A 55,426-nucleotide genomic window follows, 5' to 3' on the forward strand; every position below is an offset into this window, starting at 1 on the left:
GACTAGCGGTGTCCAACGAAGCGTCAAAAAAGAAAAGTTAGCGGCTTAGGCCGTTATCTTGGAAGCTCGCTGCTTTAGCTGCGAGTAGTTCACATGGTTATCAAAAGATATGAACGAACACGATCAATACATGGCCGACTTTATGACGGTATTCCAAGGCTTAGAACGCTGGGGGCCAGGCTGTGATACTGACACGTTAAAAGCCTTGTCAATGCTGCCAACAATACCCACCAAGATTCTTGATGTTGGCTGCAGCAAAGGCTTTTCAACCCGTTTATTGGCACAACACACCCAAGCACAAATCGTGGCATTAGATAACGAGCAAAGTGCGCTGGATGAACTCGGTGCATGCCTCACTGAGCTGGGGTTAGATGCCCACGTAACCTTAAGCTGCGCCAGCATGACGGACCTGCCCTTTGCACCTGAACGCTTTGATTGCATCTGGTCAGAAGCGGCAGTTTACATCATGGGTGTTGAGCAAGCATTAACCCAGTGGCGTAAATTGCTGACTGATAGCGGCTTCATGGTCATCAGTGACCTAATATGGTTAACCGATAACCTAAGCCAAGAGGCAGTCGCATTCTGGGAAGGTGAATACCCAGATATGCAAACCATCGAAAAGCGCTTAGGCCAAATGCGCCAAGCAGACTTTGATGTGATTGATCATTTCACCTTAAGTGAACAAGCATGGCACTATTACTATCAACCACTCAAAGCGCGAGTGGCAGAAGTAAAAGCAAGCATGCCAAATTCAAACGCCATTGCAGATATTGAGCGAGAAATTGCGATTTATGAAGGCTACCTAGGCGAGTTTGGATACCACATGTTTGTGCTGCGCAAAGGAGCTTAAAACAAGGGCTTAAAATCGCCCTGCCTCCACACCGTTTAACTGAGCTTTAGGATGAGTCTTAGCGATAATAAAGCGCTGCATTTTCCTGTTTGCGCTGATCCAATGTCTTAGCAATCGCAGACACTGTTGTTTTACTGATCCCTTGTTGCTTGGCAAGATAAGTAAATTGGCTGATGGCTTCTGCGACTTCTTCAATGACTTGCCTTGCCTCATGCCAACTCCCATAGCCAGCACTGGTCGCGAGTTTTTGCATCACCTTAGTCGGAGGCGCTTTGCCATAACCTCCGAACGCAGTGGCGTGTTCGTTGAATGGATGTGGGCTGTAGGTAACATCGTAAAAAGGTGCAGGGTTCCATTGACCGTCATCCGCTTGCAAAAACGCCCAGTTTTTACTGTGATCGTCTTGGTTAGACGACAACAGGTTAAAAATGGCGCGACGAAATTGCAGCTGCCCGGCGGCTGGTGATTTACACAACTGACGACTGGCTTTGATCAAGTCAATATAATCTAAACTTGGCGTTCGAAAGTCTGCATCCAGAAGCCCGCAAGCGCTGTGCATATGCAATCGGCCTGAACTCAGTTGATTGCCTGAGTCGGCCTGTTCAGTGACATAATCAAAACGCTTAAGCGCTAACCAGGCAGATGCACCGCTTAAAGATGGTGCTTCAATGAGTTGCCAGACTGGTGGTTGGCACTTGGCAAGCTCGGCCATTTGCAAATAAACCGCCTCACACAAACCTTCTTCATGGCCGAGCGCGAGATTTTTAGAAGTAAATTTAATCAGCCACGCTTCATCGCCAGGCTTTGCAAAGGTTCGGCATTGCTTAGTTTCTCCAGCAGGCATATAAATCTGCGCTTTTGGCCTTGCCCCGCCCGAACTACCACCCGCGACCAATGCAGCCAACACCTGTTGCGTATGACCATCTAACTCATCGTGGTTGTCGTCCATATAATCTGACATTGAAGCATCAAACAGCGTTTGCGCTTCTAAGCCTAACGTCGCTAAATCAATATCCGCATGCGTGGTGCCTGAAAACTCAGACACCGGAGAAAAAGACAATGCTCCCATGCCTTTATCACCGACAAAGGCCAACCGGTCCATCGCCGTTAATTGATTAGGCAAAATGCCCTGTTGCCGGAAAATACGATCTTGTAACAACATGCCCCAGCCGTCGGGCAAACAATCGCCAAATACGCCATGTACACCTTGGTGAGGCGCTTTAGGTGCGGCTTGAACTTGCGCATTCGCTTGCAAGGTAAACGGTGATAAATTGCCAAACTGCTGCAAATAGCTGTCTGCATACTGGAAAAAAACGCCTTGCCGATTCTGCGCCAAGACTCCAACAGAGATCTGTTCACCTGAGCTCAACGTGCGAGTTACAGCGAGTTTTTGAATGGGTTTAAAACTCATCTTTTAGCACCTCATCAATACTCGTGGGTATAGCAGCGCGTTCTTTGCTAGGTTGCGTGAGCTGATAAAGCCTATCTAGCGAATCAAGGGTCTGCCATAGCAACAGCAATTGGCGAAATGAAATTTGCCCAGTCAGCTCAAATTTCTTAATGGTGGCCGCAGGTACGCAGCTTCGCTCAGCAAGCGCCGCTCGTGACAGCTTTGCCTGCTTGCGTAACTCACGTAAATAAGCCGCATAAGCTTGGCTTACATCGGTATCATCAAGTAAGGTAAAATTCATCTGTAAAGACCAAATGGATACAGTGATATCCATTATAGACAAATAAAACAAAAAATGGATATTATGGTATCCATTACTAGGTGGGGTGCTGGAAAAATTACTCGATAGAGCCTTTCTAAACTGCTATTTTTTAAGTACCAACAGCAGCATAAAAACGGCACTGTTTTTCCGTAGTCATAGCTAAGAAGCACCACTAAGATTTTAGTAAAAGCCAGAGGCAAGTGGTGGGCAGTTTGGTGGGCAAACAGGCATTTTTGAGTGGTTTCTTTTCGATAAGTTGTTGAGTTTGTTAGGGGCTAGGCCGCTACTCAATGAGCAAGTGCAGAATATTGAATAGATTTTTATCTGTTCAAGTGTGTGAATCCATGTGGCGTGAAATGGATTTAACCACAGGAGTATGGGACCTGCCCAAAGAGCACAGCAAAACTGGCGTGCCAATTAGCATTCCCTTACCGCGCCAAGCTATTACCTGGTTTAACGAGCTGCAAATCCGTGCTTGTGGCTCGCCTTATGTTTTCCCAGCTAGACAAGCAAGCCATCGCCCGCATATGGGGCCAAATACGCTGAACCGTGCCATTTCTAAACTCTTTGGTCGCGAGCCTGGACGCAAAAAGTAGCCTCCCAATAAAATGGGCAAACTTGAACACTTCACCGTACACGATTTACACCGCACCTTTCGCAGCCTTGCACCCTCTTTAGGCATTGCCGGCAACGTGGCCGAACGCTGTATTAACCACAAAATCGTAGGGAAGGATTTTGGACGTCCGCGGGACGGGCTGAAAGCCAAGTCTTACTCGAACAACCATATGGCATAGGCTACGCACTTACTCGGTATTGCCTGATGGGACTCGTGGTACTCGCTCCTTGGCTGACGTTAAAACTCACGTTCTACGTGATTGTCGGCCTAGGACGCAAACTGGGGCTCATCCCGCCTGCACACCCAACGCACAGCCTAGGTTATGAAGAATCGCTCTATTGGTTCAGAGTATTGGCGTTCTTCGATGGCAAGCGCAGCCGCATGCCGAAAAAGCCAATCAGGAGAAATTAGCGAGCCCCCATTTGCTCACTTACTGTGGGCAGTTGGGGCTATGCAAAGTTTATAATTGGGTTAAACGCTGTTTTGCAAGCGCCCAAGGTAAGCGACGACCAGCTTTTGCCATTTTATCGTAGGCAGCTAGGGCTTCTTCAACTGACAATACACCATGGGTGACGAGCTGCTCGACAACCCATAGCGTACCTTGAACCAATATCGCTTCTTTTTCAGCGGCCTTTCTAAGCGCCATATCCCCAGTTAGCAATGGACACTGTTCTTGTTTCGCCAGCGCAAGCGCAAAGCAATCGTTCATGCTAGGGCCACTATACTTTTGCCTCAGTTCAAATGAGTACATCATAGACTCAGAACTTAGCTCACCCAACAACAAGCCTAACTCGATTAAATAGCCATGTTGATCACTTAGCTCCTCGTGGAATAACACATCTGGCACTTTGAACTGGTAAGGCAAATTGAAAAAGACTTCTAATAATTGGCCTTCTTTGAGATCAATGAGAATATTGGCATCACTGATCAACAAATACATTTAAACAGCCTCAGCCAACATTTGACGCTGCTTATGCAATGCCATTACTGATATCTGTAACAGCTCTGCGGCTTTCGATTCACTAACAATTCCCTCAGCCAATGCACGATAAACCAACTGCTCAAACAATAATGTCTGTTCTTGTGGATAAGGATTCCCTGGCTCTTGCTTGCGCCAACCGTTTTTTGAGAACTGTATAAATATTTGGCGTTTTTTCTCTTCGGTGATTACACCAAGGTCGGCACTGCGATACAAACAAGCCGCCATGCTTAGGCCATATTCGTGTTTCAGGAAAAACAGCTCTTTGGGATCTATGTTTGAACGTCGCTCTCCTAGATGCTGAAAAAGGCCTACTTCAGGCAGTAAAAACGCAGAAGCAAAGCGGTTGCAGGCCATCTCTTCGTCAATGGATTCATCTAGTAAGCCATGTAAAACAAGGTGGCCAAGTTCATGCGCCAATGTAAACCGCTGACGGCAACCAGGCCAATGAGAAGACACTACAACAATTGGCTGTCCTGATATTTTGGCTTGTAACCCATCAAATTTATCGGCTTGGGGTACGTTACTGACAATCACCAGAATACCTTTAGACTCGAGCAAGTCGATTAAGTCTGGCAATGGATTCATACCCAACTGCCAATCAGTACGGACTTTAGCGGCAACCTGTTCTACTGCGTCTAAAGTGCTTACAACAGGAACGTCAGGGTGGTAGTTAAAACTCGCTATCGGGAAGTTTGGCCATACATTTTTAAGTGCTAACCAGCGCTCAGCTTGGTCAACCACATCAGACTCAATCTTCTTTAGCAACTTAGCTGAAGCTGAGGCTTTTTTACGATACTCCACCTCCCCCAAAGTCACCTGCGCTGGGCGAAAGAAGTATTCAGTACGAACCGACAAAGCCTTCGCCAATTTAAGTAAAACCCCCGACGAAGGCATACTCTGGTCGTGCTCGTATTTTTTAACCATGTTGGCACTAATACCAACTTGCTCACCCAAGGCCTGCATCGACAGGCCAGCGGCTGCACGGGCTCGTTTTATGCGCTCTCCAATCATACAGACCTCTGGTTTATAAAAACTAAAATAATTTTAAAAATATAAACCAAGTTGGCGTTTTTGTCGATTGGTTTTGCAGGGCAATCATTCGCGTGTCCGCAAACACACTTCCCCATACTTTTATACCCATACGCCAAAAGTACAAACCATTTGTTTTTTCCAGCCTAGAATGCAAACTATCGTTTGGCGTCTCGATTTTTTGCACTTGGCTAACACAGCCAAGCAGAGCTGTATTGGACGATATATTTCAAACAGTTAGCTGCACACAGACCATAATAAAAAAACCGATTTGACTGGTTAGTTTGATGGCCATTTCTTTCATCTAAAACATGAAAACGCACTACCTTGCACCCCACACAGCAAAACCGCGCCTTTTGCCTGCCCAGTTCGCCGGAACAAATAGGCAAATCATGTACGGGGTTATTACTGAGAGGTTTGAGAAAAGAAAGCAAAAAACGAAACGGCAAGGTGATCAGCCACCAGATCAACCTAGCGCTGCTGCACCACCTTTGTAAGCCGGAGAATGATGTGTGGATTACTCAAGTGCTTATGGCTTAACATTGAAAATAATCGTTAATCTTGTCACGGAATAAAGAACCAAACTTTTTATGGTCACCACTCTCAAAACGAACTCGTCCAGCCACGATACAAGGTGATATTTGAAGCTCTTTTGCTAGCTCCCTTACTTCTACAGCGCTCGATAAACTACTTCTGCACCAAATACTCTGTGGTATCAACGCCTCTCTAGCCATATCATCGGCTTGTTTCTCAATCTTATCAACGCCCTAAGCATCTAAATCATCTAAGTACCAGCTTTCAGCTTGGTATTTGAACGCTCAGATAGGCGCTCAAAAAAGGCTTTGCCTAAGTCTTCGTTATCAAGCAGTAGTTTGACATCTTCCAGCACACGACCGGCTTCGGCCTCTTCAATACCCGGGTTAATTTTGCCAATAGCGGTTTTAAATAGCTCAGGAAAGATATTGGTATCGAGATCCCAACTTTGCCCTTTAAGTGATAGGTACTGATAACCTAAACGCATTAGATGCAGTATGGCAGGGATTTTTACACGAGAATCTTCATTGAATTTATGGGTATTGGGAGCCATAACCTTCCTTGTAGTCGTTTTAATTCGAAACCTGCTCAAGCAAAGTGCTAACAGGACGGTGAAATAATTTGCATAGTTTGTCAGAGGGATGCAAGGCTTTAACGCAAGGTGCCCACAATAGCGGATACCTACTGAAAACAAGGTGAATCAATCAGCTAGCGTCAAGCAAACGCGGACTTCACCGAATTAAACAAATCCACAAATACCCTTAAATAAAAATAACCCTGCATTGTGTCCCGTTGTTTGTAAGCCGCCGCACTCCCTATAATGTTTGATCAAACACACCAAACCACACGGGCGGGCGTTATCGTGCAGACCACTACTACAACCACCTTGATCAAGACGCTGGATGAACTGGCACCTTCCCTCGATTATTCCTTGATGGATACCCTCACGCCTGATCCGGATGCTACCGCCGATGGGGTGGATCATCACCCACGTCAGGTATTTAGCGGGCATTATGTGCCGGTTGTGCCAACGCCGATCGGGCAACCTGAATATATCGCCCATAGCCAGACTTTATTCCGTGAGCTGGGCTTAAGCGACCAGCTTGCCCAAGATGCTGATTTTATCCGTTTATTTAGTGGTGATCTTTCGAACCAGCCACAGGGTTTCCGTACAACTGGTTGGGCGACCGGCTATGCGCTGTCTATTTATGGCACGCAATATACCCAGCAGTGCCCGTTTAGAACCGGTAATGCTTACGGCGATGGTCGTGCTGTGTCTGTGTTGGAAGCTGTGCTGGGCAATCAGCGTTGGGAGATGCAGCTAAAAGGCGGTGGCCGTACACCTTATTGTCGTGGTGGTGATGGTCGTGCTGTGTTGCGTTCCAGTGTGCGCGAGTTTTTAGCACAGGAGCATATGCATGCGCTTGGTGTACCCACAACACGTTCCTTAACCCTGTATGTTTCCAAAACCGATCGTGTTAGACGTCCTTGGTATGCCGAAGGTTCTCGTGCGCTGGACCCAGACCGTATGGTGACCGAACCTGTGGCTATAACGACCCGTGTAGCTTCTTCGTTTATCCGTGTTGGTCAGCTAGAGCTGTTTGCCCGCCGCGCCCGCAAGCAACAAGCCAATGCTCTCATCGAGCTGGAACAGCTGGTGCACCATCTGATAGAACGCGAATATGCGGATGAGATCCCGAGCTCTTGTGGTTTGAGTGAGCGCCTGCTTATGCTTGCCAAAGCCTTCCGTGGGCGACTGACTAAGCTAGTCGCCAACTGGATCAGAGTGGGTTACTGCCAAGGTAACTTTAATAGTGATAACTGCGCCGCTGGTGGCTTTACGCTGGATTACGGGCCTTTTGGTTTTATTGATGTCTTCCATCCTGATTACCAACCCTGGACCGGTGGTGGTCAGCATTTCGCCTTGATGAATCAGCCGATGGCGGCAGGTAAAAACTTTGGTAGTTTCTGTCAAGCTTTACAGCCTTTATTAGCGGATAATTCACAAGCATTACGGGCATTGCATGAAATTGAACGGGATTTTAGTCAAGTCATGCAGGCAGAAATGGAAGCCATGTGGGCAGCTAAGCTCGGCCTAACTGAGTTTGATGCTGACCTCTTCCAGCAACTGGAAAGGCTCATGATGCGCACGCCGGTAGATTACACCCGTTTTTTCCGTGAGCTATCCAAGGTACCTCCAAGTATCCAGGCGTTAAAAACAAGCTTTTATCAGAATACAGGTAACCAGCGCTTTGCTCCGCATTCTCAACAAGATGATCTTGAGACTCAACCGCTTGATGCCTCTTGGTCGCTTTGGCTCAGTCAGTGGCGACAGGCATTAGGTACAGAGGGCGAGACAGGGCGTTCAGAAGCACAAATACGTGCTCAAATGAAGGCGGTGAACCCCAAATACACTTTACGGGAATGGCTGCTAGCTCCGGCTTATCAAGCAGCGATGGCGGGGAATTATCACCTCATCCATGAACTGCAAACCCTGATGACACAGCCTTATACCGAGCAGTCACAAGCGATTGCTGAGCGTTTCTACCGCCAGAAACCGATAGAGGCCTTTGGTGCTGGGGGGATTTCCCATCTGAGTTGTTCTTCTTGAAAGCGCACAATCTGCGCAACGAGCGCATAAGGATTGGTTGAATACCGGTTGACTTGTCTACAACTTGATCCTTTACCTTCACCAAGGATGGGTATTCGCCTTGGAGCTTGATGCTATGTATTCCATTTCTGCATTTGCCAAAAAAGTTGGTCTATCGCGCTCTACTTTGCTGTATTACGAGCAGCAGGGCTTATTGGATAGCAAACGCCAAGCAAATGGTTACCGCTTGTATTCCGACCAAGATGCGCAACGTTTGTATTTGCTGCAACAACTGCAAGCGGGCGGTTTAACACTTAAGGAATGTAAATCCTTTTTGGACAGCAAGGTGCAGCGCACTGTACTTGAAAAGCGCTTGCAGCAGTTGGACGAAGACATCGCTAAAAAGCAACAAGCTCGCGCGTTACTTGCTGCTTTGCTATGACGGTATTCCAAGGCTTAGAACGCTGGGGGCCAGGCTGTGATACTGACACGTTAAAAGCCTTGTCAATGCTGCCAACAATACCCACCAAGATCATTGATATTGGCTGCGGCAAAGGCTTTTCAACCCGTTTATTGGCACAACACACCCAAGCCGAGATTGTGGCGGTGGATAACGAGCAAAGTGCGCTGGATGAACTCGGTGAACGCCTCACTGAGCAGGGGTTAGATGCCCGCGTAGTCCTAAGCTGTGCCAGCATGACGGATCTGCCTTTTTCACCTGAACGCTTTGATTGCATCTGGTCAGAAGCGGCAGCTTACATCATGGGTGTTGAGCAAGCATTAACCCAGTGGCGTAAATTGCTGACTGATAGCGGCTTCATGGTCATCAGTGACCTAGTATGGTTAACCGATAACCCAAGCCAAGAGGCAGTCGCATTCTGGGAAGGTGAATACCCAGATATGCAAACCATCGAAAAACGTTTAAGCCAAATGCACCAAGCGGGCTTTGATGTGATTGATCATTTCACCTTAAGTGAACACGCATGGCACGATTATTATCAACCGCTTAAAGCACGAGTTGCAGAAGTTAAAGCAAGCCTGCCAAATTCAACCGCCATTGCAGATATCGAGCAAGAAATTACGATGTATGAAGGCTATCTAGGCGAGTTTGGCTATCAGATGTTTGTACTGCAGAAAAATAACTAAAATGCGCGACAAACCCCGTACTTTTAGTGCGGGGAGGATGTCGATGACTTAATTCAAGAGGCTGTCGCTTCCAGCGGCCAATGATCCACATCGATTTGGCTCGGATGTAAATGCCGCTTGGCATAGGCTAAATACACCTTGTCCTTAACAAAAACCTCAAATAAATCAGGGTCTAGATGCTGATCTTCTACCATACGCTGCATAATGCTTAAGGCTTGCGATAAAGGCATAGGTTGTTTGTAAGGGCGTTCAGGTGCGGTTAAAGCTTCAAACACATCTGCAATCCCCATAATGCGTGCAGGAACAGACATTTGCTCGCGCGTGAGCCCTTTCGGATAGCCGCGTCCATCCATACGCTCGTGGTGGCCACCTGCATATTCAGGCACATTTTTAAGGTATTTAGGAAAGGGAAGTTGATCTAGCATATCTAAAGTGACCACCATGTGATCTTCCATAATCTTGCGTTCGCGTGCGTTTAAGGTGCCACGACGCACAGAGAGGTTTTCTACTTCGTCCGCTTCTAATAAAGGCCGTGTGTGTCCAAGAAGGTTACGCCACTTTTGTTGTGCCAAGGCTTGGATACGTTCAATCACTGCATCTGGGGTAAATTCTTGTCCCGTATTACAGTGACGAATCAAAGCTAAATCTTGTTCAAGTTGCGCACAGGCCGTTTGATAATGCTGTTCTAATGCTTGCAAATAACTGGGATCTGCGACCCCTTTGCGTTCAGCATCTAAACAAGCTTGTAGATATTGGATTTTTAAATCACGTTGTAAAATTTCAAAGCGTGCGCTAATCAATTCAATACGATCAAACAACCCCTGTAACTTGGTTGATTTTTCCATAATGTGATGTGGGGTGATAATTTTGCCACAATCGTGTAACCACGCAGAGATACGGATCTCGTAATAATCTTCATCCGTCGGGTTAAAGTTGGCCAGTGTGGCTAGCTGAGAACGGCTTGCCGCTTCTGCAAGTAATAAGGTTGCATCCGGCACGCGCCGACAATGGGTACCTGTATGCGGAGACTTGGCATCAATACCACGCGCAATCACTTGTACAAAGCTATCAAAAAGATGGCGTAATTCTTCAATTAATCTTTGATTGGTCAGTGCAATGGCAGCTTGGGAAGCCAGTGAACCAGCAATGGCTTCGTCAACCGTGTCAAAAGCTACCACTTGCCCTTGCGATTTTTTATTGAGCAGTTGCAAAACCGCAATAATTTCGCCTTCGTGGTTTTTCATCGGAATGGTGAGAAAAGAGCGCGAGCGATAGCCGGTACTGGCATCAAAACGGCGAGTGCCAGAAAAATCAAAGCCTTGAGCATCGTAAGCATCAGGGATATTGACAATCTGATCATGCAACACAGCCCAAGCGACTACCATGTGCTCATTGGGTTCGCCATTATCTCTATATAAGCGAATCAAGGGGAAACGTTCGCCGACCGGTTCGCTCGTGCCTCCAAGGGAAATACGTAGAGAATCATTTTGCACAATCGCAAAACGCAATACATGATCCGGCTCTAGGATATATAAAGTTCCTGCATCGGCTGAAGTCAACTCGCGCGCACTAAGCAAAATGCGTTCTAATAAACGGGCACGGTTTTTTTCTGAGGATAAAGCACAACCGACCTCGTTGAGTTTTTGAATCCATTTCCAAAGCTGGGTGTTCGCATCTGCATGTTGATCCATAAAACAAGCCTCTCAAAGGACGCAAGGACAAAGGTCTATTCTGGCATAAAAAGGATAAAACGTGGGGGCTGGATCAACCCACAAAAGCTGACCGGCTTTAATGGTGTATTTTTTTGCCAAGGATGAAGCCCTTGCGCCGATACCTTATACTTAAGACCATTCCCTAAAAACTAAAAAGCGAACATTTGCCTATGGATACCAAGTCTCTGCTTGATGAACAGGATCCAGAAAAGTATCTCGTAACCCGACGGGCAGAGATGGCTTACATCCTGCGCACCTTAAAACGTACTCATGCACAACTGAACGTGAGTTTTGCCAGCACTCAACACATATTTGCCAGTATTGTGTTAGATGTGAATAGTGCTGAAGGGTATTTTCTGCTTGACGAGCTCAACCCCATCCATGGACATGAACGCTTGCTGGCGGGGCAACGTTTTAGTGTGCGTGCTTCGGATCAAGGGGTACAGATTTTCTTCTCTGGCTGCAAAGTCACCGAAGTGATACCTGCACATGATGGTGCCATGTATAAGGTAGCTTTCCCCACGTCTATGATCCACCATCAGCGTCGAGAAGCCTTTCGCGCGCATGTAGGCCGAACCTACCATATTCCGGTACGCCTGAATGCAGCGCATCGTGAAATCATTTTAGAAGGGGAATTATTGGATATTTCCTCGACAGGCTGCAAAGTGGAATTTCCCTTTTTGGTCACGCCCCCTTTTGATGAGCTGGAAGAATTTGATGAAGTAGAAATCGAGGTCGAATCACAAAATATTTTGATCCGTTGTAGCGCAGAAGCGCGTTATGCCAGCTATTTGGAAGAATTAGAAACGACCCATTGTGGTTTTCGCTTTATCCAAATTGATGGACGTAATCAACGAGAAGTGGACCGTTTTGTGGTTTATTTACAGCGTGAGGCACGACGCTTAGGCCTGAGATAACAGGCGAAAAAAAGCTCGAAGGGAATCGAGCATTGCAAGCTTGCATGACCTTTGTATAATAGGCGCCCGTGTCCCCGTAGCTCAATTGGATAGAGCAATCCCCTCCTAAGGGATAGGTTGGAGGTTCGATCCCTCTCGGGGACGCCAAACTAGCTAGTTTTTCTTTGCTAACCCTTGTTTGACATCCCCTCAAGACATCTGGAAATCCCAAAAAGCCCTAAGCTAACAAAGCAGGAGGCGCTTGTTCCATGAGCTTGCGTAATTTTTGCATGGCGTTTTTTTCTAACTGACGGATGCGCTCAGCTGAGACTTGGTACACAGCGGCTAAATCATGCAAAGTTGCTTTATTTTCTTCTTGCAACCATCGTTGTTGCAAAATATCTCGGCTACGCTCATCTAATTGCTGCATCGCATATTGCAAACGATAGCTCGCATCCGCTTCCCAGTTGGCCTGTTCCATTTGATAGGCAGGGTCTGCATTGGCATCTTCCAAATAATGCATAGGGGCTAAACTGGTGTGTGTGTCTTCGTCTTCATCTTGATAGCCATCAAAAGCGGCATCTGAAGCTGTCATACGCCCTTCCATTTCGCGCACGACTTCAGGGCGGACATCTAAATCTTGTGCAATCGCATGGACTTCATCGCCGGATAACCAAGAGAGACTTTTTTTAGCACTGCGCAGATTAAAAAAGAGTTTTCGCTGGGCTTTGGTCGTTGCAACCTTAACGATACGCCAATTTTTAAGCACAAACTCATGAATCTCTGCTTTAATCCAATGGACAGCGAAAGAAACGAGGCGCACGCCAACACTGGGATCAAAGCGTTTCACGGCTTTCATTAAGCCGACATTCCCTTCTTGGATCAGATCCGCTTGTGCCAAACCATACCCAGAATAACTTCTGGCAATATGTACCACGAAGCGTAAATGTGCCATAACCAAGCGCCGAGCAGCTTCAAGGTCGCCAAGGTCGTGCAAACGTTGCGCAAGTTCGCGCTCTTCGTCTGCGCTTAACACCGGAATGCTGTTGACAGTTTGGATATAGCCATTTAAATCACGTCCTGGCGATAAGTGATCCACAACTTGCAAACGGGTGCTCATGCAGGAATTTCCTCACTGGTGAATAGCAAAATAACCGACTTCAAAGATAAAGCTGAATAGATAATCACTGACTTCATTTAAGCTTAAGCTTCGACTTTCGTCGAGACCAAAAGTTTAACCATTTAACGTGGCTCTATTGCACTAATGTGCCGAGTGACGGCAAGCCAAGCACCTAACCACCCAAGCACAGCACCTAACAGGAGCAGGCTTAAAGTGTCTTCTTGGTTTAACCCCATGAGGTTGAAATCACTCGCATAGGCATTGGCTAGCGATTGTACAGGTTGTTCTAGCCAGAGCAAGCTTAGTGTCAGTAAGCACCAAGAAAGTAAGCTACCGCCCAAGCCATACCAAACGCCTGTGTACAAGAAGGGACGACGTACAAAGGCATTGGTCCCTCCAACCAGCTTGACTACGACAATTTCTTGCCGGCGGCTTTCAATGGCTAAGCGTATGGTATTGCCTATGACTAAAAGCACGGCAATGCCTAACACAGCGGCTAATCCAGAAACTGCTTTTTGTCCAAGCTGCATAATATAATACAAGCGTTTGACCCAAGCTAAATCTAATTGGGCTTCATCGACACCAGTAAAGCCTTGTAAATCACGCAAGAGCTCTTCTTGTTGTTCCAAAAGTAATCCAGATGCTGGGCGCACCACGATCACCGCTGGTAAAGGATTATCTTCGAGGTAATCCAATGCTTCGCCAAAGCCAGAAAGGGCTTTAAATTCTAATAAGGCCTGTTCCTTTGAAATAAACTGTACTTCACCGACATCCCCACGTTTTTCTATTTGCTGCGCTAACAGCTCTCCTTGTTCGCTTGTCAAAGATTGTTGCAAATATAAAGAAATTTGTGCGCTACCATCCCAGTTCGAAGTCACTAGCTGCGCATTAGTTAAAAAGAGGTATAAGCCGGTGGGTAACGATAAGGCAATGGCAATCACACCCAAGGTCATCAAGGTGGCAAAAGGTGCGCGTATTAAACGCAACATGCTATCAAGGGCAACTTGTCGGTGGTGACGCGCCCAACTACGGATTTGGCTACTTCTTTTAATTTGACTAATCTGCGCACCTGTTTCGCGTTTGGGCACGACTTTTTCAGGACGTGGTGTATCAGGTGTACGGGTTGCCCCAATGGGGCGTGGATTTTCGCGACGACTCATACACCGACCTCCCCAACAAAACCATCTTGCAATAAACGCCCTTGACCTAGCGTAAGCATTCGGTGGCGCAAGCGACTAATCAAGGCTAAGTCGTGTGTTGCGATTAAGACACTCACGCCGACCTGATTAAATTGCTCAAATAAATGCATAATGTCTCGGGATAGCATAGGGTCTAGATTACCTGTTGGTTCATCGGCCAACAGCAAGGGGGGTTTATTGACGACAGCGCGTGCAATACCCACCCTTTGTTGTTCCCCACCTGATAGGCTAATCGGATTTAAACGTTCCTTAGAAAGCAAACCGACCTTGTCCAAAGCGGCCTGCACACGGCGCTTGATTTCCTTAGGTTCCATACCTTCGATGACTAAAGGTAAAGCCACGTTATCAAAGACGCTGCGATCAAAAAGGAGTTGGTGATCTTGGAAAACCACACCAATTTTGCGTCTAAGATAAGGGATTTGCCCGATACGCATCCGGCTGAGGTTTTGCCCATCGACAAAAACTTGCCCACGTGAAGGGTGTTCAATTTGCATCACGAGTTTAAGCAGTGTGCTTTTACCTGCGCCTGAATGCCCAGTTAAAAAAGCCATCTCCCCGCGTGCTAGTTGAAAACTGAGATTCACTAGGGCTTCGTGTCCGTTAGGATACCTTTTGCTGACACTATCGAAGGTAATCATGGGGTTTCCTTTAAGCTTGCGGTGGTTGAGCGTTTTCTTCAGTCACATCAAATAAAGCGCGCACGAAATCTTGCGCAACAAAAGGACGCAAATCTTCCGCTTGCTCGCCAACCCCAATAAAACGTACAGGAATACCAATTTCTTTAGCCAGTGCGAAAATCACGCCCCCTTTTGCTGTGCCATCGAGCTTGGTGACTGCTAGCCCAGTTAAGGGAACCGAAGCGTGGAACTCACGAGCTTGATTAAGTGCATTTTGGCCTGTACCCCCGTCGATCACTAACAAGACTTCATGTGGGGCTTGTGGATCTAGCTTCTGCAATACTCTGTGTACTTTGCGTAACTCTTCCATCAGGTTGCTTTTGTTGTGTAAGCGTCCAGCAGTATCAGCAATTAATACATCCATTTGACGCGCTTTGGCAGCTTGCAAAGCATCAAAGATCACAGAGGCACTGTCTGCGCCTGTATGTTGGGCAATCACAGGGACTTGATGGCGCTCGCCCCAAGTTTGTAATTGCTCAACCGCTGCCGCCCGAAAGGTATCACCTGCCGCCAGCATCACTTGCTTGCCTTCCTGCTGGAAGCGTCGTGTTAACTTACCTATGGTGGTGGTTTTACCAACACCGTTCACACCAACAACGAGCACGACAAAAGGGGTTTTGTCTTCTGGTAACACTAAAGGTTGGCTGACAGGAGTAAGTATGTGTTCGAGTAATTCTTGCAGCTTGGTATAGAGCGCCTGCGAATCTTGTAATTCTTTGCGTTCGACAGCTTCCGTTAAAGTCTCAATAATGTCTGTTGTAGCTTGGATGCCCACATCAGCCATCAGTAACTGGGTTTCTAACTCTTCTAGTAACGCCTCATCAATATGCTTTTTACCTTGTAGCAGTTGGCTAATACCTGCGCCTAAGGAAGCACGCGTACGCGCTAGCCCTTGTTTGATGCGGGAAAAAAGACCTTGCTTTTTAGGTTCGGCTACAGACTCTGAGGTAGTAGATTCTGGCGTTTCTGGTGAGGTTTTATCTTTAGATTTTAAAAAGCCAAACATAAAAACTAGCTCCCTAAGCTAGGAGGTGAGGAAAAAAGCGGACACTGGGGTTAATCCTACCATTGCTGCGGGATTTGCGTTAACGTTCGCCAACAAAAAAGGCCTTTAGTCATCTCTAAAGGCCTATCTGGGGCAAGGATTACAAAAACAAGGTATTGTCATTCCTTTTAGCAAAAACGCTAGCGATTATTTCTGTTGCTGGTCGTTTTGTGCTTGTGTTTTTTGCTGCTCATCGCTCTTTTTAAGTTCTGCTTTAAAAAACTTATAAGCATACACTGACATTGCCAAAATCGCGGCAATGACTAACAAGCTCATAAATAAAGGGCCAATTTCATTATGCATTGTCTGCACTCCTTCTCTGATCAGATAGGCTAAACGACTTATTTTAAGCCAGCGGCTTTGCGCATCATACCCCAAGCTCTCTTTATTAGACACTGACAATTATCATGGAAGTGTTGCCTTTCACTAGGTGAGATAGGCGGGCATTTGCGGTGCTCTTTGCAAGATCTTCCTAGGGTATTAGCAAACCCTCGCCCCATGCGAGCAGCGGATGACGGCGAAGCTGTCATACCCTGTTGTCACCTATCCCACGTTGGTGTATTTATCACTGGTGTTTGGGGTAAGGAGCAAGGCAGGTGCGCAAGGCATAATCCCTAGTGTATACCCGCATCCTATGGTGTAAACTCAAGGTTAATTTTACCCCTCTGTTTTGTGGACACTAAGGAGTCAAATATTTATGAGTATCGAACTACTCACAGAACTAGAACAACGCATTCAAAATGCTGTTGAAACCATTGATTTACTCAAGATGGAAATTGATGATTTACGCCAAGAAAATGCGGATTTGCGTCAAGATCGCCAAGCTTGGGAAGAGCAACTGACACGTTTATTAGGCAAATTTTCTGCTTTAGATGATGCTGTCAATCCAGAAACTGATACGCAAGAAGAAGCCCCGTTGGAACTGGATGAAACTCCTGAAAACACAACGCATTTCCCTTCTTAATCTACGCGGTTTCTGCATCATCCTGCCCTTAAGGGGCAGGTATTTCTGGCACCAGAGCTAACGCTGTTTCCAGCACTTCTACCCCAGCATTAGGCAAGTGAGCCTGCTCACTAAGATAACGCCGAAAACGCTTGCCACCATAACACCCTTGAAAAATATTGAGTAAATGCCGCGTGATATGGTTTAAACGGCTACCTTGGCTTAACGCCGTTTCTATATAGGGATACAAGCGACGAATTGCTTGATGGCGGGTTAAAGGGTTCGGTTCGTCGTGAAATAAAACCTGATCCACTTGTGCTAAGAGCCAAGGGTTTTGGTAAGCCGCCCGCCCAAGCATCACACCATCTACATAGGCTAGATGCGCTTTAGCCTCCGCCAACGTTTGGATGCCGCCATTGAGGCTAATACAAAGCTCGGGGAAATCTGCCTTTAAACGATAAACGCGCGCATAGTTGAGTGGGGGAATTTCGCGATTTTCCTTCGGTGATAATCCTTGCAACCAAGCTTTACGCGCATGCACGATAAAATGTTGGCAACCCGCTTGTGCGCATACCTCGATAAAGCGCTGCAAATCCTGGTCTTCATCTTGATCATCAATACCTAAACGACACTTGATCGTTACTGGACGATCGGTTTGCGCTTGCATGGCTTGGAAACAAAGCGCAACCCGTGCAGGGTCCGCCATTAAACAAGCACCTATCGCATTATTTTGTACCCGATCACTTGGGCAACCCACATTTAAATTGATTTCATCATAATGCCAAACTTGGGTCGCTAATTGGGTTGCTTGTGCCAGTGCCTGCGGATCACCACCACCTAATTGTAATACCAGAGGATGTTCTTGCGGTGAGTAATCCAAAAAACGCCCCGCATCGCCACTGTGTAAAATTGCGCCTGTGGTGACCATTTCTGTATACAAAAGTGCACGTCGGCTTAAGATACGTGCAAAATAGCGATAATGGCGATCAGTCCAATCCAACATGGGGGCGACGGAAAAAGTCGCTGCTGTATTTACTTTCAAGTTTTTTCTACCTGTACGGGCCAAGCTGGCGGGTGCTGCATATGCTGTACAAATGCGGCAGCGGGTAAAGGACGCGACAATAAATATCCTTGTACATCCTCGCACCCTGCTTGGGTTAAAAAGTCTAAATGGGCTTGTGTTTCTATGCCTTCTGCCACCGTATGCAGCCTAAGATTTTTGGCAATATCAATCACAGAAGAGGTAATGGCGGCATCGTCTTTATCTTCTGGCAAGCCGGCGACAAAAGTTTTATCAATTTTGAGTTTATCCAGCGGGAAACGCTTTAAATAAGCCAGGCTGGAATATCCAGTACCAAAATCATCTAAGGCGACTTGGACCCCTAAACGCTTTAAATATCCTAAAGTTTGTGCGGCATGTTCCGCGTGTTCCATTAAGACACTTTCTGTCACTTCTAACACCAAATTCCCCGCAGGGAAGCCAGTTTCCTGTAAGACACGCTCCACACAACCGATCAAATCATGCCGGAACTGCAACGCAGATAAATTGACCGCCATACTAAAATCGTGCGCACCTGCTTGCCGCCATTGCTCCCCTTGACGACACGCTTGCGCTAACACCCATTCACCAATGGGTAAAATTAATCCGGTTTCTTCTGCTAAAGGAATAAAACGCAGTGGCGAAACCAGGCCATGTTCTGGACTATTCCAACGAATTAAAGCCTCGCATCCGACTAATTTTTGGGTTGCTAACCGGTATTGCGGTTGGTAATAGAGCTCAAATTCGCCCTGATTCAAAGCAATACGCAACGCATTTTCCAAACTTAAACGCTCAGAAACACGCTGGTTTAATTCAGCAGTAAAAAACTGGAAGGTATTTTTTCCCGATTCTTTTGCATGATATAAAGCCGCATCCGCATTGCGTGATAAGGTATCAAAATCTTCCCCATCCTCTGGATATAAAGCAATTCCAATGCTGGGAGTAATAACTAATTCATGTTCACCACAATGAATTGGCCGTGCCACCGCCTTAATTAACATCTCAGCTAATAAAGCAATATCATTCGTATTGCTAATCCCTGTGGTTAAAATCACAAACTCATCGCCCCCAATACGGCTTACCGTATCCCCTACAGGTACATGTGCTACTAAACGTTTTGCAACTTTCTTTAAAACCTCATCACCAATCGCATGTCCTAAAGAATCATTAATATTCTTAAAACGGTCTAAATCAATAAAGAGTAACGCAATTAAAGTGTCTGGAGTATGTTCACGCTGCATCGCTTGAGTGGCGCGTGCATGTAATAAACGCCGATTAGGTAAATCGGTTAAACTGTCATATTCAGCCATATAGCGTAAGCGTTCTTCAACATCTTTGCGCTCACTAATATCATTAAAAGTCGCGACATAATGCGCAATTTTGCCCTCTTTATCCCGAGAAATCACAATGGAAAGCCACTCAGGATACAAGCTACCATCTTTACGCCGATTCCATAACTCACCTTGCCATTGGCCTTTACGTTGCAGGGTACGCCACAGGTGCGTATAAAATTCAATGGGATGACGCCCAGACGATAGCATGGAAGGATTACGCCCTTTGACATCTTGCAAGCTATAGCCAGTAATATAGGTAAAGGCTTGATTTACGGTGACAATACGGTTTTGCTCATCGGTGACCATAATGCCTTCGCTGGCATTAGCAAACACCTGAGCGGCCAGCTCTAACTCGCGCGCATTGGCAATCAAAGTTTTATTTTGTTGATCTAAATCGGCCTGATAGCGTGCAAATAGCTGGCGTAACCAAGAAGCAAACCACAAAGCCGCCAGTAAGGAAATAATCGTAGCCACACCCAGTGCAATGAGTAACGTAATGAAGTCTTTTTGTTGTGCTTGATTAATTTCCGCTTCTTGTAATTCAACCAGTTGATTTAATTCACTTAAATAAATACCTGCGACTAAAATCCAGTCCCACTCTTGGACATAAGCAACTAAAGATAATTTAGGATAAGGTCCAGAACCATCTGGCAAATACCAATCATATTCAAGAAAACCACCGCCATTTTTTCCTAAATTCATTAATTGTTGGAATAATTGCGCATGTGCATAACTTTCAAAGGTAGAATAATGCTTACCTACCTGGGCTGTACGTGTTGGGTTTGAGATAAGATAACCATCGCCACTTAATACAGAAATATACCCAAAGTTACCAAAACGAATGCTATTTAAACGCTCAATCGCAGATTTTTTTAAATCATCTTCTACACGATATAAATAATCTCCTGCACCTATAATCCAATCAAAAGGGGCAAAATATTGCACATAAGAAATTTTATCTGCCATATTTTCTGGATCACGCGGTGCATACCAACGATAACGAGAGAAACCTGCACCTTGCGGATTTTTCACCGCATCAATTAAACCACGCATAATATAGTGGCCGGTATCATCTTGGTTCTCAATAAAAGAGGTGCCTTCCAAATGCGGAGCAGTTGGTAAAAGTATGCACTGGCCTTGCATATCATCAATAAAAATATAACCTCGGCCTTCGAAAAAGCGGATATCTCTTAAGGTGTTGATAATTAACTCAGCCAGCTGAGGATCTGGCATTTGGCCCTTTTGCTTTTGATATAAAGCGCGTGCAATAGCAATGGCTTGCTCGACTTCTGCTTTAGCGGCATTTTTTAATACCTGTTCCGCTTGCAAGCGGATAAATTTTAAATATCCTTGAATTGAGCTCATTTCATCGGTGAGCATTTTCTTTTGCTGGTCGATGATTTCATCACGCAGATGACTTAAACGCTCTTGTATTTGGGCGCGCATTTCAAAACTAAAATACAAGCCCATCGATAAGGTTAATAAGAGAACTACCCCTGTCATACCTAAAGTTTGGATCCGTGGTAGCGTTTTTGCGTTAATTTGCCAGCGCCGAATAAACATAAAACGTTTTGGCCTTCCATCAGGGTTTGGTTCAGAAATCGTCTCAGATAAATAAACATCTTATAAACGAAGCTTATGTATCATACTAGATACAGCTTAGCCAAAATTTGACGAATCCCAAAGATGGCGCACTAAGAGTCGCAGAGAAATATGTTTAACCGAGCAATTAACCAAAAATACGCCTCCTAATAAGACAAGAGGAGGCGTAAAAACTCAGATTAAGCCAAGGTAGGTAAGACGGCTATATCTGCAACTTCAAGGAACAAGGCTTGTAGAGCTGCAAGTAAAGCTAAGCGATTGGCACGTACTTGCGTGTCCTCTGCCATCACCATCACTTGCTCAAAGAAGGCATCGACAGGCGCCCCTAGCTCCGCCAAGCTGGCTAGTATCCCTTGATAATCAGCCTGAGCAGCTAAAGGCGCAATCTCAGTACGTTTTGCAGCAATGGCTTGTGCTAAGGCAATTTCTGCTGCTTCTGTTAATAACTCAGTTTGTACTTGTGCGTCTGCAGCTGGAGTTTCTTTCGTAAGAAGATTCGCCACTCGTTTATTTGCAGCGGCTAAAGCTGGTGCAGCAGGATGCTGCATAAAGCTGGCCACGGCTTGGACACGACGATCAAAATCTAAAGGATGAGTGACGCCACGCGCACGTACGGACGTGACGACTTCTACCCCTATCGATTGTGCCTGATACCAAGCACGGAAACGCTCTAGCATATACTCAAGCACGGCCTCGACCGCATCTTGTGCTTGTGGGAGTTGTGTATGCGCTGCAGCTGCGCGTGTGAGTAAGTCCTTAAGATCCAAATCCAGTTGACGATGCACCAAAATATTCAAAACCCCCAAACTGGCACGGCGTAAACCAAAGGGATCTTTATCACCTGTTGGACGCTGACCTAAAGCAAAAATCCCCACCAAGGTATCAAGGCGATCTGCCAAAGCAAGTGCCATCCCCGTCATAGTTTCTGGCAAAGCATCACCGGCATGGCGTGGCATGTATTGCTCATTTAAAGCTTGTGCAACTTCAGGCGCTTCTTGGGCATCTAGCGCATAGTGATAGCCCATAATCCCTTGTAATTCGGGGAATTCTAGTACCATCTCAGTGACTAAATCGCACTTGCTTAAATCTGCTGCACGCTCAATCGCGGCCACATCTGCTTGTAACTGCTCACCAATATAAGCTGCTAACTGCTTGATACGTTGGGTCTTTGCATACAAACTGCCTAGCTGTTGCTGGAAGACCACGTTTTTCAACGCGGGAATGCGCGCATCTAAAGGCTGTTTTTTATCGGTGGCAAAAAAGAAGGCAGCATCAGCAAGTCGTGGCCGAATGACTTTCTCATTTCCATGAATGACTTGCTGCGGATCTTGGCTTTCTAAGTTGGCAATCGTGATAAAGTGCGCCAGCAAGTTGCCTTGTGCATCCAGCATATGGAAGTATTTTTGATTGGCCTTCATTGAAGAAATCAAACACTCTGCTGGCACTTGCAAAAAGGCTTGTTCAAAACTACCAGTTAACGCGACTGGCCATTCAACTAAGCCATTGACTTCATCTAGCAAGTCTTCATCAATGACTGCAGTGCCTTGGTATTGTGCTGCTTGTTCCAACACCTGTGCACGAATGCGCTCGCTGCGTGCTTTTGGATCTACCATGACTTTGGCTTGATACAAGGTTTCTAGGTAGCCGCTGGCTTGGGTTAGCTCAATGTTTGTATTTGAATGCACACGATGGCCACGTGTATGGCGTCCGGCTTGCAAACCCAACACTTGCGCGGGGACAATGTCCTCACCTAGCAACATCACTAACCAATGGACTGGACGAGAGAACTCGACCCGAGAGGCGCCCCAACGCATGCGCTTAGGTACTGGCAGCTGATCCACTGCTTTAGCGACCATTTCAGGCAAGAGGTTTTTCGTGGCTTCACCGGTTTGGGTGTAGCGATAGCCCATCCAAGTGCCTTTATCGGTCTGCAATTCAATAAGATCACTGACATCTACCTGACAAGAGCGTGCAAAGCCTTGTAAGGCCTTAGTTGGTGCGCCTTGTGCATCAAAAGCGGCTTGTAAAGCAGGGCCACGGCGTTCAATTTCACGATCCGCTTGCGCTAACGCCAAATCTTGTACATAGACTGCCAAACGGCGCGGCGTATTATAGGCGGTTACTGAGGTGTAACTTAGGCCCGCTTTATCCAGTGCACTTTGTAACCCTTGGGCAAAGGCCTCAGATAAGGCTTGCAAGGCTTTTGGCGGTAATTCTTCGCCACCGAGTTCAACAAGAAAATCGCGCGCATCTGCCATTAGTGAGTCTCCTGTTCGCTGGCAAGTTGGGCTAAGACTTCGTCACGCAAGGCAGGGCTCGCTAGTGGGAAGCCGAGTGCATGGCGTGCATTAAAATAGGCTTGTGCCACATCACGCGCTAAAGTACGTACACGTAAAATATAGCGTTGGCGTTCGGTCACGGAAATCGCATGGCGCGCATCCAATAGGTTAAAAGTATGCGAAGCCTTGAGCACCATTTCATAGGCAGGTAGGGGCAAACCTTGCGCGAGCAGGGATTGGCATTGCGTTTCATAATGATCAAAATTAGTGAACAGCATGGGCACATCGGCATGTTCAAAATTGTAGGCACTCATTTCCACCTCGTTTTGGTGGAACACATCACCATAGGTAACTTGAGTGCCATCCGGTGCTTGCGTCCACACCAGATCATAAACACTATCAACCCCTTGCAAATACATGGCAATCCGTTCTAAGCCATAGGTGATTTCCCCAGTGACAGGATAGCATTCAATACCACCGGCTTGCTGGAAGTAAGTAAACTGGGTCACTTCCATGCCATTTAACCAAACTTCCCAACCTAAACCCCAAGCCCCTAGGGTGGGGGATTCCCAGTTATCTTCCACAAAGCGAATATCATGCACTTGAGGATCAATCCCCAGCATACGCAGAGAATCAAGATATAATTCTTGAATATTGGCAGGCGAAGGCTTCATCACCACTTGGAACTGATAGTAATGCTGTAGACGATTGGGGTTCTCGCCATAGCGGCCATCGGTCGGGCGGCGCGAAGGTTGCACATAGGCACTGTTCCAGTTTTCTGGGCCAATCGCGCGTAAAAAAGTGGCTGGGTGAAAGGTACCTGCACCCACTTCCATATCTAAAGGCTGTAAAATGACACAACCTTGTTTCGCCCAAAACGCTTGTAGAGCCAAAATAAGCCCTTGAAAACTGCTGACATCTGGGGTTGCTTGAGCACTCACAGGGTTACCCTCGGAAAAAAATCAATTGAGCAAGGCGCCGCTTATCATGGCAAACGACGATGAGGTGCGCGCAAGTTTAACGAAAATACGCGACGCAACAAGCCCTAGCACAGAATCCGAGCAAGATCACCTAGGAAATTAGCATGCTTTGTATTCACTTTGCTGGGTGTTTAAGGAGGTGTTTCTAGGGTCTTGTTGCCAGCTGGATATGGTAAGTTTGATCGCTATCTTTGGGATTTAATCCTCAGCATAGATCATCTTGCGGGTCATACCGCCATCCACTACGAAATTCTGCCCTGTGATAAACCCTGCAGCATCTGAAGCTAAATAGGCGACTAAAGATGCCACATCATCAGGACGGCCAATACGTCCAACCGGATGTTGTTGTAAATCGCGTTCAGAGTGTACCGGTTCGGTGCGGACACTTTTTTTCTGCCAATCGCCGACTTCAATCCAGCCGGGGCTAATACTGTTGACGCGAACTTCAGGTGCAAGGCTCATCGCCAAAGCATGGGTTAAAGCGAGAACGCCCCCTTTAGCCGCGGCATAGGCTTCTGTGTCTGGTTCAGATTGCAGGGCACGAGTCGACGCAATATTAATGATACTGCCGCGACTTTCCCTTAAAGCTGAAATGGCATATTTAGCGCATAAAAAACTACCGCTTAGATGCACGCTTAAATATTGGTTCCAAGTAGCTAAGCTCAAATCTTCAATGGGACCGGTAAAAGGCACTGCGAGGCCAGCATTGTTGACCAATAAATCCAAGCGTCCGAAACGCTCCAAGGTCATATCGACCATAAAGGCGATCGAGTCTTCATGGCTAATATCTGTATGGTGAAATAAGATAGGACCTAAATCCATCAGCAGATTTTTGCACTCTTGCCCAGCTTCTACATCAATATCAGCAATCATCACCTGATACCCTAGGGTTAACAAGGTGCCGCAAATCGCACGCCCGATACCTTGTGCCCCTCCGGTTACAATGGCAACAGGGGTATGAGCTGACGCTGTAGACGTTGTGTGCATAAAATCCACCGACCTATTAAAAAGCTACAAAAAAACCGACGTGGATAACGTCGGTTTCTGGCACGCAAAAGTCAAGCGTGAGATGCAAATATCTACTTTAAGCAGCAGCCAAAGCTTTGATACGTGCATTCAGGCGGCTTTTAGTACGCGCTGCTTTGTTCTTAGAAAGAATGCCCTTGTCTGCGATACGGTCAATCACAGGCTGAGCGACACGGAATTCCGCCATAGCCGTTGCATGATCACCTGCACGTACTGCTGCAATAACGCGCTTGATGTAAGTACGGACCATAGAACGCTGTCCCGCATTGTGTTGACGACGTTTTTCCGCTTGATGCGCACGCTTTTTGGCAGATTTGATGTTTGCCACTGTCTAGCTCCTTGGAGTTAGCTAAAAGTAAGAATTCGAAACCCCGCCTTTAGCAAGACGGAGCTTGCCACGCAGGCTTAATCAAGTGCGGCGCTAGTGAGTGAACAGGCCCAACTAGCCACCATACACCAAATAGCAGGGGGCGAAAATGATGCGCCTTTGCTACTTAGCTGTCAATCCTAGGGTTGTCATCTGAGAGGAAGCCGGATTCTAGCATAAGCCTGCGCGCAAAAGCCACTGTAATTCTGCGGCTGCCTTGATGCAATTTCGCCTGTTAATAGGGATTACTCTGCTCCTAAATGGCCGCGAATCCCTTCTTTTTCATGACGATCAAGGTTAGAAATAGGAATTGTGATAAAAGGTAGACCCAAGGCATCAGTACGCACCACCGCCTGTAAAGTTGGCCCCCGCTGCGGTTTACTCAGATCTTTGATCGCTTGTGCTTTGGCAGATAAAGGACTGAGGTAATAATACATTTCTGCAATCCCGTGGAATTTCTCCAAGGTGATTACATTTAAGGAAGCCGTCTCATTCACCCCAGGAATAAAACCTAAGGGAATACTGATCCCGAAGTTATCTCGGTTAGTGGCCAAAGACGTATAAAAGACCGTCAGCGCAATATCGGCGTGCTCGGCTTGATCGGCGCGTACCAGTCCATAAGTTTGTTCTAATTCGGTTAATAAGCGCTGATCTGCATAGCCTTTCAATGCGTTATCGTGCAAAAAATACGAATTTAGCCAAACCTTATAGCCGGCCAATTCACCGAAACTTTCTGGCAGTTCGCGGACCATATCATCAATACTATGGGTCACTAAACGCTGCGAGGTGGAGCCACTAAAAGAGCCATCCATCTCACGCGAGGCACAAGCACTTAAGACCAGCCCAAGTCCTAATGCGGCAAGTACTCGGCTTGCCTTGCTGATTTTTGTTGCTGAAAACATAGATAAATCCTGTTGAGTTTACGCTTGATCTTGTTGATCCCTTGCTTGTATATGCCAGCCAGCCGCCGCCAGCTTGGGCAGTACAGCAATCAAGCGTCCTTGATGGTAGACATAAGGCAAATAAGGGCGCTCCCAAGGGGGAATGCCTAGCGACTGTAACAAGTTTTTCAAGCTTTGCGTACCACGGCGCGCCATGGCTAACTTTTCCCCACCTTGGCGTAAGCGGATATGGAAAGCTTCCTGTTGTGGTCCTTGTATTTGATAATGCCAAGTACCCCAAGGGGTCACTAAAGGTGCTTGTCCTGACCAAGTGGTATGCCAATCTGGGTTAATCTTGTCAGCGAGCGCAGGCACCAAATAGAGATGCTGGCGATACTTGTAAATGTGATGCCCTTGCCAACTTAAGCAGGCTTGCGTATCTTGCGCCGCTGCTAACACACTTGTGTGTAACTCTGCCCACAGATGCCCTGCTAAATCGATACCATAGCTTTCTAACCAAGCCGCTAGCACAGCGCGTTGACGTATCCAAGGCCAAGTATCAAAAGGGGCTTGCAAGGTGAGCCGACTCAAAGCCCGTGTATACGCTGGTCTGGGTTCTAATACTTGCTGTAAATCTGCCTGTAGATAGGTATCCAGTAAGTTGTGTGCTTGTTGACAATAGTGGGCACTTAAAGCCATTTGCTGTTGTGCTTGTGGCCAACGTGCCTGTAAAACCGGCAAGACTTGGTGACGTAAATAATTCCGATCAAAGCGCATGGTTTGATTAGATTCATCTTCCACCCAAGTCAGGCCGATTTGTTCAGCAAAAGCGTGCAGCTTCAGCCGATTGATCTCAAGTAAAGGCCGTACTAAATAAGCTTGACCCTGTGGCAAAGTCAGCGCACGTTGTGAAGGAATTGCCCCCAAACCACGTACCCCAGCACCGCGCAAGGCGCGATATAAAAAGGTTTCTGCTTGATCTTGCTGGTGATGACCTTGCAAAAGTACCTCATCAGGGCGCAACACTTGGGCAAACACCTGATAACGGGCGCGTCTTGCTTGTGCTTCCAGATTGGTTTTGGTGTCCAAATGGATTTTGCGGGTTTGCAAGGGAATTGCAAAATAGCCACAAAGCTGCTGACAATGTCTTAACCAAGCATCTGCATGTGGTGATAAACCGTGGTGCACATGAATCGCTTGTAAGGGGTACTGGTATTTTTGACTATAAAGGTGTGCCAACACGAGTAACACACTAGAATCCATCCCCCCGCTTAAGGCAACTTGTAGCCCAACAGGAGGTTGTACGAAAGCTTGATGAAGTGTTGTTTGAAAGGCTTGATATAAAGGAGCCTGTTCTGCGGCCACGACAGCCGCAGAGAGTGCGCAATTCAACACTGGATTAGGCCGCTTCAGGTGCACCGAAACGCATAAGACGCTGATAACGTTGTTCTAAGAGCACCTCAGTATCCAAAGCTTGTAAACGCGCTAAGCTTTGTCCCAGTGCTTGACGAATATTATCAGCCATACGCTCAGGGCTGCGGTGTGCACCGCCTAAAGGTTCATCAATTAAGGCATCGACAAAGCCTAACTCTTGTAGACGCTCTGCTGTGATACCCATAGCGGCAGCGGCATCGGCGGCGCGCTCGGCACTTTTCCACAAGATAGATGCACAGCCTTCAGGAGAAATCACCGAATAGGTGGAGTATTGCAACATCATCAGCTCATCACATACGCCGATTGCCAAAGCACCTCCTGAGCCACCTTCACCGATGACGGTGGAAATAATCGGGGTTTGCAGACGTGACATCACTGCAAGGTTAAAGGCAATGGCTTCGGATTGGCCTCGTTCTTCCGCATCAACGCCGGGGTAAGCGCCTGGCGTATCAATAAAGGTGAGAATCGGCAATTTAAAACGCTCTGCCATTTGCATTAAACGCAGCGCTTTACGATAGCCTTCTGGACGTGGCATACCAAAGTTGCGGCGGACTTTTTCTTTGACATCACGCCCTTTTTGATGACCAATAATCATCACTGGCTGGCCTTCTAAACGGGCAATACCGCCAACAATCGCGGCATCATCGGCAAAGTGTCTATCACCGTGAATCTCATCAAAATCACTAAAAATCAGACGGATATAATCCAAAGTATAGGGACGTTGTGGATGACGTGATAATTGAGAAACCTGCCAAGCTGTCAGATTACTAAAAATTTGCTCCGTTAATTTGGTGCTTTTTTCTTGTAGGCGCTCAATTTCTTCACTGATATTAAGTTGGTTATCATCGCCGACCAAGCGTAATTCTTCGATTTTAGCTTCAAGTTCAGCGATAGGCTGTTCAAATTCAAGAAAATTGGGATTCATTGCGAGGGTCCGTATTCAATCAGGAGCGAGTCTCGCCTGCAGCCTCCTTCATCTGGAGGGCTAAGAGTGAATACAGAGCTTAGCCAAAGCAGGCACATGGGGCCAGATTATAGAATTGATGCGCCAAAAGGCGCAACTTTCCGCCTTTTGGGTTTGCAGGTCAAGAGGCGGCAAGCCTTGATCGCTTAAGAACGCCGAATACCCCGCCCTAAATACACATTAAATTGTGCATTATGTGCCAAGGTTGTTACCTGAGCGCATACTTGATTTAGTGCTGTTTCCCAAGGTAAAAACCGATTGGCGACCAGTAAAATCTGTCCTTCAGCATCCAACCAAGCTGGCGCTTGCTCAATTAAAGTCAATGCTGGTTGATAATCTGTACTGCGTCCAGTATGAAAAGGTGGGTTACTTACAATCAAATCGAAGCGCTGTTTGGGTAAGCCTTGATACATATCGGCAGGGTATAACTGAATGTCTAACTGGTTTGCAGCAAAGGTACGTTCACTGGCGGCCAAGGCCAAAGCACTCACATCCGTGGCACTGACTTCTAATAAGGGTTGGTGCTGTTTGAGCGCTGCACTGATAATCCCTGTGCCACATCCCACATCAAGAACTTTCAAGGGACCTAAATCAACTTCTTTCCCTTTAAACGTACGATATTTGCGCCCGCGTCTTAAAGCTTCTAGTTTTGGGTGTTCGGCTAGCGTCGTTAATAAAAGCTCTGTCCCTGCATCTAAATGTCCATGTGCAAAAACCCCAGCCAGCGAGTGGATGTGTAAATTTTGATACAGCCAACTAGACCAAGTCTCTTGCGGTGCTTGTGTGGCTAATTGGGCAAGTCCTTGGGTAATTTGGTACAGGCTACAACGGCGTGCACTGGCTACTTTATGTAAATTGATCCCCTCAGCAGTTAAACGTTTCATTGCGGGATTGATGCCGCCTTTATTATCACCAACAATAAATAGGGGGGCATCTTTGGGTAAATAGCGTGCCATTAGGCTTAAATAGTATTCGCCTTCCTCACGTGCCTTTGGCCAATATAATACCCCCGCATTAGCGGTGAGTGCTGGCGGCGGCGTTGCTGCAAAATGGACATTATCTGCCAAACCTGCTTGCTGCCATTGCTGATAAACACGCCAATCTTGGCACCAAAGATGCATTTTTTGCGCTTGCGCTTGCCATTGAAGTAACCAAGGATCTGCAATGGGTGCGCCTGTCACCCACAAAGCATAAGGCGCGAAAAGTTCAGCATATTTAGCCAGAAGTTGGCTACTAGGGGCAGCAATCGACATACAAGGTTTCCTAAAAAATACACAAAATACAGGGGAGCTAGGTATACTAGAGAGCTTAAGTATCAGGCGATAGTATAACGCGACAGCCCCCGACTATCTGCGCATTGCTTTTAATAAAACCTAAGGCTTAGTATTTGGCGCAGTCAGCTTGATTAGTGCTGGGCTATTGAGTTAGGGACATCCAAGTCTCCACAAAAAGTCCCCAAGACAAAAAAAGAATAGATGAGGTTAGCGAGCATGAGTGAAGCGGTTTCTGCAGGTACCCAACAAACGCCACATAAAGATCCTTTTGCGGGTTTGCTGAGTAAACTATTTTTTGGTGATGTACGTGTGAATAACTTTTTGCGTCTTACCAGTGACGAATTTTATCAACAAGGCAGCCTGCGTATTGGTCGTGCAGGTGTTTGCCCTGAATCTGCTGAGTACACTTTACTGCAAGTGCCTGCACATGAGTTGAAAAAAGATATTTTCAACGCGATGGATAAAGTCAGTTTCTTAATGCCCCGTTTGGGATGTGGTTCCAAAATTGATTTTGTTGATGTTGCGACCTGGGCGCTGTTGATACTGGTACTCTTTTTGATGGCACAATCTGGCATCAGTCACTGGTGGCAATGGGCGCTTGGCGTCTTGATTGTGCGCCCTGTCATCAGTGGTGCAGTCCACGGACATTTAGTTGTGGATAACCCTTTGGTGCATAGCGCACACTTAGAGCGCCGCATCCGTGAGCGTTATGAAATCCCCGCCACGCAAGCTATTGAGATTCGTGCAGAACTCGCCTAAAACTTTGCAAGGGCTGTCATCCTCGGCAGCCCTTGCATAGATGATTGCCAAGTCTTTAACCAAACTTGTGCACTTTGCGGACGTGCAAAGAAATAACCTTGATGCAAAAGCTGCGCGCGTTGATTCAAAAAGTCCGCTTGTTCCTGAGTTTCTACCCCTTCGGCAACTACGCGCAATTGCATTTTATCTGCAACTGCTAAAATCGCTTCGACCAAGGCAGCTGCGTCTTTATCTGCAGGCAAATCTTTGATAAAACTACGATCAATTTTTAATTCATGAATAGGTAAGCGCTTTAAATAGGCTAGTGAAGAATAGCCTGTACCAAAATCATCAATCGATAAATGAAACCCTAAAGCCTTTAATGCCTGCATTTTCGTTACCAAATCTTGTATATCATCAATCACTAAGCTTTCAGTGATTTCCAAGGTAATGTATTGTGCCTCGACTTGATATTGATTGAGCAAATAAAATAAGTGACTAACAAAATTTTGTTGGCGAAAATGGCGGGCACTAATATTAATAGCCAGCATAATTTGTCGATTTTGTATTTGTTGGGCAATTTTTAAGCTTTCTTCAACCACCCACCATCCTAAATCAACAATCAAGTGTGATTTTTCTGCAATCGGAATAAAAAGAGCCGGCGAAATCATCCCCTTGGTAGGATGCGGCCAACGTAACAAAACTTCTGCAGCACGCACTTGGGCTTGTGCATCCACTTGAGGTTGCAAATAAAGCTCAAAGGCCTGTGTTTGTAAGGCATGTAGCAATTCATTTTCTAATTCAAAGGTTTGCTGAAAATTTGTTGCCATCACGGGATCAAAAACCACCAGCTGACGCCCACCGGCTTGTTTAGCTTGGCTTAAAGCAGTACTGGCAGCCTTTAGCCAGGATTCTGCATGGGCTGGTGTTTCTAAACAAGTGTACTTTGCTAACCCAGCACTGATAGATAAATGAAGGATTTCCCCATCTAAAGCAAACGTTGCCAGTAAGGTCTCCAGTAAATGCTCGGGAGCTTCTAAAGTTCCTAATACTGCAAATTCGTCTGCATTGAGATGAAAAATGTTGACTTTGTCGGTCTTTAAATGAAGTAATCTTTGTGCCAATAATTCGAGAACTTTGTCAGCAAACTGGCTGCCTCGTGCATTATTAATCGTTTTGAACTGATCCAAATTGACTAAAAGTAAAGCTTGTTGGGCTTTTGCCTCTTGTAAACATGTGGCTAGGCTTTCTAATAAATAAGCACGGTTAGGTAAATGCGTTAAAGGATGGTAATAAGCGAGTTTATGAATAGAAGCACGTGAATGCCGTAATGTCCTGTTGGCACGTAACAACCAAATGAGACTAATCACTAAAAATAAAGCAAATAAACTAAAAATAACTAATAGTGGATATTGCCAACGCGCCCATATTTGACGCCAGCTTAAATTGATTTGATCAAAAGGTGCTAATTCTAATTCACGCAGTAATTGATCAATCAGGCGATAATCCCCAGGAACAGAAAACCCTGTAATCTGTAAACGCTGCGCTACTTCGCCATGCCAAGGCAAAGCGAGCAAAGCGCTGGCGACTTGCCGAGAAAGCTCATTATCTAAATGCCGACGTGCTGCAAAAGGCCAGTTAGGATATAAACGTGTACTGGCCGCTAACGGAAAATCTGGATAATGGATACGTCCAATAATACGCACGTCTTGGGCAGCGAGCTGGCCTTGCGCTTGCAAACTTTCTAAGACCCCAGCACGAATAAAGCCAGCATCCGCTTGCCCTGCCATCACTGCATCAACGACTTGTTGTAGAGGCAAACCTGTCCATAAAATGGTGGCATCTTGCGGCAAATAGAGGCCAATTTGTCTTAACTCGTAAGCCTGCATTTGATAGGCCGCTAGGGACTCAGGCGCAACCGCCGCTAGGGTTTGTCCACGTAAATCCGCTAGGTTATGGATGTACGCATTGCTGGCTTTGGTAAAAATCACCCCAGCAAAATGCGGTAAATCTTGCCCATGTTGATGATTCACTAAAGTTGCTAGTGGCGAAGATAAACCATAACGATAGGTATAAAGCACATATAACGAAGGGTTAATAAAAATAAAGTCTAATGCTTCCTGCGCCAAAGCTTGCTCGAATTCTGGTAAATCCAGCACTTGTAAGTGAATCTCTGCATTTGGCAAGCTTTGGCTGAGATAATCAGCAAGAGGTTGCCACTGTCGGCGGGTAGTTTCTTTATCCCAAAATGCCGGTAAACCTAAAGTAAGTGATTTTTGTGGTTGTTCCTGTGCATAAAGTTTGGATATACCCAAATGTAAGCAGGCAAACACCCCTACAAAAAACATTATTTTTTTGACTGATGGACAAGCAGTGCGCACACTTTACACCCTTGTATTAATATGAAATATATTGATCTTTACGATACCAGCCTATTCCAAGGATAGAAAGCCAAAGTAATAAAAGTTTACATTTTTATTCTATACACTATTGTAGAATGTTTGCGGACTGGGTCCCTCAAAGGATAGAGCAATTTTTTATTGAGATTTTTATTATGGCTTGGTTCTATTTAATACTGGCAGGCTTGTTCGAAATTGGTTGGCCTGTCGGCTTAAAAATGGCACAGCAAGAAAATACGCGTATTTTAGGCCTTTTTGTTGCGGTGTTTTTTATGACAGCAAGTGGTGCTTTGCTATGGTTAGCACAAAAGCAGATTCCCTTGGGCACATCGTACGCTATTTGGACAGGCATAGGTGCTGCTGGAACCTTTATTGTTGGCGTGTTATTTTATGGCGATCCTGCAAGTTTAGCACGTTATTTTGGTATTATACTGATTGTTGCAGGGGTTGCTGTATTAAAATTAGCTGCCTAAATAAAAATTAAGCAGCTAATTGTTTGGTTATTTAAGAATAATTAAAGGTACTTGTAAGCTTTCTAACATCCGCAGGGTATTGCTACCAACAAATAGCCTGCGTAATTTAGAATGTGCAAAAGCACCCATAATTAATAAGTCAATCTGGTTTTGTTGCTGATATGCTAGTAAAGTGTCAAAAATCGGGCCTTCTGATAGATGTGCATGCACTTTAAAACCAGCATTTTCCAGGGTTTTTTGCGTCTGAGCAAACTTGGTAGCGAGTTCACTTTCCTTATTTTTAACGCTAACCAAATGACAGTCTAACCCTTTTAACAAGCCACTTGTTAGGATACGTTGCACGGCTTGATCTGCGGTCGCTCGTCCATCATATGCCAACATAAAATTGCTTGGGATTTTAAACTCAGGTGGCGTCAGTAACACAGGGGTATGCACTTGGCGAATCAGGCTTTCAATATGTGAGCCTAGGGCTTTAAAACCTTGATTGGCATGATGCTCACCGCAACGCCCGACGACAAGCAAGCGTGCATCGGCTTCTAATGCTTGGAGAGAGTCAACGAAATCCCCATGCTCTTGCTTGCTTTCAGGCGCATCAATCCCTGCCATTTGTGCTTGTTGCACTGCTTGCGCAAGCAATTCTTTACCCAACTTCAACGCGAGCTTGCTACGTTGTGCATCTAGCTCAGTCATTTCCATCAGTAATTGAGTGCGCGCCCCTAAACCAATAGCGCCTGTCAAATCATCCGCACCGTGTTGGGCTTGTTTCTCCAAGGTATGTAAAAACATCAAGGGCTTTTGCAGACTTTGTGCCGCCCAGATTGCGGCATCTGTGACTGAGGTGTTGAGTTGAGAGGCATCAATACAGGCAATAATTTTATTCATCAGTCTTGCACGAGAGGCGTTGGCATGAATACAGCAAATATGCGTCTCTCGATCCTCCTGCGAGTTGTAGGGCTTGCGTTCTAGCGAAATTAAAGCCAGCCACTGATTAGATACTGGCTTTAGGTTAGCGGCTATCTTAACACCGGCCATTTTGCCGATGCCATGATTAAACCCCTGTCAAAAAACGACCGAGACCAATCTGGGCGCGGTTGCTCGATCAGGCTAATATCGATATTTAGCAGATGCCGTGCCAAAGTGGTAATACTGAAACCAAGCAGATAATCTAGTCTAATCCCTGAACCTCCTGTAGGTTGGATGAAACCCTGTAGATTGCCAAAACCCTGATAAGATGAAGAGACCCCGCCTATGAATATCTTGCTGGTATGTGACTCCCCCCAGTTACAAGCGCATTTGCTCCAAGTGTGCCAAAGCTATTATGGCGTGCATGTATGGCAGGATTTTCCTGTCAGCACCCCACCTGATTATGTGGTGCACTTACCCTTGGTTGCACAGCGTACTTTATATACTTCGGTTGCTGATATGGCGCCTTACCAGCAGGCGAGCAAACAGGTTGATAGTTTGTTGCAACAGGCACGTGCTTGGGGCGCTGGCTATTTGTTTTTGTCTTCTCAACAAGTTTATGTTGCAGGGCATCGCATTTCTCTGCAAGAGGAAGACCATGCAGATGCGGCTTGTGAACTGGGCACTTGGTGGATTGAGCAAGAAAACAAAATCTCCTGCTATCCCAAACACTTTATCATGCGTACAGGGTATTTATTGGATCAAACGAGCTTAGAAAGTCTCTTAGAAAAAATGCGCCAGCAAACTTGGCCACAAGATGAAGAAACCTTTTGCCTGACGACCTTAGAAGATTTAAGCCGTGCTATTTTGGGTATTTTGTTGCAAAACTTTCATCATCCCAAAGGATTATGGGGTTTGTATCATTACACAGGTCATGAGCAAAGCAGTGAACTTGAAGTGGCAAAAAGTATCCGCCGCCTTGCCGCAGAACATGAGCCCTTGCCTGATCCACCGGAGGAAACCCACGCAAGAAGCGTCCCGCGCTTGTTGAACTGTCGGCGTGTCTTAGATACCTTTGCGATTCACCAAAGGTCGTGGAAACAGGATTTACCCAAACTGGTAAACCAAATCTACAGCCATTCACTCCCTTAACTCGTATTGAATCGAAAGGATTGCGCCATGAGCGCGAGAGTTTATCTCGGCAGTTTCGTGTTTTATCTTGGTTATTTTTGTGCCTTGTTGGTAAGCGGCTTGGTTTTTGTGCCTATCAGCCTTTTGCTTCGCGGTAGCCAGCGCCAATGGTTGATCACACGCTATAATGCCTTTGTGCTGTTTTGGCTTCAGATCACCTGTGGTATTCGTTACCAAATCGAAGGGTTAGATAAGATTCCTCAGCAACAAGCCTGTGTTTTTCTTAGCAATCACCAAAGCGAATGGGAAACCATTTATTTTCAGCTGGTAACCCGTCCTTTATGTACTGTATTAAAGAAAGAACTTCTACGTATTCCAGTTTTTGGTTGGGGGTTGGCGGCTTTAAATCCTATTGCCGTGGATCGTAGCCAACGCACCAATGCGATGAAGCAAGTGTTAATGCAAGGGAAAGCGAGGTTGCAAGCGGGCTATTCTGTGTTGATTTTTCCTGAAGGCACACGTTTGGCACCACAGCAAGAAGGGCGTTTAAATAAAGGGGGAGCTGCTTTGGCTGTGAGTTTGGGTGTTCCTGTGATCCCTGTGGTGCATAATGCGGGTGAACACTGGTTAACTCAATCTTGGTTGAAAACCCCTGGCTGTATCCGTGTGCGTTTTGGTACCCCTATTGCGACTAAGGATCGTAAAACGGAAGAAGTGCATCAAGAAGTCACTGCTTGGATGCAAACACACAAAGCCCAAGTATCAGACCAATATGTGCAAACAGCTACGCAAGATTAAATACAGAACTGCTATCAAGGTGTCCTTGTGACACCTTATTTTGTCTCTCTATCACGCAAATCACAAAAGAGGATATTCTATGCGTCGTGTTATTTTTAATCAAAAAGGGGGGGTTGGCAAATCGAGTATTACCTGTAATCTCGCGGCCATTAGTGCCCATTTAGGTTATAAAACGCTCGTAGTGGATTTAGATCCTCAAGGCAATAGTAGCCACTATTTATTAGGGCAACCCATCAGCGAGTTAGAAACTTCTTTATGGGATTTTTTTCATCAAGAGCTTTCATTGCTTGGTCAGCGCAAAACCCTTGCAGAAATGATTCATGCGACACCTTTCGATCATTTGCATGTGTGGCCTGCGCATCCGGAGTTAGAAAGTTTAGAAACTAAATTAGAATCCCGCTATAAAATGTACAAGCTGAGAGATGCCTTACAAAAGCTGAGTCAGGAGTATACGTATATTTTTATTGATACTCCGCCGGCACTGAATTTCTTCTCACGTTCGGCATTAATTGCGGCAGAACGTTGCCTGATTCCTTTTGATTGTGATTTATTCTCACAGCATGCACTGTATAATTTGCAAGCAGCGATTGCTGAGTTAAAAGAAGATCATAACCGAGACTTACAAATTGAAGGTATTATTGTTAACCAGTTTAATGCGCAAGCTAAATTGCCACGACAAATGATTGAAGATTTACAAGCCAGTCAGCAACCTTTATTACCGGTTCATCTGAGTGCCTCAGTGAAAATGCGTGAATCTCATCAAGTCAGCCAGCCATTAATTCAATATGCGCCTAAGCATAAATTAACGAAAGAATTTGTACGCTTATTTGAGCACTTACAAAACCAATAACGGATCAAAATGATTACTTAAATATGCCAGAAGATTTTGCTAATTCACGCTTGCCTGTCAGCCAGCAACACCAAATCCATCCGCATTTGCTCGCTCAAGTGGCTCGTTATGCAGAAAGTCGGTTTCATAAACCGATTCAAGATTTTAATCAACAAGCTTTTATACAAGCACAAAGCGCTTGGCAAGCCCATCAAGGGCCGATTATCTTGGATTCAGGCTGTGGCGTTGGTGTCAGTACACGCCTATTAGCGCAGACTTTTCCGCAGCACTTTGTGATAGGTGTTGATCGCTCAGCAGCGAGATTAAGCCGACGTTTAGGCCCTTTGCCGGCGAATGCCTGCTTAATTCGTGCAGATTTAGTTGATTTTTGGCGCTTATTGCACATACATCAATGGCCGATTGCTCGTCATTATGTGCTTTATCCTAACCCTTATCCTAAAGCGAGCCAACTACACTACCGCTGGCATGCTCACCCGGTTTGGCCGAGTTTATTAGCCATCAGCCCCTATTTAATCATGCGGACTAACTGGTTGATTTATGCACAAGAATGGGCTGCAGCCTTAGCTTTTTATCGTCGTAGTGCGCCAGTACAGCTTTTAGATTCGCAAGAGGTGGCACGTCAACCTTTAACTGCCTTTGAACGTAAATACCAAGCCAGTGGACATCCACTTTATCAAGTTCTAGTGTCTTCCTAGAGCAATTGATTTACAGAGGCGAGATTAATGCAGCAAGATTTGCAAACCTTAGCGCACCATCTTTTACAAGGCTTTGATGATTACCGTTTTCGTTTTCGTCAGATAACTCAAGATGCCCCGCAATATTTTGCGCAAGCCCATTGGCAAGCTATGCAACAGGCATCTGCTGAACGCATTGATTTATATGAAACCAGAATAAAATCTACCTGTGCACACTTACCCGCTTTGGCGCATCAGGTTGCTATCTGGCCAGATCTAAAACAGGTTTATCGCCAGATGCTAAGCACGCGTTTAGATGCTGAATTAGCAGAAACTTGGTTTAATTCGGTTTACTGCCATTTATTTGCACACGCGGGGATTAATAATCAAGCGATTTTTGTTGATGCAGAACCACGCCCAATACAAGCGCATTCTCACATTCCGCTAACACGAAGTTATTTACGTCAACAAACAGGTTTTGCGGCACTTTTTCAAACGATATTAACAAGCTATTCCTTAGGAGTGCCCTTTTTTAATTTGCAAGAAGATTGCCAATTTATAGAAAGTTCCCTTATTGAATCTTTACCCTCATATATCTTGGCAGATCCTTATTTAGATGTGCAGATGTTGCATACGGTTTTTTATCGTAATAAAGGTGCTTATTTAGTTGGACGAATCTTAAGTGGTGGCCATAGTATCCCTTTAGTTTTGCCTTTGGTACATGCAGAATCTCAGGGTGTTTTTGTGGACACCTTAATCATCGACCCTGAACAAGTTTCTATTGTATTTTCTTTTACGCGCTCTTATTTTATGGTTGATGTACCTATTCCGGCGGAATTTGTGGCTTTCTTAAAACAACTGATGCCAAATAAAGAAACAGCAGAACTTTACACAGCTATCGGTTTTTATAAACATGGTAAAACTGAGTTTTACCGCAGCTTATTAAGTCACTTGGCGCATACCTCAGACCAATTTGTGATGGCTGCTGGTGTAAAAGGTATGGTGATGAGTGTATTTACCTTACCCGGCTTTAATAGTGTCTTTAAAATTATTAAAGATAAGTTTGCACCGCCTAAAGAAGTTAGCAAGGCGACAGTCAAAGCCAAGTATGCGCTTGTAAAACGTCTTGACCGTGTCGGGCGTATGGCGGACACGCAAGAATTTTCCAATTTTTGTTTTCCTGTCAGTCGCTTTGCCCCTGAATGCTTACAAGAACTCTTAGATGTTGCGCCATCAACTGTCGAGGTGCAGGGCGATCAGGTATTAATCCATCATTTATGGACAGAAAGGCGCATGATTCCGCTGAATCTTTATTTGCAACAAGCCAATGCAAAGGAAACAGTCGCTATTTTGCAAGATTATGGACGCGCGATTAAACAGCTTGCTGCAGCGAATATTTTTCCGGGTGATATGTTGTTAAAAAACTTTGGTGTAACGCGTCATGGACGTGTGGTGTTTTATGATTATGATGAAATCAGTGATTTAACAGAGATGAATTTCCGTGAAATCCCTGAACCTCGTTTCCCAGAAGATGAACTCGCCGCTGAGCCTTGGTATTCTGTGGCACCAAATGATGTATTTCCGGAAGAGTTTGCGACCTTTTTGTTTCGGGACCCGCAACATCGACGTATATTTCAGCAAGAACATGCACAGCTTTTTCAAGCCAGTTATTGGCGCAGTGTGCAAGATGCAATTCATGCAGGCCAGTTGCTTGATGTTTATCCTTATCCTGCCCAACAAAGATTTAGATTTTTGGAAGAAATCCTATGACACTTGATGCCCGTACTTCACGCATTATTGAAATGGCTTGGGAAGATCGTACCCCATTTGAAGCGATTGAACATCAGCATGGTTTAAGCGAAGCGCAAGTGATCCAACTGATGCGCCGTCAACTTAAGCCAAGCAGCTTTCGTTTATGGCGCCAGCGCGTGAGTGGACGTAAAACCAAGCATCAAGCTTTGCGCCCTGTGGATGTGATACGCGCTTATGCGCCTGGACAGTATAAGCGCTAGTAATTAAGCGATATTAGCACCAACAAGATAATTGTCAGTGATATACCCCAGTAAGCTAGTGAAACTTGGTAACCTTGTGATATTAAGGCAAGTAATGACTGGAATTGGTGGCTGCTGTTATATTAAGTCGTTTAATCTTTTTAAGTGCCAACCCTGAGTCAGTCATTTATTGTATTGCCTGAAATTTATTAATTATGATATGCGTACTTAAAGATGAGATTCCCAAATAAAATGCATTTATCGACTGCTTGGACAAGCTCTGTAAAGATAAATCAGGTCATAAAAAACTTTATTTGCTTGTGATTTTTTACAAGTTTTACGCTATGACTTTGGATCCTGTTATTAAGGACACTTTAACCAAGCTTTCTGTGATGTGCTGTTTCTTAGGCTTGTCCTTGCTCGATGCAGTCAAGTTTTGGGGTTTGTCTTGGTCTTGGCGTTTTATACTGGGATGCTTATACTGCGAGCTGACCAAATAAACCATATCCACCTAGTCACCGTATGCTCACTAAAGTTGAGGGTGCGTACCCTAGTGAATCATTTGAAATTCTATGCTGAACACAGGTATTGCACGATTGAGTGCCGTACTCTTATGGTTTGCCTTTTGTGTCAGTCGGGCGATAACCGAAAGTTTAAATATAAGCAGCATAAGCAAAGTAGGATGGGGTAAGTGACCCGAGTACCACCTTGATCCTAGGTATAGTGCTGATAAATCACAATACCCATCAGGTCAAAGCCTTGGCCGCACAGTTAGATGAGTTTCGCTGCGCTTGACTCACCCTAGGTGGTTAATCCGTTGGGCAAGTATCACAAGCCTTGCGTGATTTTTGCTAAACTATCTTATTCAACAAGGAGTAACTACTTGTGCCTTCGTCCACAGCGCAACCGCGTTATGTCACCGCTTATTGGAAAGCCAGAGTCACTCGTGCCAATGGCAAGCACTACTGGGCGCATACCCGCACAATCTGTACAACAGATATTAACTTTGAAATTAGTGAATATTTGAAAGAAAAAGAAGTTTTGCGGGTACAAGTATATGCCTTTCATAAAGGCGCGCGTCGCTTGCTTGCCCTGAAAGGGCATGTGAGCTATTCAGTGCTTTTATCTTCGGGTACCAGCTTTGGCGTTGATATGGTTTATGATCATATTGAAAGCCAAAGCCTTAATTTTATTAAAGAATATATGCAAGATCGTCAAAAAAGTCAGCGTGGTGGCTGGTCTCTCGTGTAATTTTGGCCCGCCCTTTGGGGCGGGATAGATCAAGGCAGATAATCAGCAATGGCAAACTTTTGATCTAGTCTACGTCCTATCACATTATCACCGCACAAGTGATGTGCATACTGGGTATGTAAACAACGGATTTGCTGCCAATTGGCGATACCACCTATACCTCGTTGGGTAAATAACTCTGTAAGTTGCTGGTTTTGGATCCAAACCTTGTCTTGTGCAGACATAAAATGCCAACGCTGGCGAATATAATCTTGATGGCTGGCGTGATATTCAGCTAATAACTCTGGGTCTGCTTGTAACTCATCTTCCCACACTTTAATCAGGCCACGGCTTTCAATATGGCTTAATTCTTTTTTAAGAAGTGGCGAGGTGAGCCAATACAAGGTAGGAAATGGTTGGTGATCAACCACAGAATGCATACGCAAAACGAGGGGCGTGCCTTCGCCATCAATCGCCGCAATGGAATGGATGCCTTTCGGTGGGCGACCAATTTGTTGTTCAATAATCTGTAAATCTTGCGCACTGGGCGGATAATTAACACAAGTATGCATAACTTAAATATCAGATCAGGTGAAAAGAAAAGGCTACCTCAAAGGTAGCCTAAGTTAGTTTAGTCACTTAAAGCATAATGACTACGGTCATCATATAAAGCAACATGGCGTTGAATTAACTCAGCTAAACCATCAGCGCCCGTATCTTCTTGAATTGATTTATTAGGCATCCAAATAAACATAGGGCCTTGATAGAATAAGAAACCTTCACTAACGCGTACAACACGAGTTAATGCCGACCATTGTACAGGACCTGGCTGATTGCCTTCGGTCCAACCTTTCAGGTCCTCGTCAGTAATATCCCAGTAAATGCGTTTGTTCTGCTCTGGTGAACGTTTAAATTGACGTCCCAGCATTTTATTTTGCAACCAGCGTCTTAAGGTAAACCAATAAATGAGCAAAATAATTAATAAGGCATAATGTTGCTCAAATCCTTGTTCAACAATTGCTTGGATTAAAGCAAAAAAACCCTCTGGTACGGGATCGAGCTTATTATAGCCATTATATATGATATTAAATAATAAAGTGGCTATTAGAGTGCCACCAATGACCCAAGTAATCACTTGGCGGCGTTTACGATCTGGGCCAACTTCGTAATGGTAGTTATTGGCTTTAAGGTACTCATCTTGAGTCCAAACATATTCTAAACGCATAACAAAAATCCTGTAAAAATTAAGGTGCAGCGAACCATAACATGCCCCAAGATGCGGGATGATGCCAAATCGCAACGCCTAAAATATAAAAGACGCTCAACATTGCGCAAATAAGCGCACTGACTTTCATAGGCCGAGGCAAGTTAGGGCGTAATGCGACTATGCCAAAACCGATATAGACGAGCAAACCCAGTACTTTGGCAGTGAGCCAAGTTTGTACAAAAGGATATTGTTGAAGATAGAGACACAAGGCTAGAGCAGAAAGGAGTAAGCCTGTATCAATGACATGAGGTAACCAACGCACCCAGGGGCGTTTTAACCACGAGGAATCTGTGAGCATCCATAACCCACGTAGCCCAAAAAAACCTAGGCTTAACACCACTAGGCTAATATGTAGATGTTTAATAGCTAAATAGCTCACGTATTGATCTCATTTAGAAATTTAAAGTTAAACTCGCATCAAGTTGGGCAAGCTGTTGACGAAAATGTGCTTGTACACGGGCTAATGCTTCAGGTGTTTTACCTTCAAATCTTAAAACCAGCATAGGCGTTGTGTTGGATGCACGGCATAGGCCCCAAGCATCCTCATAATCAACGCGTACCCCATCAATCAAGGTGACGTCACCACCCGTAAAGTCCCCTTGTGCGGCCAAGCGCTCAATCAAGGCAAATTTATTATCTTCTGTCACCGTGACATTAATTTCTGGGGTACTTGGATCTTGGGGATAAGTGCTAATTAAGGTGTCTGCATCCTGATCGCTGGCAGCAAGTAGGCGTAAAAAACGTGCGCCAGCATATAAACCATCATCAAAGCCATACCAATTTTCTTGAAAGAAAATGTGTCCACTCATTTCGCCGGCTAATAGGGCTTGGGTGCGCTTCATTTCTGCTTTGACTAAAGAATGCCCCGTTGGGATCATGCGTGCCTGTCCGCCGGCTGCTTGTACACGCTCTTTAACTCTGTGGGTGCATTTAACATCGTACAGAATTAAGCCATGAGGCACTTGGGCTAAAACTTCATCCGCAAACATCATCAGTAAACGATCTGGATAAATGACCTCACCTTGAGGGGTGACAATCCCAACGCGATCGCCATCACCATCGAAAGCTAAACCGATATCCGCTTGGGTCCGCGAGACCTCCTCAAGGAGATCTTGTAGATTTTCTAACTTGCCAGGATCTGGATGATGATTAGGAAAACGGCCATCAATTTCACTATGAAGTGCAATGACTTCACAACCTAAACGACGGAATAACTCGGGTGCAAGTTCGCCTGTGACCCCATTGCCTGAATCTAAAACCACCTTTAATGGACGTTCGAGCTGCAAACGCGTGCATACGTCTTGTAGGTAGGTTTCACGTATATCCAGGGTTTGATATTCACCTGTGCCTTGTGTCAAATCTTGCTGGCAAATCCGCGTATAAAGGGCACGGATCTGGTCACCATAGAGGGTTTCCCCTCGGAGTACAATTTTAAAACCATTGTAATCCGGTGGGTTATGACTGCCGGTAATCATCACCCCAGAGCGGGTGTGTGTATGAGTAGCAGCTGCAAAATAGAGGACAGGTGTGGGCACTTGGCCAATATCAATCACATGACAGCCCGTTGCACGTATCCCTTGGATTAAGGCTTGTGCCATCTCTGGGCCAGATAAGCGTCCATCACGGGCGACTAATAAACTCTGATCACCACGGGCCAAACATTCACTGCCAAGGGCTTGGCCGATTTGATAGACACCTTCAACAAACAAACTTTGGCCAACGATACCGCGAATATCATAAGCACGAAAAATAGATTCTGTGAGCATAAGAGCCTCTCTCATTGATCAAAATTAATGGCGGCCTGTACTACCAAAGCCATCAGTGCCCCGCTCCGAATCAGTAAAGGTTTCCACAAAATGCATCTGTGCATGTAAAACCGGCACCAGCACATATTGGGCAATACGTTCCCCCGGTTGCACCCTATAAGCTTGCTGGCTGCGATTCCATAAAGAAATCTTAATTTCGCCTTGGTAATCCGCGTCCACTAGCCCGACTAGATTACCTAACACCAAGCCGTGTTTATGGCCTAAACCTGAACGCGGTAAAATTAAACCTGCATATTGGGGATCTTGGATATACATTGCGATCCCTGTTCCTATCAGTTCACTTTGACCTGCCTCTAGGGTTAAAGGTGCATCCATGAGTGCACGCAAATCTAACCCTGCGGAGCCAGCCGTGGCATAACTGGGTAAAGGAAATTCCGCACCTAAACGCGGATCAAGAATTTTAACTTGGAGGGGAATGGATTGCGCTTGCATGCGATTTCTCTGCAAAAGTAAAAAGATTGGAATAAGGCTTAGGTTGTTTGTTCAAGTGCTTGCTGGCCTAATGCTTGCTGTCCTAAATAGTGGCGTGCAAACTGCCAAGCCGTACGGCCGCTGCGATGGCCTTTTAATTGGGCAAAGCGCAAAGCTTGGGTGCGAGCTTCTTGATCCCAAGGAATCGACACTTGATATTGAAGCGCAAGTTTTTGTAACCAATGCTGGGCGGCGGCAAGATAAGTTTCTTGGCTAAAAGGATAAAAAGAGATCCATAATCCGAAGCGATCGGAAAGAGCGATTTTTTCTTCAATCGCATCCGCATAATGCAACTCGCCTTCAATCACCTTGCTGGCTTGATTATCCTGCATGTGCTCAGGCACCAAATGGCGGCGGTTTGAGGTTGCATACAAAAGCACCTGTTCATAATGGCCGCTTAAACTGCCATCTAGCAGGCTTTTTAACGGTTTATAAGCAAGATCACCTTGCTCAAAGGACAAATCATCTGTGTAAATAATAAAGCGCCATGGGGTTGACGGAAGTTGCGCAAGCATCTGATGTAAATCAGCAAGCTGTTCTTTTTCAACTTGTAAAACGCGTAAGCCTTGCGCAGCAAAAGTATATAAGAGGGCACGAATTAAGGAGGATTTCCCTGTACCGCGACTCCCCCATAACAAGACATTGTTGGCAGGAAGACCCGCAAGAAATTGGCGGGTATTTTGCTCGACTCTGGCCTTGGCGTGATCAATACCAATTAAATCGTGCAAATCAAAACCAGGTGCATCTGTCGCCGGCATTAAGCGCACAAGTTGGCCTGCCTGTGCATCCCAAGTTGCGGCCCAAGTCGTGTGCCAGTCAATCGCTTGTGGGGTTTGAGGGAGCCAGCGCGCTTCTAAAACTTGTAACAAACGTTCGCAACGCTGAGCCCATGCGAATTTCAGACGAGGCTTGGATATTTTTTTTTTATCCTTGGTGTGATGTTTTTTACCCATGTTGATTTTCTCCAAAAACGACACAAAAAACGCCCGTTGAATCGGGCGCTTAGGGTGTGAGTTTACATGAGCGAGATATGAATTAAAGATGGGCAACAGTGAGAATTTCGTATTCCACACCACCACGTGGGGTTTGTACAACGACCACATCCCCTTCTTCTTTACCAATCAAAGCGCGTGCAATCGGGGAAGAAACCGAAATTTTCCCTTGATCGAAGTCCGCTTCATCTTCACCAACAATCTGATATTTCACCTGATTGTCTGTATCCAGATGCAGCAAATCTACCGTCACCCCAAAAATCACTCGGCCTGTGTAGGCAATTTTGGTGACATCAATCACTTGAGCGGCAGAAAGCTTGGACTCAATATCTTGAATCCGGCCTTCAATAAAGCCTTGGCGCTCGCGTGCGGCGTGATATTCGGCGTTTTCTTTGAGATCGCCGTGTTCACGTGCTTCAGCAATCGCCTCAATCACTTGTGGACGCTCGACATTTTTAAGCTCTTCTAGTTCTTTGCGCAGGTGAGCTTCACCTGCAGGCGTCATAGGGACTCGATTCATTTAATTTCTAACCTGTTTAGCTTGTGCATGAATATCTTGCAATCGCCGTACTTGGATCTCTTGGCCATATTCTAATGCCAAGCAAACTGCGCGTGCTCCTGCCAAAGTGGTGGTATAAGGCACTTTGTGTTGCAGCGCAGTACGGCGGATAATGGATGAATCTGCAATGGCTTGACGCCCTTCTGTGGTGTTGACAATGTAATCAATTTGATCATTTTTCAACTTATCCACAATATGGGGACGTCCTTCAGCAACCTTGTTAACGACTTCCACTGGAATGCCTGCATCTGTGATCACTTTTGCCGTGCCACGGGTTGCCACCAGTTGGAAGCCTAATTTATGCAAGGTTGCGGCAACTTCCACTGCACCTGTTTTATCCACTTCACGCACCGAAATAAAAGCAGTACCACTTTGTGGTAGGCGTTCACCTGCACCGAGCTGCGCCTTAAAGAAGGCTTCTGCAAAAGTGCTACCACTTCCCATCACTTCACCGGTGGATTTCATTTCCGGTCCTAAAATAGGGTCGACCCCTTGGAATTTATTAAAGGGGAAGACAGCTTCTTTTACGCTAAAGTGTTGGGGAAGGATTTCTTGAGTGAAGCTTTGTTCGGCGAGTGAGGTGCCAGCCATACAACGTGCTGCTACCTGAGCTAAGGAAGCTCCGATACATTTAGACACGAAAGGCACAGTACGTGATGCGCGTGGATTAACTTCGATCACGTAGATTTCGCCATCTTGCCATGCCAGCTGTACATTCATCAAGCCTACAACGCCTAATTCCACTGCCATGCGTTTGACCTGCTCGCGCATTTGGTCTTGGACATCCGCAGGTAGGCTGTAAGGCGGCAGTGAACAAGCTGAATCACCTGAGTGAACCCCAGCTTGTTCAATGTGCTGCATAATGCCGCCGATCACCACTTCTTTGCCATCAGAAACCGCATCAATGTCGACTTCAACTGCGGCATTAAGGAAGTGATCGAGTAGCACAGGTGAGTCATTAGAGACCTTGACCGCATTGGTCATATAACGCTCTAACTCATCTTCACCATATACAATTTCCATTGCACGTCCGCCCAGTACATAAGAAGGACGTACGACCAGTGGGAAGCCAATTTCACGCGCTTTCGCTAAAGCTTCATCTAAGCTACGCGCCGTGGCATTAGGGGGTTGCTTAAGTCCCAGCTTTTCGATCATCTGCTGGAAACGTTCACGGTCTTCTGCGCGGTCAATCGCATCTGGTGTGGTGCCAATAATATTGACGCCAGCGGCTTCTAATTCACGTGCTAATTTCAGCGGTGTTTGTCCGCCAAATTGGACAATCACGCCTTTAGGTTGTTCTTTATCGACGATTTCCAGTACATCTTCTAAAGTGACAGGCTCGAAATACAAGCGATCTGAGGTGTCATAATCGGTAGAAACGGTTTCAGGGTTACAGTTGACCATTAAGGTTTCATAACCGTCATCACGCATGGCAAGGGCTGCATGCACACAACAATAATCGAACTCTATCCCTTGGCCAATCCGATTCGGGCCGCCACCAAGCACCATAATTTTATCACGCTGGCTGGGCTGGGCTTCGCATTCTTCTTCGTACGTGGAGTACATGTAAGCGGTACTGGTGGCAAATTCTGCAGCACAGGTATCGACACGCTTATACACAGGACGTACGTTGAGTTTATGACGCAAACGGCGCACTTCTTTTTCAGCGACACCCATCAGGTTAGCTAAGCGTGCATCGGAGAAACCTTTACGCTTAAGACGCCATAAGCGCTCGTAATCCAAATCGGCCAAACTGGATTTAGCGACTTGGGCTTCATCTTTGACTAAGTCTTCCAGTTGCACCAAAAACCAAGGATCAATTTTGGTGAGGTTGAAAATCTCCTGCATGCTTAAGCCAGCACGGAAGGCATCAGCGAGGAACCAAATCCGCTCTGCGCCAGGGCTGGTTAATTCACCTTTGAGTTGGGTCAGGTTTTCTTCGTCAAAGCTATCAAATTTAGGGTCCAAGCCCACGACGCCAACTTCCAAGCCACGAAGTGCTTTTTGGAGAGATTCTTGGAAAGTGCGCCCAATCGCCATGACTTCACCCACAGATTTCATCTGGGTGGTGAGGCGGTCATTAGCTTGCGGGAATTTTTCGAAAGTGAAACGTGGGATTTTGGTGACCACATAATCAATCGAAGGCTCAAACGACGCAGGGGTGGCGCCGCCGGTAATGTCATTTTGTAGCTCATCGAGTGTGTAACCAACGGCCAACTTAGCGGCTACCTTCGCAATCGGGAAGCCCGTCGCTTTAGAGGCTAAAGCCGAAGAACGAGAGACCCGAGGATTCATCTCGATAACGACCATTCGGCCTGTATCAGGGCAGATCCCAAATTGTACGTTGGAACCACCGGTTTCTACGCCAATTTCACGCAAAACTGCCAAAGAGGCGTTCCGCATGATTTGGTATTCTTTATCTGTCAGGGTTTGTGCTGGTGCAACTGTGATGGAGTCCCCTGTGTGCACGCCCATAGGATCGAAGTTTTCGATGGCACACACGATAATGCAATTGTCTTTTTTATCGCGGACCACTTCCATTTCGTATTCTTTCCAACCAATGAGGGATTCATCAATTAACAGCTCATTGGTCGGGGATAAGTCCAAGCCGCGTTGGCAAATTTCTTCGAACTCTTCCTTATTGTAAGCAATACCACCGCCTGTGCCACCCATGGTGAACGAAGGGCGAATAATACAAGGAAAGCCGATATCTTCTAGGACTTGCCAAGCTTCTTGCATCGAGTGGGCAATCGAAGCGCGCGGACACTCAAGGCCAATATTACGCATGGCTTTGTCGAAACGATCGCGGTTTTCCGCTTTATCAATGGTGTCGGCATTGGCACCGATCATTTCCACGCCATATTTGGCTAGGACACCATGTTTTTCTAAATCGAGTGCACAGTTGAGCGCAGTTTGTCCGCCCATGGTCGGCAGCAAGGCGCTAGGACGTTCTTGTTCAATAATTTTTTCGACCGCTTCCCAAGTAATTGGCTCGATATAGGTAGCATCGGCCATTGCGGGATCTGTCATAATGGTCGCGGGATTGGAATTCACCAAAATCACGCGATACCCTTCCTCACGCAGCGCTTTACAGGCTTGCGCGCCGGAGTAGTCAAATTCACAGGCTTGACCTATGACGATAGGTCCAGCGCCTAAAATCAAAATGCTTTGAATGTCGGTACGTTTTGGCATGGCTAGTTCGCAACCTTGTGTGAAAGCCTGCAAGCAGGAACGGCTAATCTGAAATACGGATTAAAGTACACTTGTGCACCAAAAGCGCAACACAAGTGTACAGATACGCCTTAAGCAAGTCGGCGTCTTAGCGGCCTTGTTGCATCAGAGCGATAAAACGATCAAATAAGGGGGCAACATCATGTGGCCCTGGGCTGGCTTCTGGGTGACCTTGGAAGCTAAACGCAGGTTTATCAGTGCGTTCTATCCCTTGCAAGGAACCATCAAATAAGGATTTATGGGTCGCTTGCAAATTGGCGGGCAAACTGTCTTCATCTACCGCAAAACCGTGGTTTTGGCTGGTAATTAAGACTTGTCCAGTGTGCAAATCCTGTACAGGGTGGTTTGCACCATGATGGCCAAACTTCATTTTCGAAGTACGAGCACCTGAAGCGAGCGCTAACAATTGGTGGCCCAAACAAATCCCGAAAATCGGTAGATTGGTTTGCTCCAGCAGGGTTTTGATGGCTTGAATGGCGTAATCGCACGGCTCGGGATCACCAGGGCCATTAGAAAGGAAAATACCATCTGGATTAAGCGCGAGGACTTCCTCGGCGGGAGTTTTTGCAGGTACCACGGTCAGGCGGCAACCGCGTTGTGCCAACATGCGCAAAATATTGTATTTCACGCCATAATCATAGGCGACGACATGGAAACTTTGCTGTTGAGCATCTTGCTGTTGATAACCGGAGGCTAAATCCCACTCACCTTGCTGCCAAGTGTAAGTTTGTGCTGTGGTGACTTCTTTAGCGAGGTCTAGTCCTTTTAAACCACCAAAACTCCGGGCTTGCGCCAGTGCTTGTTCGCTGGCATCGGCTGCTAAGGCAGCTTCACCGGCAAGAATGCAGGCACTTTGTGCGCCTTTATCACGCAAAATACGTGTAAGGCGACGTGTATCTATATCGGCAATAGCAACGATTTGGTGTGCCTGTAAGTAGGCATCAAGGGGTTGCTGGTTGCGCCAGTTGCTGGCAAGAAGTGGTAAATCACGAATCACAAGACCCGCAGCGCAGACATGAGCTGATTCAACATCTTCAGCATTAGTGCCTGTATTGCCGATATGCGGATAAGTGAGCGTCACAATCTGGCGGGTGTAGGAGGGGTCTGTGAGTATTTCTTGATAGCCGGTCATCGAGGTGTTGAACACAAGTTCACCACATGTCTGACCCTCACTACCTATGGCGGTCCCGTGGAATATACTGCCATCTTCCAGGGCCAAAATGGCTGCTTTAGTCAAGGTTTGCCTCCTCCCGTCACGAGCGCTTATGGCTGAATGCTTAGGTATTGAATCAGGTGCAAAAAAGCGAGATGGAACTAGATGGCTCCATCCCGCTATAGAATTAGGTAGGCGATTCTGACATAAATTTTAGCCAGTAATCCGTAACATTTTAGGTTAATTCCCTAGTCTTTGTCCACCGTTGGCCGCAGACTTGTCGCGGGAATCTAGCTAAGCCGCTGCTTTAATCAGCTAAACTGATCCCTAAATTGCTAATGCCTTGGTTTTCGCCCAAGGTGCGCAAACGCCTATAAAAGGCTTTACTGGCTTGTTGGCATGCTTGCAATTGTGCCAAAACTTCATCTTGGAAAGCCTCTTCTTCCTGCATGAGATCTTGTTGACGTATCCAGGTTTTAAGTGCCTGCTGACCTGCATCACTTTGGGGATCTAACTCAGAAACTGAGGTAAATTCCATCTCAAGCAGTTGATAGACACAAGCACGAGATAAACGGCTCATGCGCACGACTTCATCAGCATCTGCTTGTTCTAAAAGCCCTAAAGTGGTACTGAGCCCCATGAGCGCATCAAGTGCTGGGTACACACCATAGCAGGTAAAGCTTTGAGGATCTGGCATCAAAGCTTCTAGCTTTTCTTGTTGTGCTTCTATATTAATGCGGGTTTGTGGATGTAATTGGACTTGCCAAATCAGGTCCATCAGTTGTTGTGCTTGCTCGCATGCGCCTTGGGCTTGCTGGGGCGAGTAGTTTTCAGGTAAAAGCTGCGCGAGATTCTCAGCAAATAACAAGTAATTAGGCAGCATGCGTTGACTCAGGCAAGCCGCAAAGGCAACTTGTTGCCAGGGTGCTAACAGGCGTAAGCTCTGGTTGAAACTGGGAGGCTTGGGTAAGGTGGTTTTTTTAGTTTTACTCTGCGTCATCAGGGGCTTAGCCTCCTACACGTTGAATCGGCCAAGGATAATGGGTTTGTAGCCACTGTTCGATAGATGTGCGCTTATCACCTTGCAATTCTATATGTCCATCCGCATGCAAACTGCCACCTGTGCCACAGACCTTTTTAAGGCGGCTGCATAGGGTTTTAAGTGCGGCATCTTCTAAAGGCAAATCGCGAATACAGGTCACGCCCTTGCCTTTGCGGCCTTTGGTTTCATAACTTAAGCGCACAGTACCATCGCAGGCAGCAAGACGTTGCGCTTGTGCCAGCTGTTGACATTGGCAAGCGGCTAAGGGTGTCTGGCAATCTGGGCATAAAGTGCCTGCATCTGTCGCATAGACACCACGGGCTGTCGTTTTTGTTTGTGAGCTAGCGTCTGTTGATGACGTATAACCAGTTAAACTTTGTAGCTGATCTTTCCAAGAAGACATGCGCAATAACATCCTAAAGATCAAAAAGAATCTTGTTGTCGCTTGGACCCCGCTCGCTTGAGCGAGGCAAACATAGTCGAGGCAAACCAAACATAGTTAAAGGGTTTGTTCCTCTCTGCCCTTGGTGGCCATCAATTGAGCATGTGCCTGCGCAAGTTGAGAGGCGAGTGCATAGCCTTGAATGCTGGACATCATACTTTCGCTATAGCGTAGAAAACGTGTTTTCTCGGCGGCTGCGATAGGTTCGGCTTTGGGTAATTCGACTGTCCGTGGGTTTTTGTGCACACCATTGACGCGGAGTTCGTAGTGCAAGTGCGGGCCTGTCACTAAACCGGATTTACCAACATAACCTATGACTTGGCCTTGTTTCACTGAATCCCCTGCTTTCAGTCCTTTTTGATAGCGACTCATGTGTGCATAAAGGGTTGAGTATTGGCCACCGTGTTGAATAACGACCGTACGCCCATAACCACCTTTCCAGCCAAGAGAAACAATTTTGCCTTTACCAACCGATTTAATCGGGGTGCCTATAGAAGCAGCAAAATCGACACCACGGTGCGGACGCTTCACACCTAAGACAGGGTGATAACGTTCTGGCTGAAAATTGGAGCTAATACGATAGAAATCAACAGGGTTACGTAAGAAGGCCTTACGCATACTTTTGCCTTCAGGGGTGTAATAGGCAATTTCATCTTGACTATCTTGATAGCGGATGCCGGTATAGGTTTGTCCTTGAATCGTCACTTGGGCAACGAGAATATCGCCATCACGGTATTTGTAGCCATCGACAAACTCCTCACGATAAACCACGCGGAAGGTATCGCCAGGACGGATATCTAAAGCAAAATCAATATCCCAAGCAAAAATCTCTGCCAGCCTCATCATGGTGGCGCGCGTGAGGCCTGCACGCTCTCCAGCACTAAATAAGGTGCTTTCGATCGTGCCTTCTTTATAGGCAAAGTGGTATTCAGGTTCGCGGGTTAAATCGCTGACTTGGTAAGCTTGATCTTCTTTATGGTAAGTAATCAGGGTGCTATCAATTGGGGAGCGTTCTAGGCGGAGGGCTAGCAGCTTGTCAGTTTCTGGATCGAGTTGGAAATGCAGCTTATGATCAGGATGCAGATCTGTGATGATTTTTTTCTCTTCCGTACTTAAAAAGCTCAGCATTTGATACATTTGGCCGACACCGACGCCTGCACGCTCAAACACAGCTGCTAGGGTATCGCCACCTTGAATGTCTATCATTTTTTCCCGCGTGCTGGCGGTGGTTTGGTTTAAGCTGGGTAACCATTCTTGTGCGCGGTCGCTTAACTCCATCTCTAAAGGAAGTTCGATACGCTTGGCGGCGACCTCTTGCAAGGGCAACCCGAGCATAAAAATCCCTGCAACAGAAGCCACGGCTGAAGCGAGCGCCAAATGGCGCTTTTTAAGGCGTTTTGGTGCTTGTGTGTGTGTTGTGCTCATGATCCTAATTCTTCTAGTCGTTGTATGTATAAAGTGACAGCTAGCCAGTCTTGCTACAGGCGAATAAAAGCCTGCGGCAGAAAGCAGCCTCTAGCTGGTGTAAATGCTATACTCTGCGCCATTTTACTGACTTCTGCTGACAGATGCATGTGCGTTCGTGTGAGCTAACGTGCATCTTTTAGAAGTCTTTAGACAAATCCACTGTAATCACTGAGGTAAAGCTTGCATGAGTTCTGTAGCTGACGCATTGGCACTTATCAAACGCGGCGCAAATGAAATTCTGGTAGAAGAAGAATTAGTGCGTAAGTTAGAGCAAAACCGTCCTTTACGTATCAAAGCCGGTTTTGATCCCACAGCGCCTGATTTACATTTAGGGCATACTGTGCTGATTAATAAGTTGCGTCAATTCCAACAACTAGGTCACGAAGTGATTTTTCTAATTGGAGATTTTACCGGACGTATCGGCGATCCTACGGGTAAAAATGTCACTCGCAAACCCCTCAGTGAAGACGATGTGTTGGCAAATGCAGCGACTTATAAAGAACAGGTTTTTAAGATTTTAGATCCAGCAAAAACCCGAGTGGCTTTTAACTCTGAGTGGATGAACCAGCTTTCTGCTGCACAAATGATCGAGCTGGCGGCGCAAACGACGGTCGCGCGCATGTTAGAACGAGATGATTTCGAAAAACGCTATCAAGGCCAACAGCCTATTGCCATTCATGAGTTTTTATACCCTTTAGTGCAGGGGTATGACTCAGTAGCCTTACAAGCGGATGTTGAGCTGGGGGGAACGGATCAAAAGTTTAACCTCTTGATGGGACGCGAATTACAAAAGCATTTTGGCCAAGAGCCTCAAGTCGTGCTGACTATGCCTATCTTGGAAGGTTTGGACGGAGTGCAAAAAATGTCCAAATCCTTAGGTAACTATGTGGGGATTAATGACAAACCAGGCGAAATGTTTACTAAATTACTTTCTATGCCAGATGCCTTGATTTGGCGTTATTTTGAGTTGCTTTCTTTTAAACCTATGGAAGAGATTCAAGCCTTACAAGCGGATGTGGAGCAGGGTGCCAATCCACGAGATATTAAAGCGATTTTAGCACGTGAGCTGATCGCACGTTTCCATGGAGAAGAAGCCGCCGCCAATGCGCATAAATCAGCAGGTAACCGTTTAGCAGAAGGTGAGATTCCAGAAGATTTGCCTGAAGTCACCTTGGAAGCAGAAGGGCAAAACGAATTGCCGTTGGCGTCCATCTTAAATCGTGCTGATCTGGCCAACAATGGTGCGCAAGCCAAAGATATGCTGAATAATGGGCGGGTGAAAGTCGATCAAGCAGTCGCTGACAAAGGTGCTATGTTAACTGCTGGAAAAACTTATCTTATCCAAGCAGGTAAAAAGCGTTTTGCGCGTGTACATATTAAACCCTAAAAAGTCCTTGCATTCTGTTTTGATCTGCGTATAATCTACCTCCGCTGCTTAGGACGAGACCATCAGGTGCGTCTAAGTAGCGGAAGTCTTTCCTTAGGGTTTTGCAAACAGATTTATTTGTTTTCAAGGTTCGCTAGGCTAGACTAGCCCTAGTGGGTTTTTGCTAAGTGT

At 46.0% G+C, this 55,426-nt stretch carries 51 protein-coding genes, 1 tRNA gene and 1 pseudogene; 18 read left to right on the forward strand and 35 right to left on the reverse strand.

Features of this window, described 5'->3' with window-relative positions; genetic code table 11:
- Nucleotides 1-109 precede the first annotated feature (109 nt).
- Nucleotides 110-850 (forward strand): class I SAM-dependent methyltransferase, encoded by a 741-nt coding sequence (locus BMX05_RS10725; RefSeq protein ID WP_093311634.1) that lies wholly within the window; start codon nucleotides 110-112, stop codon nucleotides 848-850.
- 58 nt (nucleotides 851-908) lie between these two features.
- Here the strand turns inward: BMX05_RS10725 and BMX05_RS10730 are convergent, their stop codons facing one another.
- The gene (locus BMX05_RS10730; protein ID WP_093311638.1) at nucleotides 909-2,261 is read right to left on the reverse strand and encodes a type II toxin-antitoxin system HipA family toxin; all 1,353 of its coding nucleotides are present in this window, start codon (nucleotides 2,259-2,261) and stop codon (nucleotides 909-911) included.
- Nucleotides 2,251-2,574: a helix-turn-helix domain-containing protein gene (locus BMX05_RS10735; protein WP_449680802.1), complete on the reverse strand. Its 324-nt coding sequence runs from the start codon at nucleotides 2,572-2,574 to the stop codon at nucleotides 2,251-2,253. The genes BMX05_RS10730 and BMX05_RS10735 overlap by 11 nt, the downstream gene beginning before the upstream one ends.
- A gap of 332 nt (nucleotides 2,575-2,906) precedes the next feature.
- On the opposite strand from BMX05_RS10735, the gene BMX05_RS13025 reads away from it, so the two are divergent.
- Nucleotides 2,907-3,158, forward strand: coding sequence for a site-specific integrase (locus BMX05_RS13025; protein ID WP_245710705.1), 252 nt, complete (start codon nucleotides 2,907-2,909; stop codon nucleotides 3,156-3,158).
- A 480-nt stretch (nucleotides 3,159-3,638) separates the two neighbouring features.
- Here BMX05_RS13025 and BMX05_RS10750 read toward each other — a convergent pair whose 3' ends face one another.
- The 3 genes from BMX05_RS10750 to BMX05_RS10770 all read right to left on the reverse strand — a co-directional run bounded on the left by BMX05_RS10750 (nucleotide 3,639) and on the right by BMX05_RS10770 (nucleotide 6,276).
- Nucleotides 3,639-4,118: a PIN domain-containing protein gene (locus BMX05_RS10750; RefSeq protein WP_093311644.1), complete on the reverse strand. Its 480-nt coding sequence runs from the start codon at nucleotides 4,116-4,118 to the stop codon at nucleotides 3,639-3,641.
- Nucleotides 4,119-5,171, reverse strand: coding sequence for a helix-turn-helix domain-containing protein (locus BMX05_RS10755; protein ID WP_093311647.1), 1,053 nt, complete (start codon nucleotides 5,169-5,171; stop codon nucleotides 4,119-4,121).
- Nucleotides 5,172-5,973: 802 nt separating this feature from the next.
- Nucleotides 5,974-6,276 (reverse strand): hypothetical protein, encoded by a 303-nt coding sequence (locus BMX05_RS10770; protein ID WP_218139042.1) that lies wholly within the window; start codon nucleotides 6,274-6,276, stop codon nucleotides 5,974-5,976.
- A gap of 309 nt (nucleotides 6,277-6,585) precedes the next feature.
- On the opposite strand from BMX05_RS10770, the gene BMX05_RS10775 reads away from it, so the two are divergent.
- The 3 genes from BMX05_RS10775 to BMX05_RS10780 all read left to right on the forward strand — a co-directional run bounded on the left by BMX05_RS10775 (nucleotide 6,586) and on the right by BMX05_RS10780 (nucleotide 9,459).
- On the forward strand, nucleotides 6,586-8,334 hold the full coding sequence (locus BMX05_RS10775; protein ID WP_245710706.1) for a protein adenylyltransferase SelO: 1,749 nt from the start codon (nucleotides 6,586-6,588) through the stop codon (nucleotides 8,332-8,334).
- Nucleotides 8,335-8,449: 115 nt separating this feature from the next.
- Nucleotides 8,450-8,755, forward strand: coding sequence for a MerR family transcriptional regulator (locus BMX05_RS12800; protein WP_245710707.1), 306 nt, complete (start codon nucleotides 8,450-8,452; stop codon nucleotides 8,753-8,755).
- Nucleotides 8,752-9,459, forward strand: a complete 708-nt coding sequence (locus BMX05_RS10780; RefSeq protein ID WP_245710708.1) for a class I SAM-dependent methyltransferase — start codon at nucleotides 8,752-8,754, stop codon at nucleotides 9,457-9,459. Before BMX05_RS12800 ends, BMX05_RS10780 begins: the two co-directional genes overlap by 4 nt.
- A 53-nt stretch (nucleotides 9,460-9,512) precedes the next feature.
- Here BMX05_RS10780 and BMX05_RS10785 read toward each other — a convergent pair whose 3' ends face one another.
- The gene (locus BMX05_RS10785) at nucleotides 9,513-11,150 is read right to left on the reverse strand and encodes an HD family phosphohydrolase (protein WP_093311653.1); all 1,638 of its coding nucleotides are present in this window, start codon (nucleotides 11,148-11,150) and stop codon (nucleotides 9,513-9,515) included.
- A 191-nt stretch (nucleotides 11,151-11,341) separates the two neighbouring features.
- Here BMX05_RS10785 and BMX05_RS10790 point away from each other — a divergent pair, with 191 nt between their 5' ends.
- Nucleotides 11,342-12,088: a flagellar brake protein gene (locus tag BMX05_RS10790; RefSeq protein WP_093311657.1), complete on the forward strand. Its 747-nt coding sequence runs from the start codon at nucleotides 11,342-11,344 to the stop codon at nucleotides 12,086-12,088.
- A gap of 70 nt (nucleotides 12,089-12,158) precedes the next feature.
- Nucleotides 12,159-12,235 (forward strand) — tRNA-Arg (locus tag BMX05_RS10795).
- Nucleotides 12,236-12,305: 70 nt separating this feature from the next.
- Here the strand turns inward: BMX05_RS10795 and rpoH are convergent.
- The 5 genes and pseudogenes from rpoH to BMX05_RS12525 all read right to left on the reverse strand — a co-directional run bounded on the left by rpoH (nucleotide 12,306) and on the right by BMX05_RS12525 (nucleotide 16,411).
- Nucleotides 12,306-13,187 carry an RNA polymerase sigma factor RpoH gene (gene rpoH / locus BMX05_RS10800; RefSeq protein ID WP_093311661.1) on the reverse strand — a complete coding sequence of 294 codons (882 nt, stop codon included), beginning with the start codon at nucleotides 13,185-13,187 and terminating at the stop codon, nucleotides 12,306-12,308.
- 122 nt (nucleotides 13,188-13,309) lie between these two features.
- Entirely contained in the window at nucleotides 13,310-14,347 is a 1,038-nt protein-coding gene (ftsX, locus tag BMX05_RS10805) for a permease-like cell division protein FtsX (RefSeq protein ID WP_093311665.1), read from the reverse strand.
- Nucleotides 14,344-15,024: a cell division ATP-binding protein FtsE gene (ftsE, locus tag BMX05_RS10810; protein WP_093311669.1), complete on the reverse strand. Its 681-nt coding sequence runs from the start codon at nucleotides 15,022-15,024 to the stop codon at nucleotides 14,344-14,346. Before ftsE ends, ftsX begins: the two co-directional genes overlap by 4 nt.
- 10 nt (nucleotides 15,025-15,034) lie before the next feature.
- Nucleotides 15,035-16,024: pseudogene (ftsY, locus tag BMX05_RS10815) on the reverse strand (signal recognition particle-docking protein FtsY); the annotation flags it as partial.
- A 231-nt stretch (nucleotides 16,025-16,255) separates the two neighbouring features.
- Entirely contained in the window at nucleotides 16,256-16,411 is a 156-nt protein-coding gene (locus tag BMX05_RS12525) for a hypothetical protein (RefSeq protein ID WP_177166886.1), read from the reverse strand.
- A gap of 394 nt (nucleotides 16,412-16,805) precedes the next feature.
- Between BMX05_RS12525 and BMX05_RS10820 the strand changes: the two genes are divergently transcribed.
- Complete coding sequence (locus BMX05_RS10820) at nucleotides 16,806-17,072, forward strand: cell division protein ZapB (RefSeq protein WP_093311676.1); 267 nt, start codon at nucleotides 16,806-16,808, stop codon at nucleotides 17,070-17,072.
- Between the two features lie 28 nt (nucleotides 17,073-17,100).
- Here the strand turns inward: BMX05_RS10820 and dusA are convergent, their stop codons facing one another.
- The 10 genes from dusA to BMX05_RS10870 form a co-directional block, all read right to left on the reverse strand.
- Nucleotides 17,101-18,093 (reverse strand): tRNA dihydrouridine(20/20a) synthase DusA, encoded by a 993-nt coding sequence (dusA, locus tag BMX05_RS10825; RefSeq protein ID WP_281246223.1) that lies wholly within the window; start codon nucleotides 18,091-18,093, stop codon nucleotides 17,101-17,103.
- Nucleotides 18,090-20,987, reverse strand: a complete 2,898-nt coding sequence (locus BMX05_RS10830; RefSeq protein WP_093311681.1) for a bifunctional diguanylate cyclase/phosphodiesterase — start codon at nucleotides 20,985-20,987, stop codon at nucleotides 18,090-18,092. The genes dusA and BMX05_RS10830 overlap by 4 nt, the downstream gene beginning before the upstream one ends.
- Before the next feature lie 218 nt (nucleotides 20,988-21,205).
- The gene (glyS, locus tag BMX05_RS10835) at nucleotides 21,206-23,284 is read right to left on the reverse strand and encodes a glycine--tRNA ligase subunit beta (protein ID WP_093311685.1); all 2,079 of its coding nucleotides are present in this window, start codon (nucleotides 23,282-23,284) and stop codon (nucleotides 21,206-21,208) included.
- Nucleotides 23,284-24,246, reverse strand: a complete 963-nt coding sequence (gene glyQ / locus BMX05_RS10840) for a glycine--tRNA ligase subunit alpha (RefSeq protein WP_093311688.1) — start codon at nucleotides 24,244-24,246, stop codon at nucleotides 23,284-23,286. Before glyQ ends, glyS begins: the two co-directional genes overlap by 1 nt.
- Nucleotides 24,247-24,483: 237 nt before the next feature.
- Nucleotides 24,484-25,272: a glucose 1-dehydrogenase gene (locus tag BMX05_RS10845; protein WP_093311692.1), complete on the reverse strand. Its 789-nt coding sequence runs from the start codon at nucleotides 25,270-25,272 to the stop codon at nucleotides 24,484-24,486.
- A gap of 97 nt (nucleotides 25,273-25,369) precedes the next feature.
- Nucleotides 25,370-25,639, reverse strand: a complete 270-nt coding sequence (gene rpsT / locus BMX05_RS10850; RefSeq protein ID WP_093311698.1) for a 30S ribosomal protein S20 — start codon at nucleotides 25,637-25,639, stop codon at nucleotides 25,370-25,372.
- A 284-nt stretch (nucleotides 25,640-25,923) separates the two neighbouring features.
- Nucleotides 25,924-26,580: a hypothetical protein gene (locus tag BMX05_RS10855; RefSeq protein WP_093311702.1), complete on the reverse strand. Its 657-nt coding sequence runs from the start codon at nucleotides 26,578-26,580 to the stop codon at nucleotides 25,924-25,926.
- Between the two features lie 18 nt (nucleotides 26,581-26,598).
- Nucleotides 26,599-27,954, reverse strand: coding sequence for a tRNA lysidine(34) synthetase TilS (tilS, locus tag BMX05_RS10860; RefSeq protein WP_093311706.1), 1,356 nt, complete (start codon nucleotides 27,952-27,954; stop codon nucleotides 26,599-26,601).
- Between the two features lie 4 nt (nucleotides 27,955-27,958).
- Nucleotides 27,959-28,918 carry an acetyl-CoA carboxylase carboxyl transferase subunit alpha gene (gene accA, locus BMX05_RS10865; protein WP_093311710.1) on the reverse strand — a complete coding sequence of 320 codons (960 nt, stop codon included), beginning with the start codon at nucleotides 28,916-28,918 and terminating at the stop codon, nucleotides 27,959-27,961.
- A 185-nt stretch (nucleotides 28,919-29,103) separates the two neighbouring features.
- Nucleotides 29,104-30,210 carry a methyltransferase gene (locus BMX05_RS10870; protein WP_093311713.1) on the reverse strand — a complete coding sequence of 369 codons (1,107 nt, stop codon included), beginning with the start codon at nucleotides 30,208-30,210 and terminating at the stop codon, nucleotides 29,104-29,106.
- 237 nt (nucleotides 30,211-30,447) lie between these two features.
- Here BMX05_RS10870 and BMX05_RS10875 point away from each other — a divergent pair, with 237 nt between their 5' ends.
- Nucleotides 30,448-30,990: a hypothetical protein gene (locus BMX05_RS10875; RefSeq protein ID WP_093311717.1), complete on the forward strand. Its 543-nt coding sequence runs from the start codon at nucleotides 30,448-30,450 to the stop codon at nucleotides 30,988-30,990.
- Here BMX05_RS10875 and BMX05_RS10880 read toward each other — a convergent pair.
- Nucleotides 30,987-33,350 carry an EAL domain-containing protein gene (locus BMX05_RS10880; RefSeq protein WP_143051967.1) on the reverse strand — a complete coding sequence of 788 codons (2,364 nt, stop codon included), beginning with the start codon at nucleotides 33,348-33,350 and terminating at the stop codon, nucleotides 30,987-30,989. The two genes, BMX05_RS10875 and BMX05_RS10880, sit on opposite strands and share 4 nt — an antisense overlap.
- Nucleotides 33,351-33,523: 173 nt before the next feature.
- On the opposite strand from BMX05_RS10880, the gene BMX05_RS10885 reads away from it, so the two are divergent.
- A complete protein-coding gene (locus tag BMX05_RS10885) occupies nucleotides 33,524-33,841 on the forward strand; it encodes a DMT family transporter (protein WP_093311801.1) in 318 nt (105 codons plus the stop codon).
- Nucleotides 33,842-33,868: 27 nt separating this feature from the next.
- On the opposite strand, the gene BMX05_RS10890 is transcribed toward BMX05_RS10885, so the two are convergent.
- The gene (locus BMX05_RS10890) at nucleotides 33,869-34,873 is read right to left on the reverse strand and encodes a universal stress protein (protein WP_218139043.1); all 1,005 of its coding nucleotides are present in this window, start codon (nucleotides 34,871-34,873) and stop codon (nucleotides 33,869-33,871) included.
- Nucleotides 34,874-35,089: 216 nt separating this feature from the next.
- Here BMX05_RS10890 and BMX05_RS10895 point away from each other — a divergent pair, with 216 nt between their 5' ends.
- From BMX05_RS10895 to BMX05_RS10925, 7 genes are all read left to right on the forward strand, one after another.
- Nucleotides 35,090-35,896, forward strand: a complete 807-nt coding sequence (locus BMX05_RS10895) for a sugar nucleotide-binding protein (protein WP_093311723.1) — start codon at nucleotides 35,090-35,092, stop codon at nucleotides 35,894-35,896.
- A 27-nt stretch (nucleotides 35,897-35,923) separates the two neighbouring features.
- Nucleotides 35,924-36,673, forward strand: a complete 750-nt coding sequence (locus BMX05_RS10900; RefSeq protein ID WP_093311726.1) for a lysophospholipid acyltransferase family protein — start codon at nucleotides 35,924-35,926, stop codon at nucleotides 36,671-36,673.
- Between the two features lie 79 nt (nucleotides 36,674-36,752).
- Nucleotides 36,753-37,523 (forward strand): ParA family protein, encoded by a 771-nt coding sequence (locus BMX05_RS10905; RefSeq protein WP_093311729.1) that lies wholly within the window; start codon nucleotides 36,753-36,755, stop codon nucleotides 37,521-37,523.
- A gap of 23 nt (nucleotides 37,524-37,546) precedes the next feature.
- On the forward strand, nucleotides 37,547-38,218 hold the full coding sequence (gene trmB / locus BMX05_RS10910; RefSeq protein ID WP_093311732.1) for a tRNA (guanine(46)-N(7))-methyltransferase TrmB: 672 nt from the start codon (nucleotides 37,547-37,549) through the stop codon (nucleotides 38,216-38,218).
- Between the two features lie 27 nt (nucleotides 38,219-38,245).
- Nucleotides 38,246-39,967, forward strand: a complete 1,722-nt coding sequence (aceK, locus tag BMX05_RS10915; protein WP_093311734.1) for a bifunctional isocitrate dehydrogenase kinase/phosphatase — start codon at nucleotides 38,246-38,248, stop codon at nucleotides 39,965-39,967.
- Entirely contained in the window at nucleotides 39,964-40,209 is a 246-nt protein-coding gene (locus BMX05_RS10920; protein WP_093311738.1) for a TIGR03643 family protein, read from the forward strand. Before aceK ends, BMX05_RS10920 begins: the two co-directional genes overlap by 4 nt.
- Nucleotides 40,210-41,073: 864 nt before the next feature.
- Nucleotides 41,074-41,439 carry a hypothetical protein gene (locus tag BMX05_RS10925; RefSeq protein ID WP_093311741.1) on the forward strand — a complete coding sequence of 122 codons (366 nt, stop codon included), beginning with the start codon at nucleotides 41,074-41,076 and terminating at the stop codon, nucleotides 41,437-41,439.
- 29 nt (nucleotides 41,440-41,468) lie between these two features.
- On the opposite strand, the gene BMX05_RS10930 is transcribed toward BMX05_RS10925, so the two are convergent.
- The 12 genes from BMX05_RS10930 to BMX05_RS10985 form a co-directional block, all read right to left on the reverse strand.
- On the reverse strand, nucleotides 41,469-41,990 hold the full coding sequence (locus BMX05_RS10930) for a DUF501 domain-containing protein (RefSeq protein WP_093311745.1): 522 nt from the start codon (nucleotides 41,988-41,990) through the stop codon (nucleotides 41,469-41,471).
- A gap of 59 nt (nucleotides 41,991-42,049) precedes the next feature.
- Nucleotides 42,050-42,643 (reverse strand): hypothetical protein, encoded by a 594-nt coding sequence (locus BMX05_RS10935; RefSeq protein WP_093311750.1) that lies wholly within the window; start codon nucleotides 42,641-42,643, stop codon nucleotides 42,050-42,052.
- A 19-nt stretch (nucleotides 42,644-42,662) separates the two neighbouring features.
- Entirely contained in the window at nucleotides 42,663-43,064 is a 402-nt protein-coding gene (locus BMX05_RS10940; protein ID WP_093311754.1) for a SirB2 family protein, read from the reverse strand.
- 13 nt (nucleotides 43,065-43,077) lie between these two features.
- The gene (locus BMX05_RS10945; RefSeq protein WP_245710709.1) at nucleotides 43,078-44,451 is read right to left on the reverse strand and encodes a phosphomannomutase/phosphoglucomutase; all 1,374 of its coding nucleotides are present in this window, start codon (nucleotides 44,449-44,451) and stop codon (nucleotides 43,078-43,080) included.
- 24 nt (nucleotides 44,452-44,475) lie between these two features.
- Nucleotides 44,476-44,943, reverse strand: a complete 468-nt coding sequence (gene dut, locus BMX05_RS10950; protein ID WP_093311763.1) for a dUTP diphosphatase — start codon at nucleotides 44,941-44,943, stop codon at nucleotides 44,476-44,478.
- 38 nt (nucleotides 44,944-44,981) lie between these two features.
- Nucleotides 44,982-45,935, reverse strand: coding sequence for an ATP-binding protein (locus BMX05_RS10955; RefSeq protein WP_093311767.1), 954 nt, complete (start codon nucleotides 45,933-45,935; stop codon nucleotides 44,982-44,984).
- Nucleotides 45,936-46,017: 82 nt separating this feature from the next.
- Nucleotides 46,018-46,494, reverse strand: coding sequence for a transcription elongation factor GreA (gene greA / locus BMX05_RS10960; protein ID WP_093311770.1), 477 nt, complete (start codon nucleotides 46,492-46,494; stop codon nucleotides 46,018-46,020).
- Entirely contained in the window at nucleotides 46,495-49,725 is a 3,231-nt protein-coding gene (carB, locus tag BMX05_RS10965; protein WP_093311774.1) for a carbamoyl-phosphate synthase large subunit, read from the reverse strand.
- 127 nt (nucleotides 49,726-49,852) lie between these two features.
- A complete protein-coding gene (carA, locus tag BMX05_RS10970; RefSeq protein WP_093311777.1) occupies nucleotides 49,853-51,001 on the reverse strand; it encodes a glutamine-hydrolyzing carbamoyl-phosphate synthase small subunit in 1,149 nt (382 codons plus the stop codon).
- Between the two features lie 223 nt (nucleotides 51,002-51,224).
- On the reverse strand, nucleotides 51,225-51,917 hold the full coding sequence (locus BMX05_RS10975; protein WP_093311780.1) for a YjaG family protein: 693 nt from the start codon (nucleotides 51,915-51,917) through the stop codon (nucleotides 51,225-51,227).
- A 7-nt stretch (nucleotides 51,918-51,924) separates the two neighbouring features.
- Nucleotides 51,925-52,362: a translation initiation factor gene (locus tag BMX05_RS10980; protein WP_093311783.1), complete on the reverse strand. Its 438-nt coding sequence runs from the start codon at nucleotides 52,360-52,362 to the stop codon at nucleotides 51,925-51,927.
- A gap of 96 nt (nucleotides 52,363-52,458) precedes the next feature.
- A complete protein-coding gene (locus tag BMX05_RS10985; protein ID WP_093311787.1) occupies nucleotides 52,459-53,826 on the reverse strand; it encodes a M23 family metallopeptidase in 1,368 nt (455 codons plus the stop codon).
- Nucleotides 53,827-54,052: 226 nt separating this feature from the next.
- Here BMX05_RS10985 and tyrS point away from each other — a divergent pair, with 226 nt between their 5' ends.
- A complete protein-coding gene (gene tyrS, locus BMX05_RS10990) occupies nucleotides 54,053-55,255 on the forward strand; it encodes a tyrosine--tRNA ligase (RefSeq protein WP_093311792.1) in 1,203 nt (400 codons plus the stop codon).
- The last annotated feature ends 171 nt before the right edge of the window (nucleotides 55,256-55,426 follow it).

The sequence above is a fragment of the Allopseudospirillum japonicum genome, assembly GCF_900108915.1.
Lineage (GTDB): Bacteria > Pseudomonadota > Gammaproteobacteria > Pseudomonadales > Halomonadaceae > Pseudospirillum > Pseudospirillum japonicum.

Coding starts and splice junctions, on each gene's coding strand:
- BMX05_RS10985 (WP_093311787.1), bottom strand. CDS start 53,826: ATGAGCACAACACACACACAAGCACCAAAACGCCTTAAAAAGCGCCAT.
- BMX05_RS10785 (WP_093311653.1), bottom strand. CDS start 11,150: ATGGATCAACATGCAGATGCGAACACCCAGCTTTGGAAATGGATTCAA.
- BMX05_RS10735 (WP_449680802.1), bottom strand. CDS start 2,574: ATGGATATCACTGTATCCATTTGGTCTTTACAGATGAATTTTACCTTA.
- BMX05_RS10955 (WP_093311767.1), bottom strand. CDS start 45,935: ATGGGTAAAAAACATCACACCAAGGATAAAAAAAAAATATCCAAGCCT.
- BMX05_RS10920 (WP_093311738.1), top strand. CDS start 39,964: ATGACACTTGATGCCCGTACTTCACGCATTATTGAAATGGCTTGGGAA.
- BMX05_RS10900 (WP_093311726.1), top strand. CDS start 35,924: ATGAGCGCGAGAGTTTATCTCGGCAGTTTCGTGTTTTATCTTGGTTAT.
- BMX05_RS10890 (WP_218139043.1), bottom strand. CDS start 34,873: ATGGCCGGTGTTAAGATAGCCGCTAACCTAAAGCCAGTATCTAATCAG.
- BMX05_RS10845 (WP_093311692.1), bottom strand. CDS start 25,272: ATGCACACAACGTCTACAGCGTCAGCTCATACCCCTGTTGCCATTGTA.
- aceK (WP_093311734.1), top strand. CDS start 38,246: ATGCAGCAAGATTTGCAAACCTTAGCGCACCATCTTTTACAAGGCTTT.
- BMX05_RS10980 (WP_093311783.1), bottom strand. CDS start 52,362: ATGTCTTCTTGGAAAGATCAGCTACAAAGTTTAACTGGTTATACGTCA.
- BMX05_RS10830 (WP_093311681.1), bottom strand. CDS start 20,987: ATGTTTATTCGGCGCTGGCAAATTAACGCAAAAACGCTACCACGGATC.
- BMX05_RS10820 (WP_093311676.1), top strand. CDS start 16,806: ATGAGTATCGAACTACTCACAGAACTAGAACAACGCATTCAAAATGCT.
- BMX05_RS10750 (WP_093311644.1), bottom strand. CDS start 4,118: ATGTATTTGTTGATCAGTGATGCCAATATTCTCATTGATCTCAAAGAA.
- BMX05_RS10945 (WP_245710709.1), bottom strand. CDS start 44,451: ATGCTCACAGAATCTATTTTTCGTGCTTATGATATTCGCGGTATCGTT.
- BMX05_RS10790 (WP_093311657.1), top strand. CDS start 11,342: ATGGATACCAAGTCTCTGCTTGATGAACAGGATCCAGAAAAGTATCTC.
- BMX05_RS10895 (WP_093311723.1), top strand. CDS start 35,090: ATGAATATCTTGCTGGTATGTGACTCCCCCCAGTTACAAGCGCATTTG.
- ftsX (WP_093311665.1), bottom strand. CDS start 14,347: ATGAGTCGTCGCGAAAATCCACGCCCCATTGGGGCAACCCGTACACCT.
- BMX05_RS12525 (WP_177166886.1), bottom strand. CDS start 16,411: ATGCATAATGAAATTGGCCCTTTATTTATGAGCTTGTTAGTCATTGCC.
- BMX05_RS10885 (WP_093311801.1), top strand. CDS start 33,524: ATGGCTTGGTTCTATTTAATACTGGCAGGCTTGTTCGAAATTGGTTGG.
- carB (WP_093311774.1), bottom strand. CDS start 49,725: ATGCCAAAACGTACCGACATTCAAAGCATTTTGATTTTAGGCGCTGGA.
- BMX05_RS10780 (WP_245710708.1), top strand. CDS start 8,752: ATGACGGTATTCCAAGGCTTAGAACGCTGGGGGCCAGGCTGTGATACT.
- greA (WP_093311770.1), bottom strand. CDS start 46,494: ATGAATCGAGTCCCTATGACGCCTGCAGGTGAAGCTCACCTGCGCAAA.
- BMX05_RS10725 (WP_093311634.1), top strand. CDS start 110: ATGAACGAACACGATCAATACATGGCCGACTTTATGACGGTATTCCAA.
- BMX05_RS10870 (WP_093311713.1), bottom strand. CDS start 30,210: ATGTCGATTGCTGCCCCTAGTAGCCAACTTCTGGCTAAATATGCTGAA.
- BMX05_RS10875 (WP_093311717.1), top strand. CDS start 30,448: ATGAGTGAAGCGGTTTCTGCAGGTACCCAACAAACGCCACATAAAGAT.
- BMX05_RS10755 (WP_093311647.1), bottom strand. CDS start 5,171: ATGATTGGAGAGCGCATAAAACGAGCCCGTGCAGCCGCTGGCCTGTCG.
- rpoH (WP_093311661.1), bottom strand. CDS start 13,187: ATGAGCACCCGTTTGCAAGTTGTGGATCACTTATCGCCAGGACGTGAT.
- dut (WP_093311763.1), bottom strand. CDS start 44,943: ATGCAAGCGCAATCCATTCCCCTCCAAGTTAAAATTCTTGATCCGCGT.
- BMX05_RS10770 (WP_218139042.1), bottom strand. CDS start 6,276: ATGGCTCCCAATACCCATAAATTCAATGAAGATTCTCGTGTAAAAATC.
- accA (WP_093311710.1), bottom strand. CDS start 28,918: ATGAATCCCAATTTTCTTGAATTTGAACAGCCTATCGCTGAACTTGAA.
- trmB (WP_093311732.1), top strand. CDS start 37,547: ATGCCAGAAGATTTTGCTAATTCACGCTTGCCTGTCAGCCAGCAACAC.
- ftsE (WP_093311669.1), bottom strand. CDS start 15,024: ATGATTACCTTCGATAGTGTCAGCAAAAGGTATCCTAACGGACACGAA.
- BMX05_RS10930 (WP_093311745.1), bottom strand. CDS start 41,990: ATGCATACTTGTGTTAATTATCCGCCCAGTGCGCAAGATTTACAGATT.
- BMX05_RS12800 (WP_245710707.1), top strand. CDS start 8,450: ATGTATTCCATTTCTGCATTTGCCAAAAAAGTTGGTCTATCGCGCTCT.
- tyrS (WP_093311792.1), top strand. CDS start 54,053: ATGAGTTCTGTAGCTGACGCATTGGCACTTATCAAACGCGGCGCAAAT.
- BMX05_RS10730 (WP_093311638.1), bottom strand. CDS start 2,261: ATGAGTTTTAAACCCATTCAAAAACTCGCTGTAACTCGCACGTTGAGC.
- BMX05_RS10855 (WP_093311702.1), bottom strand. CDS start 26,580: ATGTTTTCAGCAACAAAAATCAGCAAGGCAAGCCGAGTACTTGCCGCA.
- BMX05_RS13025 (WP_245710705.1), top strand. CDS start 2,907: ATGTGGCGTGAAATGGATTTAACCACAGGAGTATGGGACCTGCCCAAA.
- BMX05_RS10935 (WP_093311750.1), bottom strand. CDS start 42,643: ATGCGTTTAGAATATGTTTGGACTCAAGATGAGTACCTTAAAGCCAAT.
- BMX05_RS10905 (WP_093311729.1), top strand. CDS start 36,753: ATGCGTCGTGTTATTTTTAATCAAAAAGGGGGGGTTGGCAAATCGAGT.
- BMX05_RS10975 (WP_093311780.1), bottom strand. CDS start 51,917: ATGACGCAGAGTAAAACTAAAAAAACCACCTTACCCAAGCCTCCCAGT.
- glyS (WP_093311685.1), bottom strand. CDS start 23,284: ATGGCAGATGCGCGCGATTTTCTTGTTGAACTCGGTGGCGAAGAATTA.